This window comes from Pseudomonas sp. NBRC 111123 (genome assembly GCF_001320205.1).
GTDB lineage: Bacteria > Pseudomonadota > Gammaproteobacteria > Pseudomonadales > Pseudomonadaceae > Aquipseudomonas > Aquipseudomonas putida_J.
The window spans coordinates 1-54,795 of sequence record NZ_BCAZ01000035.1 but is presented as its reverse complement, the minus strand read 5'-3'; the positions used below and the strand labels follow the sequence as shown (position 1 = coordinate 54,795).

Genomic DNA, 54,795 nt, shown 5'->3' with positions numbered 1-54,795 from the left:
TGCGGGAACACCCGTTCCAGGTAGGGGCGGGTGGCGCTGGCGACATCCTTGGGGATGCCGCCCAGGTAGGTGCAGCCGCCACCGAACAACAGGCGGTGGTCGGGGGTGAGGCGGAAGTAGTCGGGCACGAACTGGTTGTCGATCACGCAGCTGTTGCGCGGCAACAGCGAGCGGGCGAACGCTGCATCCAGCGGCGCGGTGGCCACTTGGTACGAGCCGACTGGCAGCAGCCGGCGCGACAGGCCGCGGTCGAGGCGGTCGATGTAGGCGTTGCAGGCCAGTACCAGTACATCGCAGCGCACCTCGCCCTGTCCGGTGCGGGCCACGTAGCCGTTGGCGCTTGGCTGGTAGTCGAGAACCTGGCTCTGCTCGAAGATGCGCCCGCCATGGGCCTCTATCGTGGCCGCCAGGCCCTGGGCCAGCTTAAGCGGGTTGAGGTGCGCGCCCTTGGCGTCGTACAGCGCGGCCTGGTAGCGCGGGCTGTCGATCCATTGTGGCAGTTCGTCGCGGCCGATCAGGCGCAGGGCGTCGTAGCCCCATTTGTGTTCGGCATCATGCAGGGCTTCTTCGAGCATGTTTACCCGCCGTGGCAGCACCGCGGTCCACAGGCTGCCGAGCCGGTAGTCGATATCGAAGCCATGGCGCAGGGGCAGCTCGCGCATCTCGTCGGCGGCCCAGCACATGCTGCCCCACAGGCGCCGGGTGCGTTCCACGCCCAAGGCTTTTTCCAACGGCGGCATGTCGCACGACCAGCCCAGCAGCGCCTGGCCCCCGTTGCGCCCGGAGGCGGCCCAGGCGACACGGCTGGCCTCCAGCAGGGTCACGCGTTTGCCGGCCAGGGTCAGGCGCAGGGCAGTGTGCAGGCCGCTGAAGCCTGCGCCGATGATCAGCACCTCGGTATCGTGCGGGCCTTGCAGGGTAGGGCGTAGGGGGATGCTGGCGGGGTAGGTCTGGGCGTAGTAGCTGGCGACGTGCTGGGCGGATTGCTTGAACATGCAGTGGCCTCGTGAAATTTATTGTGATTATTTTCATGAAAATCTAGCAGTAAATTTTCATGGCGCCAGGGCCGTTCGTCTTCCTGTAGGGTTGGTTATATGATCCGGGGGCCGCTTTGCGGCCCATTCGCGGCACAAGGCCGCTCCTACAGGAATCCGCGATCTGCTGTAGGAGCGGCCTTGTGTCGCGAGTGGGCTGCGTAGCAGTCCCCAAGGCCCTGACAGGAACAACAATGCGCCGCCTGCCTTCCCTGACCGCCCTGCGCACTTTTGAATGCGCCGCCCGCCATGGCCATTTCGGCCGCGCCGCTGCCGAGCTGTGCGTCACCGACAGCGCCGTCAGCCACCAGATTCGCCAGCTAGAGGATCAGCTTGGCGTCGCCCTGTTCGAACGCGTGGGCCGCCAGGTCCGCCCCAGTGCCGAGGCCGAGCGTCTGCTGCATCACCTGCAACAGGCCTTCGAGTTGATTGGCAAGGCCTGCGACGAGCTGCGCGACCCAGCCTCGCAAGCGCTGCTACGGGTGGCGGTGACGGCGGAGCTGGCGCAAAAATGGCTGGTCGCGCGCCTGGCCGACTTCAGCAGCCGTTACCCGCACATCACCTTGCACCTGCACGATCAGCCGATCGATGCCGGCGCCCCGGCGCTGGACGTCGACCTTGCCATCACCTACGGCACCAGCGCCCTGGACGCCAGCACCCACTTTGTCCGGCCGCTGCCGCTGCTGCAGTTCTTCCCCGTATGCAGCCCCGGGCTGTTCAACCAGGGCGGCCTCAAGCGCCCGCGTGACCTGGTGCGCCATTGCCTGCTGCACGACGACCAGGACGGTCGTACCTGGACCACCTGGCTGGCCACCCACGCCGAAGATGCACTGCCCACCCGCCAGCTGTATTTCCCCCATGCTGCACTGGCGCTGGAGGCTGCTTTGCTGGGGCAGGGCGTGGCGATGGGCGATAACCTGACCTGCCAGGCCGACCTGCAGAGCGGCCGGCTGGTGCGCCCGTTCAGTGCCAGTGTGACGGCCCAGGGGCAGTACGCGCTGGTGTGCGAACGCTTGCGCCTGGAGCGGGCGCCGGTGGCCGACTTCATCGAATGGTTCATCGAACAGCTCAGCGATAGCTGAATTGAATTCAGCTATCGCTGAGTTTTCATCGTTGGATGCCTGATGCCGGGCGGCGTAGCGTGCAGCCATCACTCACCGACACGAGGTTGACCCATGGCACGTTCGCTCACCACCACCCCCAAGGCCGATGGTTTCCGCCTGCCTGGCGAATTCGAGCGCAAGGCCGGTTGCTGGCTTGGCTGGCCAGAGCGCCCGGATGTCTGGCGCAATGGTGCCAAGCCTGCGCAAAAGGTCTGGGTCGAGATCGTCACGGCCATCGCCTCCAGCGAGCCGGTCACGGTCTGCGCCTCGGCTGCCCAGTACGCCAACGCCCGGCGCCTGCTGCCGCCGCAGGTACGCGTGGTGGAAATGACCTGCAACGACACCTGGTTCCGCGACAGCGGTGCCTGCTTCGTGGTCAATGACAACAGTGGTGAAGTGCGTGGCGTCGACTTCGAGTTCAACGCCTACGGCGGGCTCGATGGCGGCCTCTACTACCCGTGGGACAAGGACGACCAGATCGCGCAGAAGATCCTCGAAATCGAAGGCCTGGACCGCTATCGCGCGCCATTGATCGCCGAACTTGGCGGCATCCAGAGTGACGGCCAGGGTAGCCTGCTGACCACCGAGCAGTGCCTGCTCAACCGCAATCGCAACGCCCACCTGGGCAAGGCCGAGGTGACGCGCCGCCTTGAAGACTACCTGGGTGCCGAGCAGGTGATCTGGCTGCCGCGTGGCTGCAAGTTCGACGAGACCGATGGCCACGTCGACGACCTGGCCTGCTTCGTGCGCCCCGGCGAAGTCGTGCTGCAATGGACCGACAACCGTGACGACCCGCAGTGGGAAATCTACCAGGAGGCTTACGAGATCCTGCGCAGTACCCGCGATGCGCGCGGCCGTGAGCTGAAGGTGCACAAGCTGCCGCAACCCGATGTGCTGGAATGGACCGCCGAAGAAGCGGCCGGGCTCGATCAGGTCGACGGTACCCACCTGCGCGAAGCCGGCACGCGTATCTGCGCTTCGTACATCAACTACTACGCAGGCAACTCGGCCATCGTCGTGCCCCTGTTTGGCGACCGTCATGACGCCGTTGCCCAGGCGACCCTGGCGGAGCTGTTCCCCGGCCACCGCATCATCGGTATCGAGAACTCCCGCGAGATCTTGCTCGGTGGCGGCAATGTCGCCTGTATCACCATGCCGCAGTACGCCGGAGGCCGCTGATGAAACGGCGCGCGCTGGCCATTGCGGTCGCCCTGGGCTGCGCGGTGTCGGTGGCTCAGGCCGCCGACGCACAACAGCCGACCGTCAACCTGTACATCTGGGGTGAATACCTCGCCCCCGATACCTTGACCCGGTTCGAGCAGGAAACCGGCATTCGTGTGGTCGCCGATCACTTCGACTCGCTGGAAACCGCCGAGACCAAGCTGTTGACCGGTGGCAGTGGCTACGACGTGGTGCTCACCGCCGGTCAGCACCTGAGCCGGGCCATTGCCAGCGGCGCCCTGCAACCGCTGGACAAAGCCCGGCTGCCGCACCTGGCTGGGGTGGGTGAAGAGTTTCGCCGGCACATGGCCTTGTTCGACCCGGGCAACCGCTATGCCGGGACTTATGCCTGGGGCACGACCGGGGTGGGTTACCAGCAGCAAGCGGTGACGGCGCGCATGGGCGATGCACCGCTGGACAGTTGGGCGATGCTGTTCGACCCGCAGGTGGTGGCCAAATTTGCCGATTGCGGGGTGAGCCTGCTCAACGACCCCAACGAGGTGTTTGCCGCGGTGATGCGCTACATGGGCCTGGACATCAACCAGCAGCGCCTTGAAGACCTGAAGGCGGCGGAGGTGCAACTGCGCAAGGTGCGCCCGTACATTCGCTACTTCGACAATGATCGCAACATCAATGACCTGGCCAATGGCGAAACCTGCGTGGCGATGTCGTGGAACGGCAACGTGGCCATCGCCCAGGGGCAGGCACAGCAGGCGGGCAAGGCGTTTGCGCTGGACTACAGCATTCCGAAGGAGGGCACGTTGATCTGGCTGGACGCGCTGGTGGTGCCCAAGGATGCGCCGCACCCGGATGCTGCGTGGCAACTGGTGGATTACCTGATGCGCCCGGATGTGATCGCGCCGATTACCGACACCATCCATTACGCCAATGCGATCACGGCGGCGGATGGGTGGGTGGATGCGCAGATCCGCAATGCGCCGGGGACCTACCCACCGGCTGAGGTGCGGGCGCGGTTGTATGGCAAGAATGACAATGGCAAAGCGTTCAATCGGGAGCTTACCCGGGCTTTCAGCCGGTTGAAGAGTGGTACCTAGCCTGGGAGTTGTGTTGGCTGTACTGGCCTCTTCGCGGCTGAAGCCGCTCCTACAAGGACTTCACCGCCTCCTGCAGGAGCGGCATCAGCCGCGAAGAGGCCGGTATTGGCAACCCCATCAACTGGAGGCCTTGCGCCGAGGTTGCCTTGCCTTGCTGGCAGCTGGTTTCCCTTCAGCGGCCTTGCCTTTGCCGGTGCTGCGCCGCTTCTTTTTCCACGGCGCCGCCTTGCCTACCGCCGGCCCGGTAATGGTCATGCGCATTCCCCGGCAACGTTCCACCAGCTTGCCCATCCACGCCGACTGGCGGGCGACGAACTCTTCCAGGCTCATCTCGCCGCTTTGCACCATGTCCAGCGCCTGCTCCCAGATTGCCGTGGTGCCGGGGTCGGCAATCGCGCGGGGGACGGCGTCGATCAGGCTGAAAGCAGCCGGGGTGGCAGACAGGGCCTTGCCGTTCTTCACCAGATAGCCGCGGTCGAGCAGGCCCTGGATGATGCTGGCGCGGGTCGCTTCGGTCCCGATGCCGGTGGTTTCCTTGAGCTTTTGCTTGAGCCGCGGGTCGTCCACCAGCTTGGCAACGTTCTTCATGGCCTTGATCAGGTCGCCTTCGGTGAAAGGCTTGGGCGGCTGGGTCCACAAGTCCTTGAGCTGCAAACCGTGCACGTTGCAGTCCTGGCCTTCATGAAGGGCCGGCAGCACCTGGGCTGGCTGGGCTTCGCGGCCCTTGGCCGGGGTCAGCGCCTCGGGCAGGGCGCGACGCCAGCCGGGCTCGACGATCTGTTTGCCGACAGCGCGCAGGGCATGGCCAGCGCAATCGAATTCGGCCTGGGTGCGGTCGTATTCGTGGTTGGGCAGGAACTGCGCCAGGTAGCGTGCACGGATCAGCGTGTAGACCGCCTTGTGCTTGGCGGGCAGGCGTGCCGGGTCGCTGGCTGCGGCGGTGGGGATGATGCCATGGTGGGCGCTGACCTTGGCGTCGTTCCAGGCGCGTGAGCGGCGCTGGGCCTGCAGGTGCGCTTGCAGCGGCGCCAGGCTGGCATCGGCACGCTGCAGCGCGGCGAGGATGGCTGGAGCCTCGCCATGCTGGCTGACGGGCAGGTAGCCACAATCGCTGCGCGGGTAGGTGATCAGCTTGTGGGTCTCATACAGCGCCTGGGCGATGTCGAGGGTTTCCTGGGCGCCGAGGCCGAACTTTTTCGAGCACAGCTCCTGCAAGGTGCCGAGGTCGAAGGGCAGCGGTGCGGCCTCGCGCACCCGCTCGGTGGCAACCTTGAGTACCCGCGCCGTACCGGCAGTGTTCATGTCTGCAGCGGCCTGCTGGGCCAGTGCCTGGTTCAGGCAGCGGCCCTGGTCGTCGCAGGTGTCATCCGGTGCGCGCCACTGCGCATTGAAGGTTTGGCCGGCGTGTTCGAGCTGTACATCAATGGCCCAGAAAGGCACGGGCACGAAATCGGCGATGCTGCGATCACGGTCCACCACCAGGCGCAGGGTCGGGGTCTGCACCCGCCCCACCGGTAGCACGCCCTGGTAGCCGGACTGGCGACCAAGCAGGGTGAACAGCCGGCTCATGTTCATGCCGATCAGCCAGTCGGCGCGTGAGCGGCCCAGGGCCGAGTGGTAGAGGTTGAAGGTATCCTGGCCGGGCAGCAGGCGTGCCAGTGCCTTGCGGATCGAGGCATCGTCCAGGGCCGACAACCACAGGCGCTGGATCGGGCCACGGTAGCGGCAGTGCTCGACCAGCTCGCGGGCGATCATCTCGCCTTCGCGGTCGGCGTCGGTGGCGATCACCAGTTCGCGGGCTTCGCCGAGCAGGCGCTTGACCGCTTTGAACTGGCTGGCGGTCTTGGGCTTGACCCGCATCTTCCACTTTTCCGGGATGATCGGCAGGTCGGCGAGGTTCCAGCGCTTGTAGCGGTCGTCGTAACTGTCGGGCGGGGCGGTTTCCAGCAGGTGGCCGATGCACCAGGTCACGCAGACGTCGGTACCCTGCCAGCATCCGTCGGCCTTGCGGTTGGCACCGAGCACCTTGGCGATGTCTTTGGCCTGGGAGGGTTTTTCGCAGAGGAACAGGCGCATGGCCGGGAACGCTTCATCGGGGAAAGATGGGCACTAGGATGCGCAAGCGGGGGCGCGGAGGCAAGTTTTATCTGGATGGATGTACAGCTTATTTGTTGCGTGGGATTGACGTGATTCTTGTAGGAGCGGCCTTGTGTCGCGAAAGGGGCGCGTAGCGGCCCCAAAATCTCTGTCCAGGCAGAGATTGCCGGGCTGCTTTGCAGCCCTATCGCGACACAAGGCCGCTCCTACAAGAGGGCGGCGCGGTGCTGGGATCAGGCGCGCGAGTCGCGCACCATGTCTACATGCGGGATGCCGGCTTCGAGAAATTCCTCGCTGACTACGCGAAAGCCCAGGCGCTCGTAGAATGGCGTTGCATGCACCTGGGCACTGAGCGTCTGCTGCTTGAGGTCACGGTTTTGCGCTTCGGCGATGACCGCCTGCATCAGCGCGTCGCCGACCTTCAGCCCACGCCAGTCCTTGAGCACCGATATGCGGCCGATGGTGCCATCGGTCAGCAGGCGTGCGGTGCCGATCGGGTAGTCACCCTCCAGGGCCAGGAAGTGCACGGCATCCTGGTCCTCGGAGTCGAACTCCAGTTCCGGCGGAATGTGCTGTTCGGCGACAAACACGGCGGTACGGATGCGGTGGATATCGGCGTTGTCTTTGTGCCAGTCGGCGAGGCGAACGCTGATCTTATTCATTGGCGAATCCCAGGCTCCCTTGTTTGATCAACTGCTGGATGAGCATAAGGCCATCTTCGTCCTGCAGCCACTGCTCAAGGTTGTCGATGTGTAACGCGTCGGCCGAGCACACCAGTTTCAGCAGCTCGCGCAGTTTGGCCGGCAGCGGGCAGCTGCGGCCGCTGGCAAACAGCATCAGGTCGTCGTTGAGCTCGGACCAGGCCATGCGAGCGCTTGGGTTGCGGATCAGGATGGCGCCGTCTTCCAGGGCTTCGATCAGCTCTTGCTCGTCCAGCTCTTCACCGGTGACCTGCTCCGGGTAGCGCGGCTCGGTCATGAACTGGCCGAACCAGGTCAGCAGCAGGTCCTTGTCGTTGGTGTGCTTGTCGATCAGCGCCTTGAGGCGGTCGAGGGCGTCGTGCTGGATCTGGTGCGGGTCGCTGGCAGGCTGCGCGTCAGCATCGCTGTAACGCTCCTCTTCCGGCAGGAACTGGCCGAGGAAGTCGGTGAAGTGGGTCAGCACTTCAGCGGCACTTGGGGCGCGGAAGCCGACCGAGTAGGTCAGGCAGTTGTCCACGGCGACGCCGTAATGGGCCAGGCGCGGTGGCAGATAGAGCATGTCGCCCGGTTCCAGGGTCCATTCGCCGCTCTGCTCGAATTCGGCGAGGATACGCAGGTCGGCATGCTCCAGCAGCGGGCTGTCGCTGTTGCACATCTGGCCGATCTTCCAGTTGCGCTCGCCGTGGCCTTGCAGCAGGAACACGTCGTAATTGTCGAAATGCGGGCCGACGCTGCCGCCAGGGGTGGCGAAGCTGATCATCACGTCATCGATACGCCAGCTTGGCAGGAAGCGGAAATGCTCCAGCAGTTCGGCAACTTCCGGGACGAACTGGTCGACGGCCTGCACCAGCAGGGTCCAGTCCTGCTCCGGCAGCTCGGCGAAGGTGTCTTCGGTGAACGGGCCACGGCGCAGCTCCCACGGGTGGGCGCCGTGCTCGAGGACGATGCGCGACTCGACTTCTTCTTCCAGGGCCAGGCCGGCCAGTTCGTCGGGGTCGATCGGGCTTTGGAAGTCCGGGAAGGCCTGGCGCACCAGCAGGGGCTTCTTCTGCCAGTAGTCGCGCATGAATTCGCGGGCCGAGATGCCGCCGAGCAGCTGCAGTGGAGTATCAGGATTCATGTTCAACCTATTGAAAAAACGTAATTTTCGTCCGGGAATAAAAACGCCCGGCTATGCCGGGCGTTGAACGCGACGGTCAGCTTAGATGCGTTTGGCCTGGGCTGCCGCGTTACCGATGTAGGTAGCGGGGGTCAGCAGCTTCAGTTCGGCCTTGGCGTCGGCAGGCATGTCGAGGCCGTCGATGAAGGTCAGCAGCGCTTCTGGCGTGATGCCCTTGCCACGGGTCAGCTCCTTGAGCTTCTCGTAGGGGTTCTCGATGTTGAAGCGGCGCATCACGGTCTGGATCGGCTCGGCGAGCACTTCCCAGCAGGCGTCCAGGTCGGCGGCGATGCGGGCCTGGTTGACTTCCAGCTTGCCGATGCCTTTCAGGCTGGCTTCGTAGGCGATGACGCTGTGGGCGAAGCCCACGCCCAGGTTGCGCAGCACGGTGGAGTCGGTCAGGTCACGCTGCCAGCGCGAGATCGGCAGCTTGCTGGCCAGGTGCTGGAACAGTGCGTTGGCGATGCCCAGGTTGCCTTCGGAGTTTTCGAAGTCGATCGGGTTGACCTTGTGCGGCATGGTCGACGAGCCGATTTCGCCGGCCACGGTCTTCTGCTTGAAGTAGCCCAGCGAGATGTAGCCCCAGACGTCGCGGTCGAAGTCGATGAGGATGGTGTTGAAACGGGCGATCGCGTCGAACAGCTCGGCGATGTAGTCGTGCGGTTCGATCTGGGTGGTGTACGGGTTGAACTGCAGGCCCAGCTCGTCTTCGATGAAGGCGCGGGCGTTCGCTTCCCAGTCGATCTGCGAGTAGGCCGACAGGTGGGCGTTGTAGTTGCCCACGGCGCCGTTGATCTTGCCCAGCAGCGGCACGGCGGCAACCTGGGCGATCTGGCGCTCCAGGCGGTACACGACGTTGGCTAGCTCTTTGCCCAGGGTGGTCGGCGAAGCCGGCTGGCCGTGGGTGCGCGACAGCATCGGCACGTCGGCGTGAGCGTGGGCCAGGGCGCGGATGGCGTCGGCGATCTGGCGCATCAGCGGCAGCAGCACGTCGTCACGGCCAGCGCGCAGCATCAGGGCGTGGGACAGGTTGTTGATGTCCTCGCTGGTGCAGGCGAAGTGGATGAATTCGCTGACCTTGGCCAGCTCAGGCAGCTTGGCGGCCTGCTCCTTGAGGAGGTATTCGATCGCCTTGACGTCGTGGTTGGTGGTGCGCTCGATTTCCTTGACGCGTTCGGCGTGCTCGAGCTTGAAGTCGGTGGCCAGGCTGTCCAGCAGGGCATTGGCTTCGGCGGAGAACGCCGGCACTTCGCCGATCTGCGGGTGGGCGGCCAGGCGCTGTAGCCAGCGCACTTCGACCAGAGCGCGGAAACGGATCAGGCCGAATTCGCTGAAAATGGGGCGCAAGGCCTGGGTTTTGCCGGCGTAACGGCCGTCTACAGGGGAAACCGCAGTGAGCGAAGAAAGCTGCATGGGGTGTTCTCGGACAGTCAGGCTTTTGGAAGGGCGCATATCATACATGAAATTTGCCTGTAGGAGCGGCCTTGCGTCGCGAAAGGGCCGCGCAGCGGCCCCGGCAATCTATGCCAGGGCAGCCATTCTGGGGCTGCTGCGCAGCCCTTTCCGACCGGTCTGGCGCCCCGGCAAGGCCGCTCCTGCAAGTCCGGCGTTTTTCTCTAAGAAGGCGAACGCATCATGTCGTACAGTTCGTTGAGCAGCTTGCGCCGGCTGAATACCAGCTGCCAGCGGTGCCCGCCCAGCTGGCGCCACAGGCGCGCGGCGCGGATGCCGGCCAGCAGCAGGGCGCGGATCTTCGAGGCGTTGCTGGCCTGCTGCAGGAAGCGCATGTCGCCGTGCACCTGGATGCGCTGGCGCAAGGTGCTCAGGGTGTCCTGGTACAAGGCTCCGCTGGAAGCGATGACGTTTTCGTGAACCAGGCCGAAATGGTCGGCCTGGGACTGGATCTGTGGCAGGCGGTTGCCGATGGTGTCGAGCAGGTCGCCGCGCTTGTTCAGCTGGCGCTCCAGGCCGAGCATCGACAGGGCGTAGCGCAGTGGCTCGCGCTGCAGGCTGCTGGGGTCGCGCTCCAGGGCGCCGACCAGGGCACGATAACCGTCGCGCAGGTTGAGGTCGTCGCCGCCGAACACCTCCAGGGTGTCCTTGGGGTCACGTACCAGCAGGCTGCCGAGCATGCAGCCGATATTGGCTTCGCTGGCCTGGCCGGTGCGGGCGATGCGGTCGACCAGCACGGCGGCCTGGAACACGCCGCCCAGGGCAATCAGCTGCTCCTGCAGGTTGCTCATGCGCGCGGGCTCCATGGCTCGGCGGTTTCGATCACGCCGCCGCCCAGGCACACCTCGCCGTCATAGAACACCACCGACTGACCCGGGGTCACGGCGCGCTGCGGCTCGTCGAACACGGCGCGGTAGCCGGTCTCGGTCAGCTCCAGGGTGCACTGCTGGTCGCTTTGGCGGTAGCGCACCTTGGCCGTCAGCCGGCGCGGGCTGCTCAGGTCGATCGGGTTGACCCAGAAGATTTCCGAGGCGAGCAGGGCGCGGGAGAACAGCCACGGGTGTTCGTTGCCCTGGCCGACCACCAGCACGTTGCGGGTCAGGTCCTTGTGCAGCACGTACCACGGCTCGTCACCGGCGTCCTTCAGGCCGCCAATACCCAGCCCCTGGCGCTGGCCGATGGTGTGGTACATCAGGCCGTGGTGGCGGCCGATCACTTCGCCGTCAGTGGTCTCGATGTTGCCAGGCTGGGCTGGCAGGTATTGCTTGAGGAAGTCGCTGAAGCGGCGCTCGCCGATGAAGCAGATGCCGGTGGAATCTTTCTTCTTGGCCGTGGCCAGGCCGTGTTTTTCGGCGATGGCACGAACTTCGGGCTTTTCCAGTTCGCCGACCGGGAACAGGGTGCGGGCGATTTCTTTGCCACCGACGGCGTGCAGGAAGTAGCTCTGGTCCTTGTTCGGGTCCAGGCCCTTGAGCAGTTCGGTGAGCGCGCCGGTGTCGCGGCGGCGCACGTAGTGGCCGGTGGCGATCAGGTCGGCACCCAGCGACAGGGCGTAGTCGAGGAACGCCTTGAACTTGATTTCGCGGTTGCAGAGGATGTCCGGGTTGGGCGTGCGGCCGGCCTTGTATTCTTCGAGGAAGTGTTCGAACACGTTGTCCCAGTACTCGGCGGCGAAGTTGGCGGTGTGCAGCTTGATGCCGATGCGGTCGCATACGGCCTGGGCGTCGGCCAGGTCTTCACGGGCGGTGCAGTATTCGGTGCCGTCGTCTTCTTCCCAGTTCTTCATGAACAGCCCTTCCACCTGGTAGCCCTGCTCCATGAGCAGAAGGGCGGAGACGGAAGAGTCCACGCCGCCGGACATGCCGACGATGACGCGGGTCTTGGCGGGGTCTTTGAGTGCTGGGCTGGTCATGGGTACCGGTGTGTATCAAGGGGGAAAAACGCCGATTCTATCAAAACCGGCGCGGCGCGTCAGTCACGCAGCAGTTCGAGGCTGTGCAGGGGGCCTGCGAGGTAGTCGTCGAGGCAGCGTGGCACCAGCTCGCTGCGCCAGCGGGCGGGGTCGGCCAGCAGTTCGTCGCGGGTCAGCCACACGGCGCGGACGATGTCGCTGTCCAGGGCCAGGTCGGCATGCTGGCGCACGGGGCGGGCGGCGAAGCAGATGCGCTGGTAGGTCACGCCGTTGCTTGGGGCGGTGTACAGGTAGATGCCGACCACGCCGGTGAGTTCGACTTCCCAGGCGGTTTCCTCGAGGGTTTCGCGCAGGGCGGCCTGGGGCAGTGTTTCGTTGGGTTCGAGGTGGCCGGCGGGCTGGTTGAAGACGTGCTGGCCGGCTTTGAATTCCTCGACGAAGAGGAACTTGCCTTCGTGTTCGACAATGGTGGCGACGGTGATGTGGGGTTGCCAGGTCATGAACAGCTCCATAAGGGCTGGCACCGCCCCTGTGGGAGCGGGTTTACCCGCGAATGCGATGCTGAATCCACTGACGCATTCGCGGGTAAACCCGCTCCCACAGGGGCGGCGTTGGCCGCTAGAAATCATTTATCCAGAAAGCACAAACCCCGGTGCGTGGCCGGGGTTTGTGCTGTTACTTCAAGCGAACCTTACAGGGCAGCAATGGCGCTGTTCAGGGTCTGGCTTGGGCGCATCACCTTGGCGGTCAGCTCGGCATCCGGGGCGTAGTAGCCACCGATGTCGGCTGGCTTGCCCTGAACGGCGTTGAGCTCGGCGACGATGGTCTCCTCGTTCTCGGTCAGGGTCTTGGCCAGTGGGGCGAAGCGTGCCTGCAGGGCGGCGTCGTCGCTCTGGGCAGCCAGGGCCTGGGCCCAGTACAGGGTCAGGTAGAAGTGGCTGCCGCGGTTGTCGATGCCACCGACTTTGCGCGAAGGCGACTTGTTGGTGTCGAGGAACTTGCCGGTGGCCTGGTCCAGGGTGTTGGCCAGGACCTTGGCGCGCGGGTTGTCGTAGGTGTTGCCCAGGTGCTCCAGGGAAGCGGCCAGGGCCAGGAACTCACCCAGCGAGTCCCAACGCAGGAAGTTCTCTTCAACCAGCTGCTGCACGTGCTTCGGCGCCGAACCGCCGGCGCCGGTCTCGAACAGGCCACCGCCGTTCATCAGCGGCACGATCGACAGCATCTTGGCGCTGGTGCCCAGTTCCATGATCGGGAACAGGTCGGTCAGGTAGTCGCGCAGCACGTTGCCGGTCACCGAGATGGTGTCCTTGCCTTCGCGGATGCGGGCCAGGGAGAACTTGATGGCGTCGACCGGCGCCAGAACACGGATGTCCAGGCCAGCGGTGTCGTGGTCCTTCAGGTACTTCTGTACCTTCTCGATCATCACGCCATCGTGGGCGCGGGCCGGGTCCAGCCAGAACACCGCCGGGGTGTTGCTCAGGCGGGCACGGTTGACGGCCAGCTTGACCCAGTCCTGGATCGGCGCGTCTTTGGTCTGGCACATGCGGAAGATGTCACCGGCTTCGACGTTCTGCTCCAGAACGACCTTGCCCTGTCCATCGACCACGCGTACCACGCCGTCGGCCTGGATCTGGAAGGTCTTGTCGTGGGAACCGTACTCTTCGGCCTTCTGGGCCATCAGGCCGACGTTCGGCACGCTGCCCATGGTGGTCGGGTCGAAGGCGCCGTTGGCCTTGCAGTCTTCGATGGTGGCCTGGTAGATGCCGGCGTAGCAACGATCCGGGATGATCGCCTTGGCATCCTGCAGTTCACCGGCGGTGTTCCACATCTTGCCCGAGTCACGGATCATCGCTGGCATCGAGGCGTCGACGATGACGTCGCTCGGCACGTGCAGGTTGGTGATGCCCTTGTCGGAGTTGACCATGGCCAAGGCTGGACGCTGGGCGTACAGGGCCTGGATGTCGGCCTCGATCTCGGCCTGCTTGTCGGCTGGCAGGTCCTTGATGCGGGCGTACAGGTCGCCGATGCCGTTGTTGGCGTTGAAGCCTACTTCAGCCAGGGCTGCAGCGTGCTTGGCCAGTACGTCGCCGTAGAACTCTTCGACGATGACGCCGAACATGATCGGGTCGGAAACCTTCATCATGGTGGCTTTCAGGTGGACCGACAGCAGTACGCCAGAGGCCTTGGCATCGGCGATCTGCTCGGCGATGAAGGCTTTCAGGGCCTTGCGGCTCATGGTGGCGCAGTCGACGATTTCAGCGGCTTTTACGGCGGTCTTGGCTTTCAGCACGGTGGTGCTGCCGTCTTTGCCGACCAGCTCGATGCGCAGGTTGTCGTCAGCCTCGATCAGCGCGGCTTTTTCGCTGCCGTAGAAGTCGCCGTTGCTCATGTGTGCAACGTGCGACTGCGAGTCGGCGGCCCAGGCGCCCATCTTGTGCGGGTGCTTGCGGGCGTAGTTCTTGACCGACAGTGGCGCGCGGCGGTCGGAGTTGCCTTCGCGCAGCACCGGGTTCACGGCGGAGCCCTTGATGCGGTCGTAGCGGGCGCGGGACTCTTTCTCGGCCTCGGTGGACGGCTCGTCGGCGTAGTCAGGGATGTTGAAGCCTTTGCCTTGCAGTTCCTTGATCGCGGCCTTGAGCTGCGGTACCGAGGCGCTGATGTTCGGCAGCTTGATGATGTTGGCTTCAGGGGTGGTAGCCAGCTGGCCCAGTTCCGCCAGGTGATCGCCTACTTGCTTCTCTGCGCCCAGTTGCTCCGGGAAGGCGGCAAGGATACGGCCAGCCAGGGAGATGTCGCGAGTTTCGACGGCGATGTCAGCCGAAGCGGTGAAGGCTTCGACGATCGGCAGCAGCGAGTAGGTGGCGAGGGCGGGGGCTTCGTCGGTGAAGGTATAGATGATCTTGGAACGGGTGGGCATGCGGGTTAACTCTCTGTGTGCTGAGCGTGCTCGAGTCTCGTGTTGCGCAGGGTAGGCGCATCGCCCTGGCAACGCCATGAGCGGAAAGTCGAGAGGCTGCGAGCTGTGATGGTGGATGCATCAGTCGAGCGTCAATGCTGAGCTGCGGTAACAACCCAGGCTTTTCGGCCATTCATGGCCAAGGGCGGTCCGCATTTTCCTGGGATTCGCCCCGATGACCCTTCGGTCGCGGCGGAGTATACCAAACCATTCGGGCTATTCAGCAAGGCGAAGTGACATCGGCGCCATTTATAAGACCAAAGACGTAGGGGCAATGTGGTGGATTGCCGCACCGCTTGCAGGTCGACAGATGTGGTTTAGGCTCATTGGATCGCATGATGTCCAACCACACCCGACAGCGGAGTAGTGCAAGCATGGGATACCAGAAAATCAAGGTTCCGACCGACGGCGCCAAGATCACCGTCAATGCAGACCATTCGCTCAACGTTCCTGACAACCCGATCATTCCTTATATTGAAGGCGACGGGATTGGCGTCGATGTTTCACCAGTGATGATCAAGGTGGTCGATGCCGCTGTGCAGAAGGCCTACGGCGGCACGCGCAAGATCGCCTGGATGGAAGTGTATGCCGGCGAGAAAGCCACCCAGGTGTATGACCAGGATACCTGGCTGCCCCAGGAAACCCTGGATGCGGTCAAAGACTACGTGGTTTCGATCAAAGGCCCGTTGACCACCCCGGTCGGCGGCGGTATCCGCTCGCTCAACGTGGCCCTGCGCCAGCAGCTCGACCTGTATGTATGCCTGCGCCCGGTGCTGTGGTTCGAGGGTGTGCCAAGCCCCGTGAAGAAGCCCGGCGACGTCGACATGGTGATCTTCCGCGAGAACTCCGAGGACATCTATGCCGGTATCGAGTGGAAGGCCGGCTCGCCCGAAGCAAACAAGGTGATCAAGTTCCTCAAGGAGGAAATGGGCGTCACCAAGATCCGCTTCGACCAGGACTGTGGCATCGGCGTCAAGCCGGTCTCCCGCGAGGGCACCAAGCGCCTGGTGCGCAAGGCTCTGCAGTACGTGGTGGACAACGACCGCGAGTCGCTGACCCTGGTGCACAAGGGCAACATCATGAAATTCACCGAGGGTGCTTTCAAGGACTGGGGCTATGAAGTGGCCCGTGACGAGTTCGGGGCCGAGCTGCTCGATGGTGGCCCGTGGATGAAGTTCAAGAACCCCAAGAGCGGCCGCGAGGTGATCGTCAAGGACGCCATCGCCGACGCGATGCTCCAGCAGATCCTGCTGCGCCCGGCCGAGTACGATGTGATCGCCACGCTTAACCTCAACGGTGACTACCTGTCCGACGCCCTGGCGGCGGAAGTAGGCGGCATCGGCATTGCGCCGGGCGCCAACCTGTCTGATACCGTGGCCATGTTCGAGGCCACCCACGGCACCGCGCCGAAATACGCCGGGCAGGACAAGGTCAACCCGGGCTCGGTGATCCTTTCGGCGGAAATGATGCTGCGCCACATGGGCTGGACCGAGGCGGCCGACCTGATCATCAAGGGCACCAATGGCGCCATTGCGGCCAAGACTGTGACCTATGACTTCGAGCGGCTGATGGACGGTGCCAAGCTGGTGGGCAGTTCAGGCTTTGGCGATGAAATGATCAAGCATATGTAAGACAATTGAAAGCCGGCCGCTTCCAGAGAAGGAAGCGGCCGGCTTTGTGGTATACCGGCAGAGAGCAGGGTGGTCAGGCTTGTGCGGTTTCACCCTCGGATTGGCCCACAGCGTTGGCGGCGGATGCTGCAGCTGTTGCGGCGTCCATTATCTTGATCGCATGCAGGCCTTTGGGGCCCTGAATGATCTCGAACTCCACGGACTGGCCTGCCTTGAGCGTCTTGTAGCCGTCCATCTGGATCGCGGAATAATGCGCGAACAGATCGTCGGTTTTACCCTCTTCGTTGATGAATCCGTAGCCCTTGGCATTGTTGAACCACTTGACTTTACCGCTTGCCATCCCTATGTCCCTCTGCAAAGGACTCCATCACTGGAGTATCATCCACTTCATCCGCATACGAACCATGCGAAAAATCTGGTTGACTGCGCGGATCTTTATCGACCACGGTGGGTTCTTATTGGTTGTAACACCGTTTTGCCGATAGTCAAGGTCAGGTGGCGCGTGCGCCAGCGACCGCAAACGCAGTCAACCCACAACCTTAACCTGTCGATCATGATGAATTTCTTTCCATGCATGCACCCAGCGAGATTCGACTAACATTCAATCAGGATCGCCCGCAATCGAATGAGGACGACGGCTCAGGGCTTGCGGTACAGGAAGCCAAGCCGATCCTGCAGGCGCCACCGATGTACAAGGTGGTTTTGTTCAACGATGACTACACGCCGATGGATTTCGTCGTCGAAGTGCTCGAAACGTTCTTCAGTCTGAACCGCGAGCTGGCGACCAAGATCATGCTGACCGTCCATACCGAGGGGCGGGCAGTGTGCGGATTGTTTACCCGTGACATCGCCGAAACAAAGGCCATGCAGGTCAACCAATACGCCAGGGAAAGCCAGCATCCGCTACTCTGTGAAATCGAGAAGGACGGTTAATCGCCGACCACTTGGGTATGAGGTGAAGCTATGTTAAACCGCGAGCTCGAAGTCACCCTCAATCTTGCCTTCAAGGAGGCCCGTTCGAAACGTCATGAATTCATGACCGTCGAACATCTGCTGCTGGCACTCCTTGACAATGAGGCTGCTGCGACCGTTCTGCGCGCCTGTGGCGCCAATCTCGACAAACTCAAGCACGACCTGCAAGAGTTCATCGACTCCACTACACCCCTGATCCCCGTCAACGACGAAGACCGCGAAACCCAGCCGACCCTGGGCTTCCAGCGCGTGCTGCAACGTGCCGTGTTCCACGTGCAGAGTTCCGGCAAGCGCGAAGTCACCGGCGCCAATGTGCTGGTCGCGATCTTCAGCGAACAGGAAAGCCAGGCTGTGTTCCTGCTCAAGCAGCAGAGCGTGGCCCGTATCGACGTGGTCAACTATATCGCCCACGGCATCTCCAAGGTGCCGGGCCATGGTTCGCATGCTGAAAGCGACCAGGAAATGCAGGACGAAGAGGGTGGCGAAACCTCCTCTTCGAGCAACCCGCTGGATGCCTATGCCAGCAACCTGAACGAACTGGCCCGTGCCGGGCGTATCGACCCGCTGGTGGGTCGCGAGCAGGAAGTCGAGCGTGTGGCCCAGATCCTGGCCCGCCGGCGCAAGAACAACCCGCTGCTGGTCGGTGAGGCTGGCGTCGGCAAGACCGCCATCGCCGAAGGCCTGGCCAAGCGTATCGTCGACGGCCAGGTGCCGGACCTGCTGGCGCAGAGCGTGGTCTATTCGCTGGACCTTGGTGCGCTGCTGGCTGGTACCAAGTACCGTGGCGACTTCGAGAAGCGCTTCAAGGCGCTGCTCGGCGAATTGCGCAAACGCCCGCAGGCGATCCTGTTCATCGACGAGATCCACACCATCATCGGTGCCGGTGCGGCGTCGGGCGGGGTGATGGATGCGTCCAACCTGCTCAAGCCGCTGCTGTCCTCCGGTGAGATCCGTTGCATCGGTTCGACCACCTTCCAGGAGTTTCGCGGCATCTTCGAGAAAGACCGTGCCTTGGCGCGGCGCTTCCAGAAGGTCGATGTCAGCGAGCCTTCGGTCGAAGACACTGTGGGTATCCTGCGTGGCCTGAAAGGCCGTTTCGAGAGCCACCACAACATCGAGTACAGCGACGAAGCCCTGCGCGCCGCCGCCGAACTGGCCTCGCGCTACATCAATGACCGGCACATGCCGGACAAAGCCATCGATGTGATCGACGAGGCGGGTGCCTATCAGCGCCTGCAGCCTGAAGCGAACCGGGTCAAGCGCATCGATGTGCCCCAGGTCGAGGACATTGTCGCCAAGATCGCGCGCATTCCGCCGAAGCATGTCACCAGCTCCGACAAGGAGCTGCTGCGCAACCTCGAGCGTGACCTCAAGCTGACCGTGTTCGGCCAGGATCAGGCCATTGATTCGCTGGCCACCGCCATCAAGCTGTCGCGGGCCGGTCTCAAATCACCAGACAAGCCGGTCGGTTCGTTCCTGTTCGCTGGCCCGACCGGCGTGGGCAAGACCGAGGCTGCGCGGCAGTTGGCCAAGGCGCTGGGTGTAGAGTTGGTGCGCTTCGACATGTCCGAGTACATGGAGCGCCACACCGTGTCGCGCCTGATCGGTGCGCCTCCTGGCTATGTTGGTTTCGACCAGGGCGGTTTGCTGACCGAAGCGATCACCAAGCAACCGCACTGCGTGCTGCTGCTCGATGAAATCGAGAAGGCCCACCCGGAAGTCTTCAACCTGCTGCTGCAGGTGATGGACCACGGCACCCTGACCGACAACAACGGGCGCAAGGCCGACTTCCGCAACGTGATCCTGATCATGACCACCAACGCCGGTGCTGAAACCGCCGCGCGGGCCTCGATCGGCTTCACCCATCAGGACCACGCGTCCGATGCCATGGAAGTCATCCGCAAGAGCTTCACGCCGGAGTTCCGCAACCGTCTGGACACCATCATCCAGTTTGGTCGCCTGAGCACCGAGACGATCAAGAGCATCGTCGACAAGTTCCTCATCGAACTGCAGGCGCAGCTGGAAGACAAGCGTGTGCTGCTGGAAGTCAGCGATGCCGCCCGCGGTTGGCTGGCGGTTTCTGGCTACGACGTGCAGATGGGTGCACGGCCGATGGCTCGGCTTATCCAGGACAAGATCAAGCGGCCGCTGGCCGAGGAGATCCTGTTTGGCGAGCTGGCCGAGCACGGTGGTGTGGTGCATGTTGACCTGCGCGATGGCGAACTGGTGTTCGACTTCGAGACCACGGCTGAGGTGGCTTGATAGTGGGGCCGCTTTGCGGCCCATCGCGGCTAAAACCGCTCCTGCAGGGCATTGTGTTTCCCTGTAGGAGCGGCTTTAGCCGCGATGGGGTTTCAGCAGGCACAAAAAAGCCCGGCACATGCCGGGCTTTTTCATGGCTGGAGCTTAGCGCGCGCGGTAGGTGATGCGGCCCTTGCTCAGGTCGTAAGGCGTCAGCTCGACGCGGACCTTGTCGCCAGTGAGAATACGGATGTAGTTCTTGCGCATCTTTCCGGAGATGTGCGCGGTTACGACGTGCCCGTTTTCCAACTCCACGCGGAACATGGTGTTGGGCAGGGTGTCGACGACAGTACCTTCCATTTCGAAGCTGTCTTCTTTCGACATGCAGTAGAGCCCTCGGATCCAGTGTTGGCCCGACGCATAACCGCACCGGGCAAAAAAGTGGCGTGGATTATGCCGGAAAACTGCGTGTCAAGCCAATGCTTTCAGTTGAGGGTGACCCAGCGCTGGTTAATCAACAACTCGATAGGTCGATACTGCGTCTTGTAGTTCATTTTCTTGCAGTTCTTGATCCAGTAACCCAGGTAGACCGCCTCCAGGTCCTGGCGCAGGGCTTCGGTGATCTGCCAGAGAATGGCAAAACGCCCCAGGCTGCGCCTTTCTTCGTCGGGCTCGTAGAAGGTGTATACCGCCGACAGGCCGTTGGGCAGCAGGTCGCATACCGCCACTGCCAGCAGGCGGCCTTCCAGGCGGAACTCGTAGAACCAGCAGAACGGCAGGTCGCGGACCAGGAAGGTGGAAAACTGGTCGCGGCTCGGTGGATACATGTCGCCATCGGCGTGACGGGTCTCGATGTAGCGCCGATACAGGTCGAAATATTCTTCCTTGAATGCCGGGCGAGCGGCCGTCACGGTCAGGTCGGCGTTGCGCTTGAGGATGCGCCGCTGCTGGCGGTTGGGAATGAAGCGCGCGGCGGGGATGCGCGCCGGCACGCAGGCATTGCAGTTCTGGCAATGCGGGCGGTACAGGTGGTCGCCACTGCGGCGAAAGCCCATTTCCGACAGGTCGGCATACACCTGCACGTCCATCGGCTGGCTGGGGTCGAGGAACAGCGTGGTGGCCTGTTCGCCCGGCAGGTAGCTGCAGGAGTGGGGCTGAGTGGCATAGAACTTCAACCGCGCCAACTCTGTCATGATCAACCCCCTCGGTGAGACTTTGCTTATAAGTGTAAGCCAGCTCGCAGAACTCGCCTAGCGAACCCAGGTGGCACGGTTGGGCTGGTCGAGGTGGCGTGCCAGGTAGTCGGCGAAGCTGGCGCGGCTGATGGCGCGGGCGCCAAGGCTGTGCAGGTGGTGGGTCGGCATCTGGCAGTCGATCAGCACGAAGCCGGCCTGGCGCAGGTGCTCCACAAGCGTCACGAAGCCGACCTTGGAGGCGTTGTCGGCGCGGCTGAACATCGATTCACCGAAGAACAGCTGGCCGATGGCCAGGCCGTACAGGCCGCCGACCAGCTCGCCGCCCTCGCGCACTTCCACCGAATGGGCGATGCCGCGGCGGTGCAGCTCGCAGTAGGCATCGCGCATGGTGTCGGTGATCCAGGTGCCGTCGGCGTAGTCGCGCGGGGCCGCGCAGGCGGCGATCACCGCGGGGAAGTCGCTGTCGAAGGTGACCTGGTAGCGGCCCTGGCGCATCAGCTTGGCCAGCGAGCGTGAGACATGCAGCTCGTCCGGGAACAGCACCGTGCGCGGGTCGGGTGACCACCAGAGAATCGGCTGGCCGTCCTGGTACCAGGGGAAGCAGCCATGCCTATAGGCTTGCTCCAGGCGCTCGGGGCTCAGGTCGCCGCCAGCGGCGAGCAGGCCGTTGGGGTCATGCAGGGCCTTTTCCAGGGGCGGGAAGGTCAGCGAGTCGCGGGTTAGCCAGGTGAGCATGGTCTATCGTGCGGTGGGGGAGGGGAGAGGGCAGCATGGCGCGCAGGGCTTGCGGGGTCAATGCTGGCAGGGCCAGAAGCAATTGGCGGGCAGCAGAATAGGCAATTTCCCACACATTCATGAAACCATAGGCACCATCCGCTACATTTGCTGTCACACCTGTGCAAAAACACAGCATAAGCCTTTGTCACAAAAGAAAATGCGTGCTCAAATTGCACCTATACGAAAGTCGCCCCCACTCAAGCTCCATACGGCGCGCCGTCATGGCGGCTGGCGGGCAGTAATGTTAAAAGTAGTGGTTCATTGGCCAGACGCCGGCCGATCACTACTGGACGCGCAGCACGCGCAGGAATAGACGCGTTTTGAAGAAATCCACCGCAACTCCAGCTCCTTTGCCTGTGCCCCTGTGGCGACAGCAGCTGCATTACCGCCTCAAGGAAGGTGCGTTGATCGCTGTCGGCGCCCTGTGCCTGTACCTGTGGATGGCACTGCTGACCTACGACACGTCGGACCCAGGCTTCAGCCACACCAGCAACATCGACCAGGTGCAGAATGCCGCCGGGCGTGCCGGCGCGTACTTCGCCGACATCCTGTTCATGGTGCTGGGCTATTTCGCCTACATCTTCCCGCTGCTGCTGGCGATCAAGACCTGGCAGATCTTCCGCGAACGCCACCAGCCGTGGCAGTGGAGCGGCTGGCTGTTCTCCTGGCGCCTCATCGGCCTGGTGTTCCTGGTGCTGTCGGGCGCGGCCCTGGCGCATATCCATTTCCACCCGCCGGCGAGCCTGCCGTTTTCCGCGGGCGGTGCGTTGGGCGAAAGCCTTGGCGACCTGGCGCGCAACCTGCTGAACGTGCAGGGCAGCACGCTGATGTTCATTGCCCTGTTCCTGTTCGGCCTGACCGTGTTCACCGACCTGTCGTGGTTCAAGGTGATGGACATGACCGGCAAGATCACCCTCGACCTGTTCGAGCTGGTACAGGGCGCGGCCAGCCGCTGGTGGGAAGCGCGCAACGAGCGCAAGCGCCTGGAAGCGCAATTGCGTGAAGTTGACGAGCCCGTATTCGACCTGGGGCCGAAGGCCACCGACAAGCGCGAGCCGGCCAAACCAGCGCTGCGCGAGCGCATTTTCAAGCGCGAAGAGGCACCGGCCCAGCCCGCCGAGCCCCGTGAGCCGACCCTTGCACGGGAGCCTTCCCGTGAGCCAGTAGTACCGCGCGAGCCGACCCTCGCGCGCGAGCCTGTAGTGCCGCGTGAGCCTGTGGTCCCCCGCCAGCAACCTGCAGCGGTGCCGACCATCGTGCCACCGGCCGCCGAGCGTGCGCCGGAGCCGAGCAAGCGAGTGATGAAGGAAAAACAGGCGCCGCTGTTCGTCGACAGCGCCGTGGAAGGTACTTTGCCGTCGATTTCCATCCTCGACCCGGCCGAACAGAAGAAGATCGAGTATTCGCCGGAATCCCTGGCCGGGGTCGGCCAGTTGCTGGAAATCAAGCTCAAGGAATTCGGCGTGGAAGTCTCGGTGGACTCCATCCACCCGGGCCCGGTGATTACCCGTTACGAAATCCAGCCGGCCGCAGGCGTCAAGGTCAGCCGTATCGCCAACCTGGCCAAGGACCTGGCGCGTTCGCTGGCAGTGACCAGTGTGCGGGTGGTCGAAGTCATCCCTGGCAAGACCACCGTGGGTATCGAGATCCCCAACGAAAACCGGCAGATGGTGCGCTTCTCGGAAGTGCTCGCCACGCCGCAGTACGACGAGCAGAAATCGCCGGTCACCCTGGCCCTGGGCCACGACATTGGCGGCAAGCCGGTGATCACCGACCTGGCCAAGATGCCGCACCTGCTGGTGGCCGGTACCACCGGTTCCGGTAAGTCGGTAGGTGTGAACGCGATGATCCTGTCGATCCTGTTCAAGTCCAGCCCGGAAGACGCGCGGCTGATCATGATCGACCCGAAGATGCTCGAACTGTCGATCTACGAAGGCATCCCGCACCTGCTGTGTCCGGTGGTCACCGACATGAAGGATGCCGCCAACGCCCTGCGCTGGAGCGTGGCCGAGATGGAGCGGCGCTACAAGCTGATGGCGGCCATGGGCGTGCGTAACCTGGCCGGCTTCAACCGCAAGGTCAAGGACGCCCAGGAAGCCGGCGAGATCATCCATGACCCGCTGTACCGCCGCGAAAGCATGGACGATGAGCCGCCTGCGCTGAAGACCCTGCCGACCATCGTCGTGGTGGTCGACGAATTCGCCGACATGATGATGATCGTCGGCAAGAAGGTCGAAGAGCTGATCGCCCGTATCGCCCAGAAGGCGCGGGCTGCGGGTATTCACTTGATCCTCGCTACCCAGCGCCCGTCGGTGGACGTGATCACCGGCCTGATCAAGGCCAACATCCCGACCCGCATGGCGTTCCAGGTGTCGAGCAAGATCGACTCGCGGACCATCATCGACCAGGGTGGCGCCGAACAGCTGCTTGGCCATGGTGACATGCTGTACATGCCACCGGGCACCAGCCTGCCGATCCGTGTGCACGGTGCGTTCGTCTCCGACGATGAAGTGCACCGTACGGTCGAGGCCTGGAAGCTGCGTGGCGCGCCGGACTACAACGACGACATCCTCAACGGCGTCGAAGAGGCCGGCAGCGGCTTTGATGGCGGCGGCGGCGGTGGCGATGGTGACGATGCCGAAACCGATGCCCTGTATGATGAGGCCGTGCAGTTCGTGCTGGAAAGCCGCCGCGCTTCCATCTCGGCCGTGCAGCGCAAGCTGAAGATCGGCTACAACCGCGCTGCGCGGATGATCGAGTCGATGGAAATGGCCGGGGTGGTCACCCCGATGAACAGCAACGGCTCGCGGGAAGTGATTGCCCCGGGTGGCCCGCGCGACTGATGAACACCTTGCCGGGCGCCAACGGTGGCGCCCGGCCTTTTCAATGCTCAATGAGGATTCCCATGCGCGCGATTCGCATGCTGTTGGTTTCTGCCCTGACCCTGGGCTCGGTTACTGCTTATGCCGGTGAGCAAGACGTACAACGCCTGACCCAGCTGTTGGAAAAGTCCCAGACCATCGAGGCCAACTTCTCCCAGCTGACCCTGGACGCCGGCGGCACCAGCCTGCAGGAAACGTCCGGCAAGATGACCGTGAAGCGCCCAGGTCTGTTCTACTGGCACACCAATGCGCCGCAGGAGCAGGTGGTGGTGTCCGACGGCAAGAACGTCACCCTGTGGGACCCGGACCTGGAGCAGGCGACCATCAAGAAGCTTGACCAGCGCCTGAACCAGACCCCGGCACTGCTGCTGTCCGGTGATGTATCGAAGATCAGCCAAAGCTTCGACATCACCTCCAAGGAGCAGGGCGAGGTGATGGACTTCACCCTCAAGCCCAAGACCAAGGACACCTTGTTCGACTCGCTGCGCGTGTCGTTCCGCAGGGGCCTGATCAATGACATGCAGCTGGTCGACAGTGTCGGCCAGCGCACCAACATCCTGTTCAATGGCGTCAAGGCCAACCAGGCGGTGCCGGACAGCCAGTTCAAGTTCGACATCCCCAAAGGCGCCGACGTCATCAAGGAGTAAGCAGAGCTCGCCATGGACCTGTTTCGAAGCGAACCCGTCGCCCAGCCCCTGGCAGCCCGCCTGCGCCCGTCCAACCTGGACGAGTACGTCGGCCAGGAGCACCTGTTGGCGCGTGGCAAACCGCTGCGCGAGGCGCTGGAGCAGGGTGCGCTGCACTCGATGATCTTCTGGGGGCCGCCGGGGGTGGGCAAGACCACCCTCGCGCGGTTGCTGGCGCAGTTCTGCGATGCGCACTTCGAGACGGTGTCGGCGGTGCTGGCAGGGGTCAAGGAGATCCGCCAGGCAGTCGAGGTAGCCAAGCAGCAGGCCGGCCAGTATGGCCGGCGCACCATCCTGTTTGTCGACGAAGTGCACCGCTTCAACAAGTCCCAGCAGGATGCCTTCCTGCCTTATGTGGAAGACGGCACCCTGCTGTTCATTGGTGCTACCACCGAGAACCCGTCGTTTGAGCTGAACAATGCGCTGCTGTCGCGGGCGCGGGTGTACGTGCTCAAGAGCCTCGACGAAGCGGCGCTGCGCAAGCTGGTCAATCGTGCGCTGACTGAAGAGCGCGGGCTGGGCAAGCGCAACCTGCGGGTTGGTGACGACGCCTTCAAGATGCTCATGGCCGCCGCCGATGGCGATGGCCGGCGCATGCTCAACTTCCTCGAGAACGCCTCGGACCTGGCCGAAGATGGCAGCGAAATCGACGTCCAGATGCTGCAAAGCCTGCTCGGCGACAGCCGCCGCCGCTTCGACAAGGGGGGCGAGGCGTTCTACGACCAGATTTCTGCGCTGCACAAGTCAGTGCGCGGCTCCAACCCCGATGGCGCCCTGTACTGGTTCGCCCGCATGCTCGACGGTGGCTGCGACCCGCTGTACATCGCCCGCCGCGTGGTGCGCATGGCCAGCGAGGACATTGGCAACGCCGACCCGCGCGCGCTGAGCCTGTGCCTGGCCGCCTGGGACGTGCAAGAGCGCCTGGGCAGCCCGGAGGGCGAATTGGCGGTGGCTCAGGCCATCACCTACATCGCCTGCGCGCCGAAGAGCAATGCAGTGTACGTGGGCTTCAAGACCGCTTTGCGCGAAGCTGCCGAACATGGCTCGCTGGAAGTGCCGCTGCACCTGCGCAATGCCCCGACCAAGCTGATGAAGCAACTTGGTTATGGCGAAGAGTACCGCTACGCCCATGACGAGCCCGATGCCTATGCCGCTGGCGAGGACTACTTCCCTGAAGAGCTGGAACCGCGCCAGTACTACCAGCCCGTGCCGCGAGGCCTGGAGCTGAAGATCGGCGAGAAGCTGCGCCACTTGGCCGAGCTTGACCGCAACAGCCCCCGTCAGCGGAGAAAACCGTGATTGCATTGATTGCCGCGGTCAGCGCGGGCGGTATTGCCGGGACCTTGTTGCGCTTCGCCACCGCGAACTGGGTCGCGGCCCACTGGCCACGGCACTTCTATGTCGGTACGCTGGCGGTCAACCTGGTTGGCTGCCTGCTCATCGGCCTGCTCTATGGCCTGTTCCTGCACAAGCCGCTGGCGCCAGTCGAACTGCGCGCCGGCTTGATCGTCGGCTTCCTTGGCGGCCTGACGACGTTTTCCTCCTTTTCGCTCGATACCGTGCGCCTGATCGAAAGTGGGCAAGTGCCCCTCGCGGTGGGCTATACCAGTATCAGCGTGGTGGGCGGGCTTTTGGCCACCTGGGCCGGCCTGTCCCTGACCCGTTTCTGAACCAACACCTACACATAACGAGAGAACGATATGCTCGATTCCAAACTGTTACGCGGCCAACTTCAGGAAGTGGCGGATCGCCTGGCCTCCCGTGGCTTCAGCCTGGATGTCGCGCGCATCGAATCACTGGAAGAGCGCCGCAAGGCGGTGCAGACCCGCACCGAGCAGCTGCAGGCCGAGCGTAACGCCCGTTCCAAGTCGATCGGCCAGGCCAAGGCCAAGGGCGAAGACATCGCCCCGTTGATGGCAGACGTCGAGCGCATGGCCAACGAACTGGCCGCCGGCAAGAGTGAACTGGATGGTATCCAGGCCGAACTGGACGGCATCCTGCTGACCATCCCCAACCTGCCGGACGCCAGCGTACCGGTCGGTGCCAGCGAAGACGACAACGTCGAAGTGCGCCGCTGGGGCACGCCGGCTAGCTTCGATTTCGAGATCAAGGACCACGTCGCCCTGGGTGAAATCAGCGGTGGCCTGGACTTCGAAGCCGCGGCCAAGCTTTCTGGTGCGCGCTTTGCCGTGCTGCGTGGGCCAATCGCCCGCCTGCATCGCGCCCTGGCGCAGTTCATGATCAACCTGCACACCGGTGAGCATGGCTACGAAGAGCACTACACCCCTTACCTGGTGCAGGCACCGGCCCTGCAGGGCACCGGCCAGCTGCCGAAGTTCGAGGAGGACCTGTTCAAGATCACTCGCGAAGGCGAAGCTGACTTCTACCTGATCCCGACTGCCGAAGTGTCGCTGACCAACCTGGTCGCCGAGCAGATCCTCGATGCCAAGCAACTGCCACTCAAGCTGGTCGCCCACACCCCGTGCTTCCGTAGTGAAGCCGGTGCGTCGGGCCGTGACACCCGCGGCATGATCCGCCAGCACCAGTTCGACAAGGTCGAGATGGTCCAGGTGGTCGAGCCGTCCAAGTCGATGGAAGCCCTGGAAGGCTTGACCGCCAACGCCGAGCGCGTGCTGCAGTTGCTGGAGCTGCCGTACCGCGTACTGGCCCTGTGCACCGGCGACATGGGCTTCGGCGCCGTGAAGACCTACGACCTCGAAGTGTGGGTGCCGAGCCAGGACAAGTACCGCGAGATCAGCTCCTGCTCCAACTGCGGTGACTTCCAGGCGCGCCGCATGCAGGCCCGCTGGCGTAACCCGGAAACCGGCAAGCCGGAGCTGGTGCATACCCTCAATGGCTCCGGCCTGGCCGTAGGCCGCACCCTGGTGGCCGTGCTGGAAAACTACCAGCAGGCTGACGGTTCGATCCGCGTACCGGACGTGCTGAAGCCGTACATGGGCGGCGTCGAGGTCATCCGCTAAATGGATTACCTGCCGCTGTTCCACAAGCTGCAGGGCGGCCGGGTACTGGTCGTCGGCGGCGGTGAGATCGCCCTGCGCAAGGCGCGCCTGCTGGCCGATGCCGGCGCCGTGCTGCGCGTGGTGGCGCCGGACATCGACGGCCAGCTGGCCGCGTTGGCACGGGAAGCTGGCGGTGAGGTGCTGGTGCGTGGCTATCAGGCGGCCGACCTGGTCGGCTGCCGGCTGGTGATCGCGGCCACCGACGATCCTGGGCTCAACGCCCAGGTGTCGGCCGATGCGCAGGCGCTGAGCCTGCCGGTCAACGTGGTGGATGCGCCGGCCCTGTGCACGGTGATCTTCCCGGCGATCGTCGACCGTTCACCCTTGGTGATCGCGGTGTCCAGTGGCGGTGACGCCCCGGTGCTGGCGCGGTTGATCCGCGCCAAGCTGGAGGCCTGGATCCCGTCGGCCTATGGCGAACTGGCCGGGCTGGCTGCGCGCTTCCGGCACAAGGTCAAAGCCTTGTACCCGGACGTCAATCAACGCCGCGGCTTCTGGGAAACGGTTTTCCAAGGGCCGATTGCCGAGCGCCAGCTGGCCGGGCAGGGCGCCGAGGCCGAACGCCTGTTGCAGGCGATGGTCGAGGGGGCTCCAGTGCAGCAGGGTGGCGAGGTTTATCTGGTAGGTGCTGGGCCGGGTGATCCGGACTTGCTGACCTTCCGTGCCTTGCGCCTGATGCAGCAGGCCGATGTGGTGCTGTACGACCGCCTGGTGGCACCGGCCATCATCGAGATGTGCCGGCGTGATGCCGAGCGTATCTACGTCGGCAAGCGCCGCGCCGACCATGCCGTGCCGCAGGACCAGATCAACCGCCTGCTGGTCGACCTCGCCCAGCAGGGCAAGCGTGTATTGCGCCTCAAGGGCGGTGACCCGTTCATCTTCGGCCGGGGTGGCGAAGAAATCGAAGAGCTGGCCGAGCAAGGTATCCCGTTCCAGGTGGTGCCGGGCATTACCGCGGCCAGTGGGTGTTCCGCTTATGGCGGTATTCCGCTGACTCACCGTGACTATGCCCAGTCGGTGCGCTTCGTCACCGGGCACCTCAAGGACGGCACCAGCAATCTGCCTTGGCATGACCTGGTGGCGCCGGCCCAGACCCTGGTGTTCTACATGGGGCTGGTGGGGTTGCCGACCATCTGTGCCGAGTTGATTCGCCATGGGCGGGCGGCCAGTACGCCGGCGGCCTTGGTGCAGCAGGGGACTACGCGCAATCAGCGGGTGTTTACCGGTACTTTGGCGGACCTGCCGCAGCTGGTGGCCGAGCATGAAGTGCATGCGCCGACCCTGGTGATTGTCGGGGAAGTGGTGCAACTGCGTGAAAAGCTGGCGTGGTTCGAAGGTTCGCAAAACAGCTGAAATCGTCGGGGCTGCTTCGCAGCCCATCGCCGGCAAGCGCGGCTCCTGCAAGACGGTGCAGACCTGAACTGTGGAAGCCGCGCTTGCCGGGGATGGACCGCAGAGCGGCCCCTGCAATCTCAAGCTAGAACAGCGGCACCGAATAGCTCACCGTCAGCCGGTTCTGATCCTGGTCCCACTCACTGGGCACCCCGCTGCGCAGCATGCCGTTGCGCCAGCTAAAGCCCAGCCCTTTGAACGTCCCGCTCTGCACCACGTAGTCCAGGGCGATGTCACGCTCCCATTCCTTCTCGTCTCCCCCGGACGCCATGCGGATGTTCGTGCCCTTCAGGTACGCCACCGAAGCCACCAGACCCGGCACGCCCAGCGCTGCGAAGTTGTAGCTGTACTGGCCAAAGGTGGTGCGCTCGCCCGCACGGGTGAAACTGGTCACCAGGCGGTCGGTAAACAGGTAGATGCTTGACCCGGCGGCACCTTCGCCGGTATTGCCCTGGTTCAGCTGAACGAAGTTGCCACTGTCGGACACCCGTTGGTGGCCCAGCAGCACGGCGTGTCCGCCGATGGCGTAAGTGAACATCGCGCTCCAGGTGTCGTTGTCGATCTTGCCCGGCGTATCACCCAGGCCACTGACCTGGTAGCCCGCCGCGCGGCCGCTGGCCGAGTCGTTGCGCCCGTGGGCATCGGTCTTGAAGTAGCGCAGGTCGGTGGTCAGCGACTGGTCGTCGGCCAGCGCCCAGGTGTGCACCAGGCCGGCAAAGTGCTGGATGTAGTAGTCCTGCAGTTGTGCTGCGTAGTACTGCAGCTTGAGGTCGCGCGTCAGCTGGTAGTCCGCGCCAGCGAAAAGGAATTCGTTGCTCTGGCGGGTGCCGCCCGCCACGGCCAGGCCTGAGCGGTTGGTCGAGCCGCGGCCGGTGGTGTGCTCCAGGCGGCCACCGATCAAGGTCAGGCCGTCAATTTCTTTCGAGCTGATCATGCCGCCTTCGAAGGTTTGCGGCAGCACCCGGCCGTCGTTGGCCACCAGGATTGGCAGCTTCGGCTGCAAAGTGCCGTAGCGCGCTTCGGTCTGCGAAAAACGCAGTTTGCCGGTCAGCCCCAGCCGGCTCCACTCATCCACGGCGCTGCCATCGCTGTCGTCGGGGATCATCGAGCTACCGCGGTGGTTGCCGGCGCCACCGTCCAGGCGTACGCCGAGCATGCCCAGGGCGTCGAGGCCAAAGCCGACGGTACCGTCGGTGAAGCCGGACTTGTAGTCGAGCACGAAGCCTTGGGCCCATTCGGCGGTCTTGCTCTGCCCGGCTGACCCTGGGCGGTCGCGGAAGTCGTTGTTGAAGTAGTAGTTGCGCAGGTTGAGGTTGGCCTTGCCATCCTCGATGAATGCGGCCTGGGCTGCGGGCAGTGCGAAGGTGCTGGCGGTGAGCAGGTACAGGTGCGCGCGTGGCTTTCTTGTCATTGTTGTTTTCCTGAAGGCGTAAGGGCGCCCGAAACGTCCGGGCGCAAAGGGCGTGGTGCAGCGGTGGGTCAGTCGGGCAGCCATTCCTGCAGGGTCAGCTCGACCGTGATGAACGAGAGGTTGCGGCCACGCTGCAGGCGGCCGGCGAAGATGTTGCCGTCGGCATCGGCAAGTACGGCCTGCAGGCGGCTCTGCCCGGCGATGACCTCGCCGCTGAGGCTGAGGATCTCGATGCCCGGGCCCGGCACATGGATATCCTGCATGCCCTGGCGGCCAAGGTAGTGCAGCTCGCCGTCGATCAGGCTGCCTAGACCGCCACGGACCACGGCGCAGTTGATGCCGTGGCTGGCACAGAGCGCCTCGGCGCTGTCGATGATGTCTTCGTTGGGCTTGAGCCGGGCAACCACCAGGCGGCCCAGCTGGCCGCTCTGCACGTGCGACTCGGCGCTGTTTGGAGCAAGGGTCATGAGGCCTCCTTGAGCACGGGGTGCAACAGGTTGAACTGGGTTTCGGCATCCGGCTGCACTTGGTAGGCCACCTGGTCGAACAGGCACAGGCGCAGCACCAGCGGCTCGCTGCCGACGATCAGCCGGTTGAGCACCAGGTGGCCGCCGTGCTGTTGCCCGTCGCGGTCGATGAAACCGGCGTGGCAGTGCAGCAGCGGCGCGCCGCCGGCATCGCGGCCGACGGTAAGGGCGCCGCTGATGAAGGTGATGTAGCCGTCCAGCACCACCGGCTGGCCGTAGTCGTAAGGGCGCTGGCTATCGCGGGTGGTGACCATGCGGTGGTAACTCAGGTGCGCCGCGCCACCACAGAGGATGCGCCCCACCGCGCTCTGGTAGCGGCAACCGTGCAGCACGGCCAGCAGGCCTTCGGCGACATTGCAGGCCAGCGGCAGCTCGACGCGCAGTTCCTGGCTGTGCGCCACCTCGCAATCGAGCAGGCGCGGTTGCTGCGGCAGGCCGCCATGGATGAAGTGACGCACGCCGCCATGGGTTTCGAAGTGCGGTGTCATGCCGGCTGCTCCTGGCCCGCTTCAAGCAGCGCGCGGATGTGCTTCTTGACGATCTTGCCGTAGCCGGACTTCGGCATTTCGTGCCAGCGCACGAAGCGCTTGGGCCACTTGTAACGCGCCAGGCGCGGTTCAAGGTGAGCCAGCAGCTGTTCGTCGCTGACCTCGGCGGTGGTGACGATCACCGCGCAGCCACACTCACCCCATTTCTCGTCGGGCATCCCCAGCACCGCTACCTCGTTCACTGCCGGGTGGGTCAGCAGCGCTTCTTCGATCTCCCGTGGGTACACGTTGGAGCCGCCGGAGATGTACATGTCTGAAGCGCGGCCGGTGATGAACAGGTAACCCTGATCGTCGACATGGCCGAGGTCGCCTGTGTGGAACCAGCCATGGCGGAAGCAGGCAGCGTTGGCTTCGGGGTTGTTGTAGTAGCCGGCGAACACCGCCGGGCCGCGCACGCAGATTTCGCCGTCGCTGCCGCTGGGCAATTCGGTGCCGTGCTCGTCGAGGATCGCCACCTGCATGCCGGTGCGCGGGTAGCCACAGGAGCCGACCTTGGCCTGCGGGCCATCCTCGGCGTCGTGGCAGTCGGCCGGCAGCACGGTGATGTTGCCGGTTACCTCGCCCAGGCCGTAATACTGCACCAGCACCTTGCCCAGGGTGCGCAGGGCGTGGCACTGGTCGGCGCGGTACATCGGCGCGCCGGCATAGATCACGTAGCGCAGGCTGCTGTGGTCGTAGCGGTCAACGGCCGGGTCTTCGGTGAGCATCTTGACGATGGTCGGCACTGTAAACAGGTTGTCGATGCGATGCTCCTGCACCAGCCGCCAGGCTTCGTCGCAGTCCAGCCGCTCGCCGGCCGGCAACACGCAGGCTGCGCCGCGGGCGACGTTGACCAGGGCGTGGATGCCGGCGCCATGGGACAGCGGGGCGAGCACCAGCGAGCGCGACTGCTGGCTCAGCCCGGGCATCAGGTCGGCCAGGTGGTTGTTGACGACGAAGGCCATCTGGCCGTGGGTGAGCACACCGGCCTTGGGGTGGCCGGTGGTGCCGGAGGTGTAGAAGAACCACAGCGGGTCGTGATAGTGCACCTCGGCCGGGCGGAAGGCCGCCTGCAGCGGCGCGCCCTCATCGAGCAAGGCGTCGTAGCCCAGTTCGCCGCAGCGTGGGCTGCCGATGGCGATGACCGTCTGCAAGGCAGGGGAGGCCGCGCGCACGGCGTCGACGTAATGACCGAAGCCTTCGTCGTAGAGCATCGCCACTGCGCCGCTGGAACTGCCCAGGTAAGCGGCCTCGGGCGGGGTGATACGCACGTTGGTCGGCACCCAGACCACGCCAAGGCGAAACGCCACCCAGGCACTTTCGAACAGTTGCAGGTTGTTGCGCGCATGCACCAACAGCCGGTCGCCCTTGCCCAGGCCCCGTGCACGCAGGGCGGCGGCGACGCTGTCGACGCGCTGCAGCAGCTGGCGCCACGATACCCGCTGTTCGCCGCGGATGAAGCCCGGCTGCTCGGGCAAGCGGCGGGCCACCTGGGCCAGCAGCTCACCGAGGTTCATCACGTTGTCGATACCGGTCATAGCACGGCCTCCAGGATGCTCACGTAGTTGGTGACGGCCGCGCCGCCCATGTTGAACACCCCGGCGCGGTCGGCGCGGGGCAGTTGCATGTCACCGGCCCCGCCGCTGAGCTGCATGGCCGCCATCACGTGCATCGACACCCCGGTGGCGCCGATCGGGTGGCCCTTGGACTTGAGCCCACCGGACGGGTTGATGGGCAGGCGGCCGTCCTTGCGGCTGATGCCCTCGGCGATCACCCTTGCGCCCTGGCCACGTTCGGCCAGGCCCATGGCCTCGTATTCGAGCAGCTCGGCGATGGTGAAGCAGTCGTGGGTCTCCACCAGCGACAGGTCATCGAGGGTCAGCCGTGCCTGGGTCAGCGCCTGCTGCCAGGCCCGCGCCGCGCCTTCGAACACCGTGGGGTCGCGGCGCGACAGCGGCAGGTAGTCGTTGACTTGCACCGCCGCACGAAAGCGCACCGCGGGGCCATCGCTGCGGTGCTGGTCGGCACGGCTGATCACCAGTGCTGCGGCGCCATCGCTGATCAGCGAGCAGTCGCTGCGCTTGAGTGGGCCGGCGACGAAGGGGTTTTTCTCCGAGGGCGTGCGGCAGAACTCGAAGCCGACGTCACGGCGCATGTGGGCGTACGGGTTGAGGGCGCCGTTGGCGTGGTTCTTGGCGGCGATCATCGCCAGAGCGTCGGACTGGTCGCCATAACGCTCGAAGTAGGCGCTGGCGATATTGCCGAATACCCCGGCGAAGCCGCTCTCGATATCTGCCTCCTCACGGGCGTAGCAGCACTTGAGCAGGATCTTGCCGACCTCGGCGGTGGGCAGGCTGTTCATCTTTTCGAAACCGACCACCAGTGCATGCCGGGACTGGCCGCTGAGCACTGCCTGCAAGGCCGAGTGGATGGCCGCGGAACCGGTGGAGCAGGCGTTTTCCACCCGCACCGCCGGGGTGAAGCGCAGGGCCGGGATATGGTTGGCGAGCAGCGCAGAGGGGAAGTCCTGGTACAGGAACCCGGCGTTGAAGTGGCCGACATGTACCGAGTCGATCTGTTCTGGATCAAGCCTGGCGTGGGCCAGCGCGCCGAGGGCGGCGTCAGCCAGCATGCGCTCGGGGTCGATATCGGGAAACTTGCCGAAAGGGGCGTGGTACCAGCCGCTGATCAGGGGTGAATCCATGAGGTGAGTCCTCGCTCGATGGGTTTGCGAGGTCGATGGCAAGAACGGTGCCAGCCCCTTGGCAAGGCGTCTGGGCCGTGCTTTTGTGGCCGTTGGCGAGGGTGTCGGCAGGTAGCAGGTGGGTGCTACAGGTGTCGCCCTGATGGCCTGGGCGACAGGTCAGGGAGACACCTGTTACACCCCGAGGGGCGCTACCGGCGCCGCATCACAAATTGATACAACGCCGCCTGCTCTGGCAGATGCCTTGTGAAACAGTGGCTTAGGCCCTGATCAAGGCTGGCGCGAGCACCGTTTCGTTCGGCCAGCCAAGGGTGGCACCCCTATTGCTAAGTCACTGTCACCATCGCCTTATCCCACTCGATCAATAAGAACAAATAGGTCAGGAGAGCTACATGAGCGATTTCACCCGCCGTTCCTTCATCAAGACGGCCTCCATGGCATCGGTCGCGGTCGCCGCCGCCGGCCTGGGCCTGTACAGCAGCAACACGCGCGCTGCCGATTTCAAACTCAAGTTCGCCAACAACCTGCCCATCAGCCACCCGATGAACGTACGCGCCCGGGCCATGGCCAAGGCGATCAAGGAGGAAACCAACGGCGCGCTGACCGTGCAGGTGTTCCCCAGCAGCCAGCTGGGCAGCGACACCGACACCCTGGCCCAGGTGCGCTCCGGTGCGGTGGACCTGTTCTCGTTGTCACCGGTGATCCTCGGCACCATGGTGCCGTCGGTGCAGATCAGCGCCGTGGGCTTTGCCTTCAAGGACTACCAGCAGGTGTGGAGTGCCATGGACGGCGCGCTCGGCGAGCATGTGCGCGGTGAAATCGCCAAGACCGGCACGCTGTTCGCGTTCGACCGCATGTGGGACAACGGCTTTCGCGTCACCACCACCAGCACCCGGCCGGTGGCCAGCCCCGACGACCTGCGCGGCATGAAGCTGCGGGTCCCGCCGAGCCCGATCATCATGTCGATCTTCCGCGCCCTGGAAGCGGCGCCAACGAGCATCAACTTCGCCGAAGTGTACTCGGCGCTGCAGACGCGCATCGTCGAAGGCCAGGAGAACCCCATGACCCTGGTGTCCTCGGCCAAGCTGTACGAAGTGCAGAAGTACTGCTCACTGACCAACCATGTGTGGGACGGCTTCTGGATGCTCGGCAACAGCGCCTCGTTCGCCCGGCTGCCGGCGGACATGCAGGCGATTTTGCGCAAGCATATCGACGCAGCGGTGATGGGCCAGCGCGAAGACCTCGCCAAGCTCGAAGGCAGCACCCGCGATACCTTGAAGGGGCAGGGCCTGGAGTTGGTGGAAGCGCCGGCCGATGCCTTCCGTGACAAGCTGCGCAGCGCCAACTACTACGCCGACTGGCACGACAAGTTCGGCGAGCAGGCCTGGGCCATCCTCGAGCAGTTTTCCGGGAAGCTGGCATGATGCGCGCCCCAGCGCTACCGGCCTCCACCGTTTCGCAGCGCCTGCCGGCCCGGGTGCTGATCTGCCTCAACAGCTGGGCCATGCGCCTGGTAGGCGTGATTGCGGTCGCCTTGATGGTGATCGAGACCTTCGTGCTGTTGGCGGGGGTGATTGCCCGCTACGTGTTGCACAGCCCGCTGATCTGGTCCGACGAGCTGGCCTCGTCGCTGTTCATCTGGCTGGCGATGTTCGGCGCGGTGCTGGCGCTGGACCGAGGCGAGCACATGCGCATGTCGGCGCTGGTGAACAAGCTGCCCGACGCCTGGCGTGGCTTCAGCGAGACGCTGTCGGCGCTGATCGTCTGCCTGTTCGTGGCCATGATCATCTCGCCGGCCATGCAGCATTCCCACGAGCAGATGTGGATCACCACCCCGGCGCTGGGCATCCCCGATGGGGTACGCGCGGCGGCCTTGCCGGTGGGCGCGGTGCTGATGCTGCTGGCGGCAGTGGCGCGCATGGCACGCTACTCCACGGTGCGCCAGTTCATGGCCGGGCTGGCCGTGGTCGGCACGGTGGCGGCGGCACTGTGGTTGGCCCAGCCGCTGCTGGCGGCCATGGGCAACTACAACCTGGTGGTGTTCTTCCTGGTGCTGCTGGGTGCCTGCGTGTTCGGCGGCATCCCCATCGCATTCGCCTTCGGCACCGCGACCATGGCCTACCTGGCGCTGGCAACCCATGCGCCGCTGTCGATCGTGGTCGGGCGCATGGATGAAGGCATGTCGCACATGGTGCTGCTGGCCGTGCCGCTGTTCGTGTTGCTGGGCGTGGTGTTGCAACTGTCGGGCATGGCGCGCACGTTGATCGACTTCATGGCCTCGCTGCTCGGCCATGTGCGCGGCGGCCTGCAATACGTGCTGCTGGGGGCGATGTTCCTGGTGTCGGGGATCTCTGGCTCCAAGGTCGCCGACATGGCCGCCGTGGCCCCGGCGCTGTTCCCGGAAATGAAACGCCGCGGTTCCAAGTCCGAAGAGCTGGCGGCGCTGCTGTCGGCCACCGGGGCGATGACCGAGACCATTCCGCCGAGCCTGGTGCTGATCACCATCGGCGCGGTGTGCAGCGTCTCGATCACCGCGCTGTTCATCGGCGGGCTGATGCCGGCGGTGGTGGCGACCCTGGCCATTGCGGTGGTGTGCTGGTGGCGCTCGCGCAAGGATGAACGCCCGGCCATCGAGCGTGCACCGCTGTCGCGGGTGGCCAAGACCTTCCTGATTGCCTTGCCAGCGCTGGCGCTGCCGCTGCTGATTCGCGTGGCGGTGCTGGAAGGGGCGGCCACTGCCACCGAGGTATCGACCATCGGCGTGGCCTACGTGGTGCTGGTGGGCCTGGTGATGCACCTGTTCATGCGCCATATCGAATGGCGCCGGCTGTACCCGATGCTGCTGGAAGCGGCGGCGCTGTCGGGGGCGATCCTGCTGATCATCGGCATGGCTTCGTCGATGGCCTGGGCGCTGACCCAGTCGGGCTTTTCGCAGTCGCTGGTGGAGCTGATCGAGGACATTCCCGGCGGCGTCATCGGCTTCATGGTGGTGACCATCCTCACCTTCCTGATCCTCGGCAGCGTGCTGGAGGGCATCCCCGCCATCGTGCTGTTCGGCCCGCTGATGTTCCCTTTGGCCGAGCTGCTCGGCATTCACCCGGTGCACTACGCCATGGTGGTGATCCTGGCCATGGGCGTGGGGCTGTTCGCACCGCCGCTGGGGGTGGGCTTCTATGCCGCCTGCGCCATCAGCAAGACCTCTTCCGACCACGTTATCCGCCGCGTCTGGGGTTACCTCGGCGCGCTGCTGGTGGCGCTGGCGGTCGTTGCCTGTTTCCCGTGGATTTCCATCGGTTTCCTCTGAGAGAGCCCTGACATGAGCCAAGCTGCGAAAACGACTTTGCCTGTATCCGCCCACGGACGCGTGGCCCTGGTGACCGGTGCCGCCATGGGCATCGGTGCGGCCATTGCCGAACGCCTGGGGCATGACGGCCATACGGTGGTAGTGGCCGACATCAACCTCAAGGCCGCCGAGGAGATGGTCGCCGGCCTGCAAGCCCAAGGCATCGATGCCCTGGCCCTGGCCATCGACATCGGTGATGCAGCGTCGATCAGCGCGCTGTTCGACACCCTGCGCGAGCGCTGCGGGCGTTGCGATGTGCTGGTCAACAACGCCGGCATCGCCCGCACGCAAGCATTCCTGGACACTGAACTGGAGGGCTGGCAACGGCTGATGAATGTCAACCTCACCGGCACTTTGCTGTGCAGCCAGCAGGCGGCGCAGTTGATGCGCGACCAGGGCTGGGGGCGGATCATCAACGTGGCCTCGATCAGCGGCATGCGCGCCAGCATGGGGCGCACTGCTTATGGCACGTCAAAGGCGGCGGTGATCGGCCTGACCCGGCAGATGGCCATCGAGCTGGCCGAGCATGGCATTACTGTCAACGGCATCGCCCCAGGGCCTGTGGACACGCCACTGACGCGCACCTTGCACTCGGCGGCGACCCGCGAGTCGTACGCCCGGGCGGTGCCGTTGCGGCGCTACGGCACGCCGGCGGAGATGGCTGGAGCGGTGGCGTTTCTGGCGTCGGAGGATGCGTCGTACATCAGCGGGCATGTGATCCCGGTGGATGGCGGGTTCATGGCGTCGGGGATTCTGGAGATCTGAAGCGGACCCCTGTGGGAGCGGGTTTAGCCGCGATGAATCCAACGCGGTGCTTGGCACCGGCTGTGCCGGTGTTCGCGGCTAAAGCCGCTCCTACAGGGAGCGCGCCAGCTTGTTAGAGCACGTAGGGGGGGCAGTCTTCTGTCTGGCGCCGCGCCTCGTCTTCCCGCGTCGCCTGTTCGCCGGCTTGCAGCGCAGTTTCGACGAAGGTGGCGATGCACGGGTTGTGGTTGTCGGCCTTCCACACCGCCACCACCTCGATCACCGGGGCTTCGCGCAAGGGCCGGAAACTGGTGCTGGCCAGGCGCATGTTGCGCATCGAACGCGGCACGATGGCCACCCCCAGGCCTTCGCCGACCAGGTTGACGATGGTTTGCTGCATGTTGATCTCCAGGCCGATGTTTGGCGTCACCCCGTGCTGCAGGCAGTAGCCGCAGATCATGTCGTGCAGGGCAGGGGCGATGCGCCGGGGCACGATGATGAAGGTCTCGTCAGCCAGTTCGCGCGGCTCCACCAGCGCTTGCCCGGCCAGGCGGTGGCCGGGGGGCAGCACCAGGGTCATTTCCTCGCGATACAGCGTGACCGTCTCAAGGCCCGTGCAATCCTGCGGGCGGTACATGATCGCCACATCCTTGTTGCCGCTGCTGATGTCCTGGGCCAGGTCCAGCGGCAAGGTTTCGGTGAGCTTGAGGTTCACCTGCGGATACAGCGCAGCATAGCGCCGGGTAATGGCCGGGGTGATGCTGTAGGCCGTGGACATCATGAACCCCACCGACAATTCGCCCGCCGCCCCCCGCGCTGCAGCCAGGGCATTGCGCTTGGCCTGTTCAAAAGCGGCGAACACCGTGCCGGTGTCGAGGTAGAAGCGCTGGCCGGCCTCGGTCAGCTCCACCCGCCGGCGCGAGCGGTCGAACAGCTTGACCCCCAGCTCTTCCTCCAGCAACGCGATCTGCCGTGACAGCGGCGGTTGGGAGATGTGCAGCCGTTCGGCGGCGCGGCCGAAATGCAGGGTTTCGGCCAGGGTGCGGAAGTACTGAAGGTGGCGCAGTTCGATCATGATGCTCTCAAAGGTATCAGTCGATGCTTGATTATGTATTGGAAAATATAACTGTGCCTCCCTAATGTGAACCTGCAACACCCCTTCGGCCCCGGCGGCGCCACAAGCGCCGCCCGCCGGCATAGTCACAAGCTATAGAACAAGAAAAAGGTGACGCTAATGACCGCTTTGACCGACCCTGTTCGCCCTGGCCTGCCCGCTGTTCCCGAATGTGATATCGCCCATGACAGCGACCCTCTGGTGCGCCAGGCCTTCCGCCGTGCGCTGCGCCTGATGGAGCGTGGCATCGCCGTGTTGATCCGCGGCGAGACCGGTACCGGCAAGGAGATCCTCGCCCGCGCCCTGCATGCCCACAGCCAGCGCCGCGCCGCCCAGCTGGTGGCGCTGAATTGCGCGTCCATCCCCGAGACGCTGATCGAAAGCGAGCTGTTCGGCTACAGCCGTGGCGCCTTCTCCGGTGCACTGCCGGGGGGCAAGAAGGGCAAGGTGCAGCAGGCCGATGGTGGCACGCTGTTTCTCGATGAAATCGGCGACATGCCGTTCGAGCAGCAGACCCGACTGCTGCGGGTAATTGCCGAACGCGAAGTGACCCCTCTGGGTGCCGAGCGCAGCGTGCCGGTGAACTTCGCCCTGGTCTGCGCCACGCACCAGGACCTGGCGGCGCGGGTGGCCGATGGCAGCTTCCGTGAAGACTTGTTCTATCGCATCGCCACCGGCGTAGTGGAGCTGCCGCCGCTGCGCGAGCGCAATGACCGCGGCGAGCTGCTGTGCAACATGGTCGCCTACGAGCTGCCAGGCTGCGACCCACGCCAGGTGCTGAGCGAAGTCTGGGCGCTGCTGCTGGCGCACCCGTGGCCCGGGAACCTGCGCCAGATGCGCGCGGTAGTGCGCTACGCCTGCGCGGTGATGGAAGGCGCGCGCATCCAGCGCTGCGACCTGCCGCTGGACTTCCTCGGGCAGTGCCAGGCGCCGCGCCCGCTGCCGGCCAACATCACCCCGATCCGCCGCCCGGCGCAACAGGGCGATGAGCGCGCCGACGTGCTCGGCACCCTCCAGGCATGCCGCTGGAACATGTCTGCCGCCGCCCGCGAGCTGGGTATCTGCCGGCCCTCGCTGTACCGGGTGATGCGCCGGCTGGACATCCCGCCGCTCAAGGAACAGCTGGCACTGGGTGCTTGCGGTACCGCCTGAGCCCGTTCTCGTTCGCACATACGACCAACGCCCTTTGCCATGCAGAGGGCGCGCCTGGCTACGGCCTTTTGAAGGGATAACCACCATGAGCAACACTGCCGTGCACGCTGCACTGAATTTCACCCTGGCCGGGCGCACCGCGCTGGTTACCGGCGCCGCCCGAGGCATCGGCCACGCCATTGCTGCGGCGCTGGGGTATGGCGGGGCGCGGGTCGCGCTGTGCGACCTGGACCCGGACGCTGCCGAACTGGCTGCTGCGCGCTTGCGCGAACAGGGCGTCGAGGCGATTGGCGTGGGGGTTGATGTGGCCGACGAGGCGCAGGTGCAGGCGATGGTCGAGCAGGTCGAGGCGCAGCTGGGTGGCGTCGACATCCTGGTCAACAACGCCGGGATCGTCTCCACCGCGCCGCTGCTGGAAGTGACCACGGCGGAGTGGAACCGGGTGATGGCCATCGACCTCAACAGCGTGTTCTTCTGCGCCAAGGCCGTGCTGCCGGGCATGATGGCGCGGCGTGGCGGGCGCATCATCAATATCGCCTCGGTGGCTGGCAAGCGTGGCGGCGGGTTGTTGGGCAACAGTTGCTACGCGGCGGCCAAGGGCGCGGTGATCGCCCTGACCAAGGGCCTGGCGCGCGAGGCGGGGCCTTACGACATCACGGTCAATGCCGTATCGCCCGCCTTGACCGATACCGAGATGACCAGCGTGCTGGCGCCGCAGGCCAGGGCTCAGGTGCTGGCACAGATGCCGCTTGGGCGGGCGGGAACACCGCGGGATATTGCGGCGGCGGTGTGCTTCCTGGCGTCGGCCGAGGCGGGGTTCGTGACCGGGGAAATCATGGATGTGGATGGTGGCTTCATGCGCGACTGATAGAGCGTCGGGGCCGCAAAGCGACCCCGCCCATCTCAAGCCTGCCAGATCCCTTTGCCCGCCAAGCGTTCCCGGTCATGTGGCTGGTTGAAGTCCTGCAACGGGCCCTTGGGCACGATGCCGTTCGGGTTGATGGTCTTGTGGCTCATGTAGTAGTGCTTCTGGATGTGCTCCATGTTCACGGTGCTGGCCACACCCGGCCACTGGTACAGCTCACGCAGCCAGTTGGACAGGTTGTGGTAGTCGCTCAGGCGGCGCAGGTTGCACTTGAAGTGGCCGTGGTACACCGCATCGAAACGCACCAGGGTGGTGAACAGGCGCACATCGGCCTCGGTCAGGTACTCGCCCGCCAGGTAGCGATTGCGGCTCAGCAGGTCTTCCAGGTGATCCAGTTCGTTGAACACCTCATCGAAGGCAGCCTCATAGGCATCCTGCGTGGTGGCGAAGCCTGCGCGGTACACGCCGTTGTTCACGGCCGGGTAGATACGTTCGTTCAACGCTTCGATGGCCGGGCGCAGCGGCTCGGGATACAGATCCAGCGTGTTGCCGGTCAGCTCGTTGAACGCGCTGTTGAAGATGCGGATGATCTCTGACGACTCGTTGTTGACGATGCGCTTTTCTTGCTTGTCCCACAGCACGGGCACGGTCACGCGGCCGGTGTAGTGCGGGTCGTCCTGGGTGTAGCGCTGGTGCAGGTACTGCAGGGCATCGAGGTGGTCGCCGCTGGAGCCTTGATGTTGATCGAAGGTCCAGCCATGGTCCTGCATCAGCCAGCTGACCACCGACACATCGATCAGTGGCTCAAGGCCTTTGAGTGCGCGCAAGATCAGGGTGCGATGGGCCCATGGGCAGGCCAGCGAAACGTACAGGTGATAGCGACCGGCTTCGGGGGCGGGCAGTGGGTTGCGACGCTGGGCGTTTTCGCGTTTGAAGGTGCCGTCCTTGCCGTTTTCATACCACTGGTCGTGCCAGCGACCGTCGATCAAAAGGCCCATGATGAGCTCCTCGGAAACAAAATTGTTTGTCGTTGGAGCCCAGTCTAGGGGAAATCGTTCGAACAACTAGCGCAAAGAATGCCCTCTAACTATCTAGTTATTCGATTGGTTTCGTGCGGCCCAATAGCCACGTGCGGTGGTGAATGCCTGTTCGCGATCTTGCCCCAGACCACGCAGCGCCAGGGCCATGGTCGCCACCACGGCCATTTCGCCGTAGCTGTCTTCTGCCTCGCCGCGCCACACTGCCAGCAACTGCTCGGGCTGCAGGCTGGGGGGTTTCACGTGGCGGCGTTCGCTGAGCGCCGGCCATTCCTCATCCCAGGCTTCGCCTGCGCGGGTGCCGTAAAGGTGGCTGATGACATCGGGATTGACCTCGATCTCGCCACCATCGCCCTTGATCACTACGGCATGGTCGCCGAGCAGGCGGCTGGCTTCACGGTGCACAGCCTGGTAGCCGGGGTGGAAGATGCTCTGCAGGCCACAACGCGCACTCAGCGGATTGAGCACCCGCGCCAAGGAATGGATGGGCGAGCGCAGGCCCAGGGTGTTGCGCAGGTCAATCATCCGCTGCAGCTGCGGCGCCCAGTCGTGCAGCGGGGCGAATGCCAGGCGCTGCTGGTCGAGGGCCTGGCTGACCGCGGCCCAGTCGCGGCACAGTGGGATTTCCAGCAGTGCCAGCAACTGTTCGGTATACATGCGCCCAGCGGTGTGCGCGCCGCCCCCGTGCATGAGGATGCGCACGCCATTGGCGGCCAGGCACTTGGCGCTGAGCAGGTACCAGGGCAGATGGCGCTTCTTGCCGGCGTAGGTCGGCCAGTCGATGTCCACGGCAATGCGCGGCGCCTGCAGGTGCGCGCGCAGGGCTTCGGTGAAGCCGGCGAGCTCTTCGGCGCTTTCTTCCTTGTGCCGCAACAGCATCAGGAAGGCACCCAGCTGGGTGTCTTCGACCTTGCCTTCGAGCAGCAGGGTCATGGCGGCGCGGGCTTCCTCGCGGGTCAGGCCGCGGGCGCCGCGTTTGCCTTTGCCAAGGATGCGCACGAATTCGGCGAAGGGGTGTTCGGCCGGGGTTTCCAGGGTCAGCGGGCGGGCGTCGGTCATATGCAATTGGTCGGCTTGGGCAGGCCCGCCAGCTTGGCGGCGAGTTTGGCGGGGGTGCCGTTGAACAGGCGGTTGAGGTGCGGGCTGTTGCCCTTTTCCGTGCCCAGCTTGAGCGCGGTGTACTTGATCAGCGGGCGGGTGGCCGGCGACAGCTGGTACTCATCGTAGAACTGGCGCAGCAGTTCGAGGATTTCCCAGTGGTCGGCGGTCAGTGCGATGCTTTCGCGCTCGGCCAGGGCCTCGGCGACGGGGTGCGACCAGTCTTGCAGGTCGACCAGAAAGCCGTCCTTGTCCAGGGCGATGGCGCGTTCGCCAACGTTCAGCGTACTCATAGCCAGCTATTGACCTTGTCGTAGTGCAGCGACAGCTCGACGAAGGCCTGGTAGTCCACGGCCTTGGCCAGCGTGCTGCTGATGGCACGGGCCTGCAGGTCTTCGTCGAGGGCGAACAGGCGTTGTGCCAAGTTGGCAACCTGCAACTGGCGCTGGGCGTCGCTGCCTTCGCGCAGGGCGTAGACGGCGTCTCCGCACAGCAGCACGCCGTCTTCAGCGCCCAGCAGGCGCAGGCAGCTGTCCAGGCGCTCGTCGCCGAACGGGGAGTGGGATAACACGTGAAGGGTTGGCATCAGAGCGTCACCACTTGGTCGAAACGGGCAATCAGGGCTTTCAGGGCGCCATCGTCCAGCGCCTCCACCGGCAGCTCCAGGCCATCGGCGGCCAGGCCACGGCGCGCCAGGCTATGCTGGCAGGCGAACAGCTCCTCGACGCCGAACATCGGCAGCGCCTGCAGGTTGGCGGCGAGGTTCTTCTGCTGCACGGCGGCCGGTTGCTGGCCGGGTGCCAGTTGTAACACGCCGTCATCAAGGAACAGCATGGCCAGCGGCAAGTCGAACGCGCCACCGGCCAGGGCAATATCCAGCGCTTCGCGGGCGGACGGGCCGTTCCACGGCGCCTGGCGGCTGATGATCAACATCGATTTGGCCATTTCAGTCGCCTCCGAAGCAGACCAGGCGGTCGGCAGTTTGCGCGGCTTCATGCAACTGGCCGAGGCCAGACAGCGCCCACGGCTTGGGCAGGTTCACTGCCGGGCGCTGGTAGCGGCTGGCTTCGGCTTCGTCGAGCACACCACGGCGCAGCGCGGCGGCGATGCACACCACCGCATCGAGCCGGTTGATGTCGATGAATGCACGCCACTGGGCGGCGATGTCTTGTTCATCCTGGGGGGCGACCACGTTGGCCGAAGCGCTGTGCACCCCGTCTTGATAGAAGAACAGCCGGGCAATCTCATGCCCGCCAGCCAGCACCGCCTCGGCGAAGCGCAAGGCGCGGCGCGCGGAGGGCGCGTGGGCCGGGGAAAAAACCGCGATAGCGAATTTCATGGATAACTCGTGCAAAGGAATGCCGCCATGATAAAGCAAAAAAGCCCGACCCCGCTTGTACCTGGCGGGTCGAGCTTCCTGTACCTGAGGCTGATGCTATCCCTGTGGGCGCTGGCTTGTCGTGGCGACGAACCGCTGCGATAGGCCGCGCAGCAGCCCCCTGGCCTTAACAGAAGGGCACAAGACTCAAGCCTGTTCCTTTCTCTCCGGCAGGAACCAGTTCAACACCAGGGCGCAGATACCGCCGGTAGCCACACCCGATTCCAGCACATTGCGGATTGCAGCCGGCATGTGCGCGAGGAACTCCGGCACCTGCGCCACACCCAGGCCCAACGCCAGCGATACGGCGATGATCAGCAGGGCACGGCGGTCCAGGCGGGTACTGGCCAGAATGTTGATGCCCGACGCGGCAACCGCACCGAACATGACCATGGCCGCGCCACCCAGCACCGGCTCAGGCACTGCCTGAATCACACCGGCCACGCTCGGGAACAGGCCCAGCAGCACCAGCATCACGGCAATCCAGATGCCGATGTGGCGGCTGGCAATCCCGGTCAGCTGAATCACGCCGTTGTTCTGGGCGAAGATCGAACTTGGGAAGGTGTTGAACAGGCCAGCCAGCAGCGAGTTGGCACCGTTGACCAACACACCGCCCTTGATGCGCGACATCCACAGCGGGCCTTCGACCGGCTGGCGCGAGACCTTGCTGGTGGCGGTGACGTCACCAATGGCTTCCAGCGAAGTCACCAGGTAGATGACCAGCATCGGGATGAACAGCGCCCACGAGAAACCCAGGCCGAAGTGCAGCGGCGTTGGTACCTGAAACAGTGCGGCCTCGTGCATACCGGTGAAGTCCAGGCGGCCGAGGTAGCCAGCCAGGGCATAGCCGACCGCCAAGGCAATGACGATCGCGCAGCTGCGCATCCACACTACCGGGATGCGGTTGAGGATCACGATCACCGCCAGCACAGCGCCCGACAGCAGCAGGTTTTCGCCGTTGGCAAAGGTGCCATTGGCCATGGCGCCGAAGCCTCCACCCATGCTGATCAGGCCGACCTTGATCAGGGTCAGGCCGATCATCAGCACGACGATACCGGTCACCAGCGGGGTGATCAGGCGTTTGACGAAGGGCAAGATGCGCGACACGCCCATCTCGACAAAGGAGCCGGCAATCACCACACCGAAGATCGCCGCCATCACGCTTTCGACCGGCGTGCCTTGCTTGACCATCAGCGCACCGCCGGCAATCAGCGGCCCGACGAAGTTGAAGCTGGTGCCCTGGACGATCAACAGCCCGGCACCGAACGGGCCGAAGCGCTTGCACTGGACGAAGGTGGCGATACCGGAGATCACCAGCGACATGGAGACGATGAGGTTGGTATCGCGAGCCGAAACGCCCAGCGCCTGGCAGATGAGCAGGCCAGGGGTAACGATCGGCACAATGATCGCCAGCAGGTGCTGCAGGGCTGCCAGCAGGCCGATCAACAGCCGTGGCTTGTCCTCGAGGCCAAGTACCAGTTCGTTGGCAGGCGCCGCCGCGCCTGGGCTGTGTTCGTGTGAGCTCATCGGTGAAGCTGCCCCGGAAGAAAAAAGGAGCGCATTCTACGGGCTGAAGTGCGATTGCGGTAGGGGAATGCACGATGGCGGCATGATCGGCGACCATTTGCATGGTTTTCTGACTTTTAGGTCAGCGTTTGTGAGGTCGGCGGGTTGGGTTTGGGTTTTGTGGTGGGGCGTAAATCGAGCGCCGCCCGCGCGGCGCATCGCGGATGAATCCGCTCCTACATTTGTTGCAACGTGCCAAACCTGTAATGCCATCTTCGCCTGCCTTGGCGCATGTCTTGAGCCCTACAAACAAGGCTGACAACCATGGCCTCACAGGCATGGCCACGTTGCAACAACTGTAGGAGCGGATTCATCCGCGATGCGCCGCGCGGGCGGCGCTCGATCTCACAGGCGCCAAACCTCTCAAGGCCAGCACCTCGCACCCCACCCCATTTCCATCACGCAAAGAAAAGCCCGCCGAAGCGGGCTTTCTCAAGCAGCAATCAATCAGTCATCACGACCCATGATGCCAAACAGCTGCAGCAAGCTGATGAACAGGTTGTAGATCGACACATACAGGCTGATGGTCGCCATGATGTAGTTACGCTCACCCCCATGAATGATCGCGCTGGTCTGGAACAGAATGCAGACCGACGAGAACAGCACGAAGCCAGCGCTAATTGCCAGTTGCAGGCCGCTGATCTGGAAGAAGAAGCTGGCAACCACCGCGCCAAGCAGCACAAAGAAGCCAGCGGTGATGAAGCCACTGAGGAAGCTCATGTCCTTGCGAGTGATCAGCACATAGGCCGACAGACCACCGAACACCAGCGCGGTCATGGCAAACGCCGAGCTGACCACTTCGGCGCCACCGGCCATGCCCAGGTAGCGGTTGAGGATCGGGCCGAGAATGAAGCCCATGAAACCGGTGAGGGCAAAGGTGGACACCAGGCCCCAAACCGAATCACGCAGTTTGGCGGTGAGGAAGAACAGACCGTAGAAGCCGATCAGCACGACGAACACGTTCGGGTAACCGACACGCATCTGCTGTGCGACGAAGGCCATGACACCGCTGAAGGCGAGGGTAAGTGCCAGCAGGCTGTACGTGTTGCGCAGGACCTTGCTGACCTCCTGCTGCTCGGCCTGCTGGCCGTGGTGTACGGCATAATCCTGTTCGCGCATGGCGACACTCCTTATGGATCCGTGGTTTGAGACGTTCAGATGCAAGCAGTCTAACAGAGCCTCCGCAACCCGCGACACAGAGAGTTTGACAGCGTGTTTCATTACGGTATTATGGCGGCCGCAAAACGAGCTGGAAGCGTGGCCGAGTGGTTTAAGGCAACGGTCTTGAAAACCGTCGATGGGCAACTATCCTAGAGTTCGAATCTCTACGCTTCCGCCATATTCAAAGCCCTGATTATTCAGGGCTTTTTGCGTTTCTGGAGGGCGGAAAACTTGACGCTTAAAAGGCCAAGTGTTCCGCAACTTTTCGATGGTGTTCCGCGACTCTTCCGTAAAAAAGGTTTCATCGGTTGGTTTCACGATCTCCCGACGCGGCGGTAAACGGTCTGCGTGATCCGCTTATCCGTGTGCCCTAGTAGCCTACTCGCGTGCGCCAGGTCTTCAATGTCGCCCGCTGCTTTAGGGCGGATATCGCGAAACTGGAATTGACGAATGCTGTCGGCCAGGACGCTATCAAGGTCCTCCATCGCTTTGGCGGCGGCCTTTGATCTAGCATCATCAACGCGAAGGCGTAGCATCGCTGGCGTCACGTTGCGGCCGTCCTCTGTCACTATGAGGTACGGGTTGCGAACCCCTCGCCTTGCGTTGGTTCAGAAGGCGCTGCACCAGTATCCCCAGCTGGCAGGTCTCTATTTCCGACTCAAGACTTATCCACTTTTTTGTCGTTTTTCCCTGAGCGAAGTGCAGAAAGCCATCAACCACGTCTGTCGCCCGGGTGGCCCGTGCATCCGCTGGACGTTGATCGGTCAGATAGCCCAAATCCATGGCATCGCGCAGCTCGGAAGCGGCTTGCTCGTGGACAGCAGCCCAGATCGTCGGCCCTGCATAGAAGTCCCTAGGTGTCTCCTTGTTTTTGCGGATACCGGTCGCGGGGTTTGGGCGGTCAGTAATGCCCCACTCCTTTGCCATGTTGAATATGTGAGAGAGAAGGGCGGTCTCTCGATTCGCCCTGACCTTGCCTGTCCGTCTATCTCGATACTGGCCAAGTACTTGAGGTGTAATCAGTTCCTGCAGGCACAGGGATTGCTTGGCCGCCATATCGCGGCAGTGAATAGAGGGGAGAGGGAATTGCCGATTGTCCGATTCAGCTCACAGATCGGCTCGGCGGATTTGCGGAAAATCGGGCGTTCGCTATGGTGGCAATTAACCACCTAACTACAACTAAAGTCGTAGGAGAACGGCATGAGAATTCGCGGTGATGTGTTTTGGGATTGGGCAGACCCCACGTTGCACCATCGCACTCATGACGAGACGCTCGCCGATGGAACCTACATCGATGTTCAGGTGCGACTGTCGCGGACAGGCAACACGCAGCTGTTCATCGGGGTATATGCATCCGGTGGCATGCCCGTCCACGAGGAGGCCTTTGATTCTCGGCCTGGTGAGTCGATGACCAAGGCTCTGGCGTGGGGCGTGGGGCGCGCACGGTGGATCGCAGTAGAGAGTATTGGTACTCGTGGAACAAGCGCAGCTGCGAAGTGACCCTTTAGATGTAAAAAAATGTAACGCTCACGTTCTGCAGTAGATTCAGCGGGGCAGCTGTGTATGCTGCCTCTCTGGTCAAGATTTGAAAGTGAAGGGTTCGTTCCATGCGCAATCGCGGCACCGTTTATTGGGAGTGGGCCAACCCGGAGTTGCATTTTCGCAACTACGATGAGCGCTTGCCCTGCGGCACTCTGATCAACATCCAAGCGCGTCTTTCTTTAGAGAACGTCACGCAACTTTTCATAGGCATCTACGGGGATAAGGGTGTGCCGTTGCTTGAAGAGCATCATCCAGATTGCCGTGGACAGAAATTGTCTGTGGCCATGGCTTGGGCGCTCGAGCGTGCAGTCGATTGGGTCGCCGTGAGGTTTCCAGCCCCAACTATCCCAGGGCCAGAACCGCTTCCACGCAAAGGCTCACGCCTTCATAAGTAACGATGTCTTGCAAACGGAACGCTCGTTAGAAAGGATTAGTCGTATCTCCATCGGAGGCGCAATTGAGGCGCCCAGTTGGAGAGAGTAATGAGCCTTCAAGCCACCAGTCATGACCTTTACGTGCATACCTACCTTGGATACCAGGCATCAATCTACGTGCTCTGGGGGGCGAGTGATGAGTCTCCCACCGGCATGTTGGTTGAAGTGGGGAAACCAGGCGGTACCCCGAGAACGCTACGAGCGAGTCGGCAATTTTCTTCTTCTACAGAAGCCATTCTTGAAGGAAAGGTAATGGCCGAGCAGTACGTTCAGAATCAGGCGGGCAGATCCTGAGCTACGTCTTGGACCTCGCGTGCATAGCGCTCACTCCGCCCTCGTTCATAAAACACCCAGGGTGGGTTTGCGGGGCTGGCTGGCCATAACTGAGAACGTACAAGTGATCGAGCAGGCCGTAATTCTTTTGCACCTGGGTGATGGTCCGACGAGCAACCGTGCCGGTGTCGTCGCGGGCCTCGTCCACCTCGCGGAGCAGAACTGTATCGCTGACGGCGAATAGGGGAAGGCGCTGGATGCTGGCACGGCGCCACGTTTTGCGAGAGGGGTAGTTCTTTGATATAACGCCCGGCCATTTCACAGGAAGGAACCTCATGAAACGCACCATCATTGGAGCAATGCTTGTCGCAGTAACCTCGCTTTCTCTCAGCGGCTGCTTCGAGGCAGAGGCCGAACAGAAGCCGAAGGAACAGAAGGAAGTCAGCGACAAGTTCTATGAGATCTCGGAACCTGATGAAAGCCAGGATCAGGGGTTCAAGCCATGATGCGCTCGCTTACATTGGCGCTCACTGGGGCGTTAGCTGTAGGACTAGTCGGCTGTAAAGAAGACGCCGCCGACACTGCCGCCTACGAACCCACTGCCGAGCACTGCCAGCCCGACTACCTGAAAGCGCTTCCAGACAACAAGGCTCGCGAAGACCTGGTAGAGAAGTGCATGACTGGTGGCTCGTACAAGAAGTCCGAACCGAAGACCTGGTAACGTCCGCTCGTCTTCAGTCAGCGCCGCCACATTGGGCGGCGTTTTCGTTTTCGGGGAAGGCGCTGGCGGGCAGCGCCGAGTTTTTGATGAACTTCTGAGAAGCGATTCTGCTCTGAGCTTTGCACCGCGAAATGCATGCTTCGCGGCCTACAAGCTCAACAATTGCTCGCGGAAGTTCAGGAATGTTCTCGGAAGATTTTTACGGCATGTACCTCGTTGCCGAGGTAGTGCTCGTGGTTGCAGTTCTGGCCGTTGCGCTGCATTTCAGCCAAGACACGTAGGTCGGTCGCTGGCGGGCAGCGCCGGAGGGTCAGGTGGTCGCGCGAACTTTGAAGCTCAGCATGGCGGTTGCGTCGTCGTTGAAGTACTGCGCCAGTTCCTGATACGCCCTGTACTTGGCCAGACTGCGTGTCGCCGCCCACACGCGCTGAACGTACTGGCGGGCATCGCCAAGCATGTACCTGACGTCATCCCAGTCGTACATGCAGTTGGTGAGCACTTCCCACTGCTTGAGCGGCAGCGTCTGGGCTATTTCGCCGTACTGCATCTCTCACGTTGGGTGGTAGTTGCGGATGCGCTTCTTCGGGTCGCTGTCGAGGATGGCGCCGATGCGCGCAGGTTTTCTTCCTTCACTTTGGCTGCCTTCTCGCGCCGACGCTTGCCGCGCTCCGCCTGGTCCATTGCCATGGCCGATACCTCCCAAGCCGCTGGGCGGCAGATTGATGTGTTGCTGGCGCCGGCCGTGCTGGACGCGTGCGTTGATGCGTTTCATGCTGCTTTCTGCTGATTCCAGGCCCCGACAGCGGCAAAGATCTTGGCGGCCTCTGCCTCGTCGAGCGTTGAGTCGGCAGGGATGGCGATCCAACCGGCCGCCACCAGGTGATTAGGATTGGCCGCGGCCCGTAGGTCTAAGTAGGTCGCCTCGCTCACGTCGGTCAGGTGCTCGGCGCGGTAGTTGCCTGGCGGCGCCACCTCGATCGACGTGTTGTACCGCTTTCCAAACTCCGTCCGGCAAAGCACGCTGAGGTAGATGGTCCACCGGTGCGGGATATTGCAAACGGCGTCGACGACCTGGCGCACGCGGATCTGCTTGAGCTTCTTCCAGTTGATCAGTACCTGCTGGCCGCTGGGGTCGATGTTCACCACGGCGGCGTGGTTGGCCGAGACCAGGGCCCGGCATGTCCTCTCCAGGCGTGCCCGCATGGTGTGGGGCTTGCGCTTGCTCATTAGGAATACCTCTTGCAGGGGCTGAACCTTGATTGGCGACAGGCAGTCGATTCGGTGGATGCTAGCCTTAGGTCGCGTGAATGCTTATTCAGGGACTGGACTGGGCTGGAGGACACATGAAGTTTCACGAGTTCAGCATCAGTGGGAAAGCGCCCGTTCCCGGCACGGCGAAGCCATTCCAGACATTCCCTGTATGGGCCAGGAAGCTCTGGCCGCTGCCAATCCTGTTGCTCGCCACACTGGCTCGGCTGTATGGCTCAACCGCTTCTGCCATATGGTGCGACGAGGGTTCCAGCTTGTTGATGAGCCAGTACTCACCCTCGCTCATCTGGTTCCACAGCGCCCATGATGTACACCCACCGCTTTACTTTGTGCTTCTACACGCCTGGATAGGCGCATTTGGGGACAGCCTCTTTTCGATCAGGTTTCTCAGCGTACTGACGGGTATCGGTACGGTAGCCCTGGGCATTTGGTTGGTCTATCAGGTTGCAACACGCTATGCAGCAGTCGTGGCCGGGGTACTGCTGGCGTTGCTGCCCATTGCCGTGCGTTATAGCCAGGAAGTGCGCATGTACGCACTGATGGGGTTATGGCTGCTGGGCGCAACCATCGCACTTGTCTATTGGGTAAGAAACCCTGGGCGCCACCGTTACCTGGTCATCTATGCGCTGTTGATGACAGCCAGTTTTTATACCCATTATTTCACTGGCCTGTGCGCACTTTCGCACTGGGCCTACCTGCTCATTGTGCGCGGCGAAAAACAGCGCCTCATCACGTTGCCGGCATGGTGGGGCGCCAACTGCGTTATCGCGATCCTGTATGCCCCCTGGATACCCGGCCTGATAGACCTGCTGCAGCACCTTGACCAACTCAAGGCGGGTGGCGACATTGGCTGGATTTCGCCCATCAGCATGGACTCACTGCCATCGACAATCTGGCTGTTTTTGACCCTGACGGATGGCCAGGATCTGAAATGGCCGGTCTACCTCGCATTGCCACTGGCGCTGGCGCTGGTAACAGGGGCCGTCTGCCTGCGTGATCGGAGCCCGTACAGATTTCACGTGTTACTGGCGATCTATGCGTTTCTTCCGTTGATCGTGGTCTTTCTTGTCTCGTGGAGCGTACCGCTGCTGGTCGAGCGCTACTTGATGTTTTCCGCCTTGGGGCTGCCGATGATACTGGCAGTCGCGATTGATCGAATGCGGCATCAATCTCGCTACGCTGCCGTCGCCATGCTGGCGACAGTGCTGGCTGTAGAACTGGTCGGCTTGCGTAATGACTACCACACGGATGATGAGCAGTTCGACAAGTTGGTCAACTACGTCAATGAAAACTACCAGGCGAATGACCGTATCGTGGTCAGCGACCTTTTCTGGTATTTCGGCTATGTCTACTACAACAAGACTGGTTCGGTGCCGCTGCTCTATACACCACCCCAGGCCAATGGCGCTTCCGGGCGACCAGGTAATTATGGGTTTGGCACACTGGTCAACAATGAGGCCGACAAGATCTATCTCGACAGCCTCGAAAAACTACCCGTCGGTCAAACCAGAGTGTGGTTGGTGAGCAACAGCGCACCGCCCGATGATTTCGCGCCCATTCCGAATAATTGGAACAAGGTCAGCACGCTGAAAGTTGGCGATACCCAAGTACGCCTTTATACGTTGGGGGGGCAGTAGACGTCTTGGGGTTGCGCGGGGGCGTTCACGTCGTCATACCAAACCAGGCGCTCGATGCGATAGATTGTCCAGGTCTTGGAAAATCCATCAGGAAAGAGATGAGAAAGTACCTCAATCTGGCTGTCGCATTGCTCGCCCCGTTGGTGGTCGCTGCCTGCACGACAACGGGCGCGGGCACGCCGCCTGGCGAAGATCAGATCACAAGCCCCACGTATAGCAGAAGTGACTTGTACGGCCTCTGGTACTCCAACGCCGATGACGGCACCTCCCAGGCGCTGGCGCTGTTGCTGCTCAAGGCGGATGGGTCGGCAACCGACTTTCTGATCGTCACTGAAAAGAACGCGATGCAAAAAATCGTACAGCAGTCGTCGTGGTCGTATGACGCTGAACGCAATGTGTTCGAGCAAACCGTCAGCGAAGTCTCCACTCAGAACGGCAAAGCCCCCGCGACCATCACGCATCCGCAGGAAGTCATCCGGGCATCGGTCGAGCTGGTAAAACTGGATAACAAAGTGATGGGCATCAAATTCAAGCGGGAAGATGGCGAGGTCACCGGTTACCTCAAGGGCAGTGCCGCCATGCTCGAAAAGCTCAAGCGCATCGAGTAAGCGTTATCCCGTGGTGCCTTATCGTTGCGCTTTCTGCCGCTGCGAACGCTGCAGACGGGTAACCACGATCTGCACGCAGGCTGCCACCAGGCACAGCACGCCGATTTTCCAGTTGCCCTCAAGCGCAAAATGCTCGGCCAGTTTCCCCGCGAGGATCACGCTCACAAAGATGGCCACAGGCAGGATCAGTTTGTTCA

The 54,795-nt window shown here is 63.4% G+C and carries 54 protein-coding genes, 1 tRNA gene and 1 pseudogene (1 of these 56 only partly in view); 25 read left to right on the top strand and 31 right to left on the bottom strand.

Annotated features, from left to right (window positions below):
• A protein-coding gene (locus APH27_RS17880; RefSeq protein WP_027919715.1) for an FAD-binding oxidoreductase crosses the window boundary here: on the bottom strand, window positions 1–995 show its 5' portion. It extends 295 nt beyond the left edge of the window; 995 of the gene's 1,290 nt are visible here — the first part of the coding sequence; it begins with the start codon at window positions 993–995; the stop codon falls past the left edge of the window.
• A 233-nt stretch (window positions 996–1,228) separates the two neighbouring features.
• Here APH27_RS17880 and APH27_RS17875 point away from each other — a divergent pair, with 233 nt between their 5' ends.
• From APH27_RS17875 to APH27_RS17865, 3 genes are all read left to right on the top strand, one after another.
• On the top strand, window positions 1,229–2,116 hold the full coding sequence (locus tag APH27_RS17875) for a LysR substrate-binding domain-containing protein (RefSeq protein ID WP_027919716.1): 888 nt from the start codon (window positions 1,229–1,231) through the stop codon (window positions 2,114–2,116).
• Window positions 2,117–2,209: 93 nt separating this feature from the next.
• Window positions 2,210–3,316, top strand: a complete 1,107-nt coding sequence (gene aguA / locus APH27_RS17870; protein WP_060485531.1) for an agmatine deiminase — start codon at window positions 2,210–2,212, stop codon at window positions 3,314–3,316.
• Window positions 3,316–4,413, top strand: coding sequence for an extracellular solute-binding protein (locus tag APH27_RS17865; protein ID WP_060485530.1), 1,098 nt, complete (start codon window positions 3,316–3,318; stop codon window positions 4,411–4,413). The genes aguA and APH27_RS17865 overlap by 1 nt, the downstream gene beginning before the upstream one ends.
• 117 nt (window positions 4,414–4,530) lie before the next feature.
• Here the strand turns inward: APH27_RS17865 and APH27_RS17860 are convergent, their stop codons facing one another.
• The 8 genes from APH27_RS17860 to APH27_RS17825 all read right to left on the bottom strand — a co-directional run bounded on the left by APH27_RS17860 (window position 4,531) and on the right by APH27_RS17825 (window position 14,651).
• The gene (locus APH27_RS17860) at window positions 4,531–6,489 is read right to left on the bottom strand and encodes a DNA topoisomerase III (RefSeq protein WP_060485529.1); all 1,959 of its coding nucleotides are present in this window, start codon (window positions 6,487–6,489) and stop codon (window positions 4,531–4,533) included.
• A 254-nt stretch (window positions 6,490–6,743) separates the two neighbouring features.
• The gene (locus tag APH27_RS17855; protein ID WP_027919720.1) at window positions 6,744–7,172 is read right to left on the bottom strand and encodes a GNAT family N-acetyltransferase; all 429 of its coding nucleotides are present in this window, start codon (window positions 7,170–7,172) and stop codon (window positions 6,744–6,746) included.
• On the bottom strand, window positions 7,165–8,331 hold the full coding sequence (locus APH27_RS17850) for a cupin domain-containing protein (RefSeq protein ID WP_060485528.1): 1,167 nt from the start codon (window positions 8,329–8,331) through the stop codon (window positions 7,165–7,167). The genes APH27_RS17855 and APH27_RS17850 overlap by 8 nt, the downstream gene beginning before the upstream one ends.
• A gap of 81 nt (window positions 8,332–8,412) precedes the next feature.
• Window positions 8,413–9,783 carry an adenylosuccinate lyase gene (gene purB, locus APH27_RS17845; RefSeq protein ID WP_033696417.1) on the bottom strand — a complete coding sequence of 457 codons (1,371 nt, stop codon included), beginning with the start codon at window positions 9,781–9,783 and terminating at the stop codon, window positions 8,413–8,415.
• A 203-nt stretch (window positions 9,784–9,986) separates the two neighbouring features.
• Window positions 9,987–10,613, bottom strand: coding sequence for a high frequency lysogenization protein HflD (gene hflD / locus APH27_RS17840; RefSeq protein ID WP_027919723.1), 627 nt, complete (start codon window positions 10,611–10,613; stop codon window positions 9,987–9,989).
• The gene (gene mnmA / locus APH27_RS17835; RefSeq protein ID WP_027919724.1) at window positions 10,610–11,734 is read right to left on the bottom strand and encodes a tRNA 2-thiouridine(34) synthase MnmA; all 1,125 of its coding nucleotides are present in this window, start codon (window positions 11,732–11,734) and stop codon (window positions 10,610–10,612) included. The genes hflD and mnmA overlap by 4 nt, the downstream gene beginning before the upstream one ends.
• A 59-nt stretch (window positions 11,735–11,793) precedes the next feature.
• Window positions 11,794–12,234 carry an NUDIX hydrolase gene (locus APH27_RS17830; protein WP_060485527.1) on the bottom strand — a complete coding sequence of 147 codons (441 nt, stop codon included), beginning with the start codon at window positions 12,232–12,234 and terminating at the stop codon, window positions 11,794–11,796.
• A gap of 191 nt (window positions 12,235–12,425) precedes the next feature.
• Complete coding sequence (locus tag APH27_RS17825; RefSeq protein ID WP_027919726.1) at window positions 12,426–14,651, bottom strand: NADP-dependent isocitrate dehydrogenase; 2,226 nt, start codon at window positions 14,649–14,651, stop codon at window positions 12,426–12,428.
• Between the two features lie 413 nt (window positions 14,652–15,064).
• On the opposite strand from APH27_RS17825, the gene icd reads away from it, so the two are divergent.
• The gene (icd, locus tag APH27_RS17820) at window positions 15,065–16,321 is read left to right on the top strand and encodes an NADP-dependent isocitrate dehydrogenase (protein ID WP_060485526.1); all 1,257 of its coding nucleotides are present in this window, start codon (window positions 15,065–15,067) and stop codon (window positions 16,319–16,321) included.
• A gap of 73 nt (window positions 16,322–16,394) precedes the next feature.
• Here the strand turns inward: icd and cspD are convergent, their stop codons facing one another.
• Complete coding sequence (gene cspD, locus APH27_RS17815) at window positions 16,395–16,661, bottom strand: cold shock domain-containing protein CspD (protein WP_027919728.1); 267 nt, start codon at window positions 16,659–16,661, stop codon at window positions 16,395–16,397.
• A gap of 230 nt (window positions 16,662–16,891) precedes the next feature.
• Between cspD and clpS the strand changes: the two genes are divergently transcribed.
• Both clpS and clpA read left to right on the top strand, forming a co-directional pair.
• Window positions 16,892–17,254, top strand: coding sequence for an ATP-dependent Clp protease adapter ClpS (gene clpS, locus APH27_RS17810; RefSeq protein ID WP_003251220.1), 363 nt, complete (start codon window positions 16,892–16,894; stop codon window positions 17,252–17,254).
• Between the two features lie 30 nt (window positions 17,255–17,284).
• A complete protein-coding gene (gene clpA / locus APH27_RS17805) occupies window positions 17,285–19,555 on the top strand; it encodes an ATP-dependent Clp protease ATP-binding subunit ClpA (RefSeq protein ID WP_027919729.1) in 2,271 nt (756 codons plus the stop codon).
• 144 nt (window positions 19,556–19,699) lie between these two features.
• On the opposite strand, the gene infA is transcribed toward clpA, so the two are convergent.
• The 3 genes from infA to aat all read right to left on the bottom strand — a co-directional run bounded on the left by infA (window position 19,700) and on the right by aat (window position 21,465).
• Window positions 19,700–19,918 (bottom strand): translation initiation factor IF-1, encoded by a 219-nt coding sequence (infA, locus tag APH27_RS17800; protein ID WP_002553999.1) that lies wholly within the window; start codon window positions 19,916–19,918, stop codon window positions 19,700–19,702.
• A 101-nt stretch (window positions 19,919–20,019) separates the two neighbouring features.
• Window positions 20,020–20,727 carry an arginyltransferase gene (locus APH27_RS17795; protein WP_027919730.1) on the bottom strand — a complete coding sequence of 236 codons (708 nt, stop codon included), beginning with the start codon at window positions 20,725–20,727 and terminating at the stop codon, window positions 20,020–20,022.
• 57 nt (window positions 20,728–20,784) lie between these two features.
• Complete coding sequence (gene aat, locus APH27_RS17790) at window positions 20,785–21,465, bottom strand: leucyl/phenylalanyl-tRNA--protein transferase (RefSeq protein ID WP_060485525.1); 681 nt, start codon at window positions 21,463–21,465, stop codon at window positions 20,785–20,787.
• A gap of 302 nt (window positions 21,466–21,767) precedes the next feature.
• On the opposite strand from aat, the gene APH27_RS17785 reads away from it, so the two are divergent.
• From APH27_RS17785 to cysG, 6 genes are all read left to right on the top strand, one after another.
• Window positions 21,768–24,350, top strand: a complete 2,583-nt coding sequence (locus tag APH27_RS17785; protein WP_371260262.1) for a DNA translocase FtsK — start codon at window positions 21,768–21,770, stop codon at window positions 24,348–24,350.
• A 62-nt stretch (window positions 24,351–24,412) separates the two neighbouring features.
• Complete coding sequence (gene lolA / locus APH27_RS17780) at window positions 24,413–25,036, top strand: outer membrane lipoprotein chaperone LolA (RefSeq protein WP_027919733.1); 624 nt, start codon at window positions 24,413–24,415, stop codon at window positions 25,034–25,036.
• A 12-nt stretch (window positions 25,037–25,048) separates the two neighbouring features.
• Window positions 25,049–26,374 (top strand): replication-associated recombination protein A, encoded by a 1,326-nt coding sequence (locus tag APH27_RS17775; protein WP_027919734.1) that lies wholly within the window; start codon window positions 25,049–25,051, stop codon window positions 26,372–26,374.
• On the top strand, window positions 26,371–26,745 hold the full coding sequence (crcB, locus tag APH27_RS17770; protein ID WP_027919735.1) for a fluoride efflux transporter CrcB: 375 nt from the start codon (window positions 26,371–26,373) through the stop codon (window positions 26,743–26,745). Before APH27_RS17775 ends, crcB begins: the two co-directional genes overlap by 4 nt.
• A 30-nt stretch (window positions 26,746–26,775) precedes the next feature.
• Window positions 26,776–28,056, top strand: coding sequence for a serine--tRNA ligase (serS, locus tag APH27_RS17765; RefSeq protein WP_060485524.1), 1,281 nt, complete (start codon window positions 26,776–26,778; stop codon window positions 28,054–28,056).
• Window positions 28,057–29,448, top strand: coding sequence for a siroheme synthase CysG (cysG, locus tag APH27_RS17760; protein WP_027919737.1), 1,392 nt, complete (start codon window positions 28,057–28,059; stop codon window positions 29,446–29,448). It abuts the gene before it with no gap.
• 124 nt (window positions 29,449–29,572) lie between these two features.
• Here cysG and APH27_RS17755 read toward each other — a convergent pair whose 3' ends face one another.
• From APH27_RS17755 to APH27_RS17735, 5 genes are all read right to left on the bottom strand, one after another.
• Window positions 29,573–30,898: an OprD family porin gene (locus APH27_RS17755; RefSeq protein WP_060485523.1), complete on the bottom strand. Its 1,326-nt coding sequence runs from the start codon at window positions 30,896–30,898 to the stop codon at window positions 29,573–29,575.
• Window positions 30,899–30,966: 68 nt separating this feature from the next.
• Window positions 30,967–31,365 (bottom strand): PPC domain-containing DNA-binding protein, encoded by a 399-nt coding sequence (locus APH27_RS17750; RefSeq protein WP_027919739.1) that lies wholly within the window; start codon window positions 31,363–31,365, stop codon window positions 30,967–30,969.
• Window positions 31,362–31,913 carry a hypothetical protein gene (locus APH27_RS17745; protein ID WP_060485522.1) on the bottom strand — a complete coding sequence of 184 codons (552 nt, stop codon included), beginning with the start codon at window positions 31,911–31,913 and terminating at the stop codon, window positions 31,362–31,364. Before APH27_RS17745 ends, APH27_RS17750 begins: the two co-directional genes overlap by 4 nt.
• Window positions 31,910–33,490 carry an acyl-CoA synthetase gene (locus APH27_RS17740; RefSeq protein WP_082435185.1) on the bottom strand — a complete coding sequence of 527 codons (1,581 nt, stop codon included), beginning with the start codon at window positions 33,488–33,490 and terminating at the stop codon, window positions 31,910–31,912. The genes APH27_RS17745 and APH27_RS17740 overlap by 4 nt, the downstream gene beginning before the upstream one ends.
• Window positions 33,487–34,656, bottom strand: a complete 1,170-nt coding sequence (locus APH27_RS17735) for an acetyl-CoA acetyltransferase (RefSeq protein ID WP_060485521.1) — start codon at window positions 34,654–34,656, stop codon at window positions 33,487–33,489. Before APH27_RS17735 ends, APH27_RS17740 begins: the two co-directional genes overlap by 4 nt.
• Before the next feature lie 392 nt (window positions 34,657–35,048).
• Between APH27_RS17735 and APH27_RS17730 the strand changes: the two genes are divergently transcribed.
• Genes APH27_RS17730 through APH27_RS17720 form a run of 3 tightly spaced genes read left to right on the top strand, consistent with a single transcriptional unit; the run spans window position 35,049 to window position 38,764 of the window.
• Window positions 35,049–36,080 (top strand): TRAP transporter substrate-binding protein, encoded by a 1,032-nt coding sequence (locus APH27_RS17730; RefSeq protein ID WP_060485520.1) that lies wholly within the window; start codon window positions 35,049–35,051, stop codon window positions 36,078–36,080.
• The gene (locus tag APH27_RS17725; protein WP_060485519.1) at window positions 36,077–37,960 is read left to right on the top strand and encodes a TRAP transporter large permease subunit; all 1,884 of its coding nucleotides are present in this window, start codon (window positions 36,077–36,079) and stop codon (window positions 37,958–37,960) included. The genes APH27_RS17730 and APH27_RS17725 overlap by 4 nt, the downstream gene beginning before the upstream one ends.
• Window positions 37,961–37,972: 12 nt before the next feature.
• Window positions 37,973–38,764 (top strand): SDR family NAD(P)-dependent oxidoreductase, encoded by a 792-nt coding sequence (locus APH27_RS17720; protein ID WP_060485518.1) that lies wholly within the window; start codon window positions 37,973–37,975, stop codon window positions 38,762–38,764.
• A gap of 112 nt (window positions 38,765–38,876) precedes the next feature.
• Here the strand turns inward: APH27_RS17720 and APH27_RS17715 are convergent, their stop codons facing one another.
• Window positions 38,877–39,818: a LysR family transcriptional regulator gene (locus APH27_RS17715; RefSeq protein ID WP_060485517.1), complete on the bottom strand. Its 942-nt coding sequence runs from the start codon at window positions 39,816–39,818 to the stop codon at window positions 38,877–38,879.
• 159 nt (window positions 39,819–39,977) lie between these two features.
• Here APH27_RS17715 and APH27_RS17710 point away from each other — a divergent pair, with 159 nt between their 5' ends.
• Together APH27_RS17710 and APH27_RS17705 are read left to right on the top strand one after the other, a co-directional pair.
• Window positions 39,978–41,009 (top strand): sigma-54-dependent Fis family transcriptional regulator, encoded by a 1,032-nt coding sequence (locus APH27_RS17710; protein ID WP_027919745.1) that lies wholly within the window; start codon window positions 39,978–39,980, stop codon window positions 41,007–41,009.
• An 85-nt stretch (window positions 41,010–41,094) separates the two neighbouring features.
• A complete protein-coding gene (locus APH27_RS17705) occupies window positions 41,095–41,877 on the top strand; it encodes an SDR family NAD(P)-dependent oxidoreductase (protein WP_033696377.1) in 783 nt (260 codons plus the stop codon).
• A 35-nt stretch (window positions 41,878–41,912) separates the two neighbouring features.
• On the opposite strand, the gene APH27_RS17700 is transcribed toward APH27_RS17705, so the two are convergent.
• The 8 genes from APH27_RS17700 to APH27_RS17665 all read right to left on the bottom strand — a co-directional run bounded on the left by APH27_RS17700 (window position 41,913) and on the right by APH27_RS17665 (window position 48,072).
• Window positions 41,913–42,872, bottom strand: a complete 960-nt coding sequence (locus tag APH27_RS17700; protein WP_060485516.1) for a glutathione S-transferase family protein — start codon at window positions 42,870–42,872, stop codon at window positions 41,913–41,915.
• A 93-nt stretch (window positions 42,873–42,965) separates the two neighbouring features.
• A complete protein-coding gene (locus APH27_RS17695; RefSeq protein ID WP_060485515.1) occupies window positions 42,966–43,970 on the bottom strand; it encodes a glycosyl transferase family protein in 1,005 nt (334 codons plus the stop codon).
• Window positions 43,967–44,302, bottom strand: coding sequence for a TusE/DsrC/DsvC family sulfur relay protein (locus APH27_RS17690; RefSeq protein ID WP_027919749.1), 336 nt, complete (start codon window positions 44,300–44,302; stop codon window positions 43,967–43,969). The genes APH27_RS17695 and APH27_RS17690 overlap by 4 nt, the downstream gene beginning before the upstream one ends.
• Window positions 44,299–44,595 (bottom strand): sulfurtransferase complex subunit TusB, encoded by a 297-nt coding sequence (tusB, locus tag APH27_RS17685; RefSeq protein WP_060485514.1) that lies wholly within the window; start codon window positions 44,593–44,595, stop codon window positions 44,299–44,301. The genes APH27_RS17690 and tusB overlap by 4 nt, the downstream gene beginning before the upstream one ends.
• A complete protein-coding gene (gene tusC / locus APH27_RS17680) occupies window positions 44,595–44,954 on the bottom strand; it encodes a sulfurtransferase complex subunit TusC (protein ID WP_060485513.1) in 360 nt (119 codons plus the stop codon). Before tusC ends, tusB begins: the two co-directional genes overlap by 1 nt.
• A 1-nt stretch (window position 44,955) precedes the next feature.
• Window positions 44,956–45,348, bottom strand: a complete 393-nt coding sequence (tusD, locus tag APH27_RS17675; RefSeq protein WP_060485512.1) for a sulfurtransferase complex subunit TusD — start codon at window positions 45,346–45,348, stop codon at window positions 44,956–44,958.
• Window positions 45,349–45,534: 186 nt separating this feature from the next.
• Window positions 45,535–46,914, bottom strand: a complete 1,380-nt coding sequence (locus tag APH27_RS17670) for a nucleobase:cation symporter-2 family protein (protein WP_027919753.1) — start codon at window positions 46,912–46,914, stop codon at window positions 45,535–45,537.
• A 486-nt stretch (window positions 46,915–47,400) separates the two neighbouring features.
• A complete protein-coding gene (locus APH27_RS17665; RefSeq protein ID WP_027919754.1) occupies window positions 47,401–48,072 on the bottom strand; it encodes a Bax inhibitor-1/YccA family protein in 672 nt (223 codons plus the stop codon).
• Between the two features lie 132 nt (window positions 48,073–48,204).
• Between APH27_RS17665 and APH27_RS17660 the strand changes: the two genes are divergently transcribed.
• Window positions 48,205–48,292, top strand: a tRNA-Ser gene (locus APH27_RS17660).
• Between the two features lie 128 nt (window positions 48,293–48,420).
• Here APH27_RS17660 and APH27_RS26910 read toward each other — a convergent pair.
• Window positions 48,421–49,140 (bottom strand): annotated as a pseudogene (locus tag APH27_RS26910) (integrase); the annotation flags it as partial.
• Between the two features lie 174 nt (window positions 49,141–49,314).
• On the opposite strand from APH27_RS26910, the gene APH27_RS17650 reads away from it, so the two are divergent.
• The 5 genes from APH27_RS17650 to trbK all read left to right on the top strand — a co-directional run bounded on the left by APH27_RS17650 (window position 49,315) and on the right by trbK (window position 51,084).
• Window positions 49,315–49,614: a hypothetical protein gene (locus tag APH27_RS17650; protein WP_060485511.1), complete on the top strand. Its 300-nt coding sequence runs from the start codon at window positions 49,315–49,317 to the stop codon at window positions 49,612–49,614.
• Between the two features lie 107 nt (window positions 49,615–49,721).
• Window positions 49,722–50,051, top strand: coding sequence for a hypothetical protein (locus APH27_RS26055; RefSeq protein ID WP_081784317.1), 330 nt, complete (start codon window positions 49,722–49,724; stop codon window positions 50,049–50,051).
• 87 nt (window positions 50,052–50,138) lie between these two features.
• A complete protein-coding gene (locus tag APH27_RS26050; RefSeq protein WP_033696381.1) occupies window positions 50,139–50,384 on the top strand; it encodes a hypothetical protein in 246 nt (81 codons plus the stop codon).
• 314 nt (window positions 50,385–50,698) lie between these two features.
• Window positions 50,699–50,869, top strand: a complete 171-nt coding sequence (locus APH27_RS26450; protein ID WP_155954357.1) for a hypothetical protein — start codon at window positions 50,699–50,701, stop codon at window positions 50,867–50,869.
• Complete coding sequence (gene trbK / locus APH27_RS17640) at window positions 50,866–51,084, top strand: entry exclusion lipoprotein TrbK (protein ID WP_060485509.1); 219 nt, start codon at window positions 50,866–50,868, stop codon at window positions 51,082–51,084. Before APH27_RS26450 ends, trbK begins: the two co-directional genes overlap by 4 nt.
• A gap of 310 nt (window positions 51,085–51,394) precedes the next feature.
• On the opposite strand, the gene APH27_RS17635 is transcribed toward trbK, so the two are convergent.
• From APH27_RS17635 to APH27_RS17630, 3 genes are read right to left on the bottom strand one after another with little or no spacing between them, the layout of a single operon-like run.
• Entirely contained in the window at window positions 51,395–51,631 is a 237-nt protein-coding gene (locus APH27_RS17635) for a hypothetical protein (RefSeq protein WP_082435182.1), read from the bottom strand.
• A gap of 3 nt (window positions 51,632–51,634) precedes the next feature.
• Entirely contained in the window at window positions 51,635–51,856 is a 222-nt protein-coding gene (locus APH27_RS27225; RefSeq protein WP_082435180.1) for a hypothetical protein, read from the bottom strand.
• Window positions 51,853–52,311 carry a hypothetical protein gene (locus APH27_RS17630; RefSeq protein WP_060485508.1) on the bottom strand — a complete coding sequence of 153 codons (459 nt, stop codon included), beginning with the start codon at window positions 52,309–52,311 and terminating at the stop codon, window positions 51,853–51,855. Before APH27_RS17630 ends, APH27_RS27225 begins: the two co-directional genes overlap by 4 nt.
• Window positions 52,312–52,427: 116 nt before the next feature.
• Between APH27_RS17630 and APH27_RS17620 the strand changes: the two genes are divergently transcribed.
• Both APH27_RS17620 and APH27_RS17615 read left to right on the top strand, forming a co-directional pair.
• Entirely contained in the window at window positions 52,428–53,990 is a 1,563-nt protein-coding gene (locus APH27_RS17620) for a glycosyltransferase family 39 protein (protein ID WP_177331692.1), read from the top strand.
• 98 nt (window positions 53,991–54,088) lie between these two features.
• On the top strand, window positions 54,089–54,598 hold the full coding sequence (locus tag APH27_RS17615; protein ID WP_156335896.1) for a hypothetical protein: 510 nt from the start codon (window positions 54,089–54,091) through the stop codon (window positions 54,596–54,598).
• The last annotated feature ends 197 nt before the right edge of the window (window positions 54,599–54,795 follow it).

Bases quoted from the DNA above. Each gene is read 5' to 3' on its own strand.
- APH27_RS17875 (WP_027919716.1), top strand. From the start codon at position 1,229: ATGCGCCGCCTGCCTTCCCTGACCGCCCTGCGCACTTTTGAATGCGCC.
- aguA (WP_060485531.1), top strand. From the start codon at position 2,210: ATGGCACGTTCGCTCACCACCACCCCCAAGGCCGATGGTTTCCGCCTG.
- APH27_RS17865 (WP_060485530.1), top strand. From the start codon at position 3,316: ATGAAACGGCGCGCGCTGGCCATTGCGGTCGCCCTGGGCTGCGCGGTG.
- APH27_RS17860 (WP_060485529.1), bottom strand. From the start codon at position 6,489: ATGCGCCTGTTCCTCTGCGAAAAACCCTCCCAGGCCAAAGACATCGCC.
- APH27_RS17855 (WP_027919720.1), bottom strand. From the start codon at position 7,172: ATGAATAAGATCAGCGTTCGCCTCGCCGACTGGCACAAAGACAACGCC.
- APH27_RS17850 (WP_060485528.1), bottom strand. From the start codon at position 8,331: ATGAATCCTGATACTCCACTGCAGCTGCTCGGCGGCATCTCGGCCCGC.
- purB (WP_033696417.1), bottom strand. From the start codon at position 9,783: ATGCAGCTTTCTTCGCTCACTGCGGTTTCCCCTGTAGACGGCCGTTAC.
- hflD (WP_027919723.1), bottom strand. From the start codon at position 10,613: ATGAGCAACCTGCAGGAGCAGCTGATTGCCCTGGGCGGCGTGTTCCAG.
- mnmA (WP_027919724.1), bottom strand. From the start codon at position 11,734: ATGACCAGCCCAGCACTCAAAGACCCCGCCAAGACCCGCGTCATCGTC.
- APH27_RS17830 (WP_060485527.1), bottom strand. From the start codon at position 12,234: ATGACCTGGCAACCCCACATCACCGTCGCCACCATTGTCGAACACGAA.
- APH27_RS17825 (WP_027919726.1), bottom strand. From the start codon at position 14,651: ATGCCCACCCGTTCCAAGATCATCTATACCTTCACCGACGAAGCCCCC.
- icd (WP_060485526.1), top strand. From the start codon at position 15,065: ATGGGATACCAGAAAATCAAGGTTCCGACCGACGGCGCCAAGATCACC.
- cspD (WP_027919728.1), bottom strand. From the start codon at position 16,661: ATGGCAAGCGGTAAAGTCAAGTGGTTCAACAATGCCAAGGGCTACGGA.
- clpS (WP_003251220.1), top strand. From the start codon at position 16,892: ATGCATGCACCCAGCGAGATTCGACTAACATTCAATCAGGATCGCCCG.
- clpA (WP_027919729.1), top strand. From the start codon at position 17,285: ATGTTAAACCGCGAGCTCGAAGTCACCCTCAATCTTGCCTTCAAGGAG.
- infA (WP_002553999.1), bottom strand. From the start codon at position 19,918: ATGTCGAAAGAAGACAGCTTCGAAATGGAAGGTACTGTCGTCGACACC.
- APH27_RS17795 (WP_027919730.1), bottom strand. From the start codon at position 20,727: ATGACAGAGTTGGCGCGGTTGAAGTTCTATGCCACTCAGCCCCACTCC.
- aat (WP_060485525.1), bottom strand. From the start codon at position 21,465: ATGCTCACCTGGCTAACCCGCGACTCGCTGACCTTCCCGCCCCTGGAA.
- lolA (WP_027919733.1), top strand. From the start codon at position 24,413: ATGCGCGCGATTCGCATGCTGTTGGTTTCTGCCCTGACCCTGGGCTCG.
- APH27_RS17775 (WP_027919734.1), top strand. From the start codon at position 25,049: ATGGACCTGTTTCGAAGCGAACCCGTCGCCCAGCCCCTGGCAGCCCGC.
- serS (WP_060485524.1), top strand. From the start codon at position 26,776: ATGCTCGATTCCAAACTGTTACGCGGCCAACTTCAGGAAGTGGCGGAT.
- cysG (WP_027919737.1), top strand. From the start codon at position 28,057: ATGGATTACCTGCCGCTGTTCCACAAGCTGCAGGGCGGCCGGGTACTG.
- APH27_RS17755 (WP_060485523.1), bottom strand. From the start codon at position 30,898: ATGACAAGAAAGCCACGCGCGCACCTGTACCTGCTCACCGCCAGCACC.
- APH27_RS17750 (WP_027919739.1), bottom strand. From the start codon at position 31,365: ATGACCCTTGCTCCAAACAGCGCCGAGTCGCACGTGCAGAGCGGCCAG.
- APH27_RS17745 (WP_060485522.1), bottom strand. From the start codon at position 31,913: ATGACACCGCACTTCGAAACCCATGGCGGCGTGCGTCACTTCATCCAT.
- APH27_RS17740 (WP_082435185.1), bottom strand. From the start codon at position 33,490: ATGACCGGTATCGACAACGTGATGAACCTCGGTGAGCTGCTGGCCCAG.
- APH27_RS17735 (WP_060485521.1), bottom strand. From the start codon at position 34,656: ATGGATTCACCCCTGATCAGCGGCTGGTACCACGCCCCTTTCGGCAAG.
- APH27_RS17730 (WP_060485520.1), top strand. From the start codon at position 35,049: ATGAGCGATTTCACCCGCCGTTCCTTCATCAAGACGGCCTCCATGGCA.
- APH27_RS17725 (WP_060485519.1), top strand. From the start codon at position 36,077: ATGATGCGCGCCCCAGCGCTACCGGCCTCCACCGTTTCGCAGCGCCTG.
- APH27_RS17720 (WP_060485518.1), top strand. From the start codon at position 37,973: ATGAGCCAAGCTGCGAAAACGACTTTGCCTGTATCCGCCCACGGACGC.
- APH27_RS17715 (WP_060485517.1), bottom strand. From the start codon at position 39,818: ATGATCGAACTGCGCCACCTTCAGTACTTCCGCACCCTGGCCGAAACC.
- APH27_RS17710 (WP_027919745.1), top strand. From the start codon at position 39,978: ATGACCGCTTTGACCGACCCTGTTCGCCCTGGCCTGCCCGCTGTTCCC.
- APH27_RS17705 (WP_033696377.1), top strand. From the start codon at position 41,095: ATGAGCAACACTGCCGTGCACGCTGCACTGAATTTCACCCTGGCCGGG.
- APH27_RS17700 (WP_060485516.1), bottom strand. From the start codon at position 42,872: ATGGGCCTTTTGATCGACGGTCGCTGGCACGACCAGTGGTATGAAAAC.
- APH27_RS17695 (WP_060485515.1), bottom strand. From the start codon at position 43,970: ATGACCGACGCCCGCCCGCTGACCCTGGAAACCCCGGCCGAACACCCC.
- APH27_RS17690 (WP_027919749.1), bottom strand. From the start codon at position 44,302: ATGAGTACGCTGAACGTTGGCGAACGCGCCATCGCCCTGGACAAGGAC.
- tusB (WP_060485514.1), bottom strand. From the start codon at position 44,595: ATGCCAACCCTTCACGTGTTATCCCACTCCCCGTTCGGCGACGAGCGC.
- tusC (WP_060485513.1), bottom strand. From the start codon at position 44,954: ATGGCCAAATCGATGTTGATCATCAGCCGCCAGGCGCCGTGGAACGGC.
- tusD (WP_060485512.1), bottom strand. From the start codon at position 45,348: ATGAAATTCGCTATCGCGGTTTTTTCCCCGGCCCACGCGCCCTCCGCG.
- APH27_RS17670 (WP_027919753.1), bottom strand. From the start codon at position 46,914: ATGAGCTCACACGAACACAGCCCAGGCGCGGCGGCGCCTGCCAACGAA.
- APH27_RS17665 (WP_027919754.1), bottom strand. From the start codon at position 48,072: ATGCGCGAACAGGATTATGCCGTACACCACGGCCAGCAGGCCGAGCAG.
- APH27_RS17650 (WP_060485511.1), top strand. From the start codon at position 49,315: ATGAGAATTCGCGGTGATGTGTTTTGGGATTGGGCAGACCCCACGTTG.
- APH27_RS26055 (WP_081784317.1), top strand. From the start codon at position 49,722: ATGCGCAATCGCGGCACCGTTTATTGGGAGTGGGCCAACCCGGAGTTG.
- APH27_RS26050 (WP_033696381.1), top strand. From the start codon at position 50,139: ATGAGCCTTCAAGCCACCAGTCATGACCTTTACGTGCATACCTACCTT.
- APH27_RS26450 (WP_155954357.1), top strand. From the start codon at position 50,699: ATGAAACGCACCATCATTGGAGCAATGCTTGTCGCAGTAACCTCGCTT.
- trbK (WP_060485509.1), top strand. From the start codon at position 50,866: ATGATGCGCTCGCTTACATTGGCGCTCACTGGGGCGTTAGCTGTAGGA.
- APH27_RS17635 (WP_082435182.1), bottom strand. From the start codon at position 51,631: ATGCAGTACGGCGAAATAGCCCAGACGCTGCCGCTCAAGCAGTGGGAA.
- APH27_RS27225 (WP_082435180.1), bottom strand. From the start codon at position 51,856: ATGAAACGCATCAACGCACGCGTCCAGCACGGCCGGCGCCAGCAACAC.
- APH27_RS17630 (WP_060485508.1), bottom strand. From the start codon at position 52,311: ATGAGCAAGCGCAAGCCCCACACCATGCGGGCACGCCTGGAGAGGACA.
- APH27_RS17620 (WP_177331692.1), top strand. From the start codon at position 52,428: ATGAAGTTTCACGAGTTCAGCATCAGTGGGAAAGCGCCCGTTCCCGGC.
- APH27_RS17615 (WP_156335896.1), top strand. From the start codon at position 54,089: ATGAGAAAGTACCTCAATCTGGCTGTCGCATTGCTCGCCCCGTTGGTG.